This is a genomic window from Winslowiella arboricola (genome assembly GCF_025527015.1).
Classification (GTDB): domain Bacteria; phylum Pseudomonadota; class Gammaproteobacteria; order Enterobacterales; family Enterobacteriaceae; genus Erwinia; species Erwinia arboricola.
In genome coordinates, this window is the sequence record NZ_JAODIM010000038.1 from 57,672 (window position 1) to 115,342 (window position 57,671).

The 57,671-nt window shown below is 55.0% G+C and carries 55 protein-coding genes (2 of these 55 cut by a window edge); 18 read left to right on the forward strand and 37 right to left on the reverse strand.

Annotated elements, in window-relative coordinates:
• Together N5923_RS06175 and lrhA are read right to left on the reverse strand one after the other, a co-directional pair.
• A protein-coding gene (locus N5923_RS06175) for an NADH-quinone oxidoreductase subunit A (RefSeq protein ID WP_267142151.1) crosses the window boundary here: on the reverse strand, positions 1–52 show its beginning. It extends 392 nt beyond the left edge of the window; the window shows 52 of its 444 coding nt (coding positions 1–52); its start codon is at positions 50–52; its stop codon lies beyond the left edge, outside the window.
• Positions 53–720: 668 nt separating this feature from the next.
• Positions 721–1,647 (reverse strand): transcriptional regulator LrhA, encoded by a 927-nt coding sequence (lrhA, locus tag N5923_RS06180; protein WP_026112029.1) that lies wholly within the window; start codon positions 1,645–1,647, stop codon positions 721–723.
• 1,028 nt (positions 1,648–2,675) lie between these two features.
• Between lrhA and N5923_RS06185 the strand changes: the two genes are divergently transcribed.
• Complete coding sequence (locus N5923_RS06185) at positions 2,676–3,893, forward strand: pyridoxal phosphate-dependent aminotransferase (RefSeq protein ID WP_017803421.1); 1,218 nt, start codon at positions 2,676–2,678, stop codon at positions 3,891–3,893.
• Between the two features lie 98 nt (positions 3,894–3,991).
• Positions 3,992–4,636 carry a 5'-deoxynucleotidase gene (yfbR, locus tag N5923_RS06190; protein WP_267145225.1) on the forward strand — a complete coding sequence of 215 codons (645 nt, stop codon included), beginning with the start codon at positions 3,992–3,994 and terminating at the stop codon, positions 4,634–4,636.
• Here the strand turns inward: yfbR and N5923_RS06195 are convergent.
• From N5923_RS06195 to yfbV, 4 genes are all read right to left on the reverse strand, one after another.
• The gene (locus N5923_RS06195) at positions 4,599–6,434 is read right to left on the reverse strand and encodes an SLC13 family permease (RefSeq protein ID WP_407704398.1); all 1,836 of its coding nucleotides are present in this window, start codon (positions 6,432–6,434) and stop codon (positions 4,599–4,601) included. The two genes, yfbR and N5923_RS06195, sit on opposite strands and share 38 nt — an antisense overlap.
• A gap of 76 nt (positions 6,435–6,510) precedes the next feature.
• Positions 6,511–7,170, reverse strand: a complete 660-nt coding sequence (locus N5923_RS06200) for a sugar phosphatase (protein ID WP_267142154.1) — start codon at positions 7,168–7,170, stop codon at positions 6,511–6,513.
• Positions 7,171–7,183: 13 nt separating this feature from the next.
• A complete protein-coding gene (locus tag N5923_RS06205) occupies positions 7,184–7,678 on the reverse strand; it encodes a YfbU family protein (RefSeq protein ID WP_267142155.1) in 495 nt (164 codons plus the stop codon).
• 153 nt (positions 7,679–7,831) lie between these two features.
• Positions 7,832–8,284: a terminus macrodomain insulation protein YfbV gene (yfbV, locus tag N5923_RS06210; protein ID WP_267142156.1), complete on the reverse strand. Its 453-nt coding sequence runs from the start codon at positions 8,282–8,284 to the stop codon at positions 7,832–7,834.
• A gap of 340 nt (positions 8,285–8,624) precedes the next feature.
• Here yfbV and ackA point away from each other — a divergent pair, with 340 nt between their 5' ends.
• Positions 8,625–9,827 (forward strand): acetate kinase, encoded by a 1,203-nt coding sequence (ackA, locus tag N5923_RS06215; protein ID WP_267142157.1) that lies wholly within the window; start codon positions 8,625–8,627, stop codon positions 9,825–9,827.
• Positions 9,828–9,911: 84 nt separating this feature from the next.
• Positions 9,912–12,041, forward strand: coding sequence for a phosphate acetyltransferase (pta, locus tag N5923_RS06220; protein WP_456119817.1), 2,130 nt, complete (start codon positions 9,912–9,914; stop codon positions 12,039–12,041).
• A 63-nt stretch (positions 12,042–12,104) separates the two neighbouring features.
• Here the strand turns inward: pta and N5923_RS06225 are convergent, their stop codons facing one another.
• The 3 genes from N5923_RS06225 to yfcF all read right to left on the reverse strand — a co-directional run bounded on the left by N5923_RS06225 (position 12,105) and on the right by yfcF (position 14,075).
• Positions 12,105–12,290, reverse strand: a complete 186-nt coding sequence (locus N5923_RS06225) for a hypothetical protein (protein ID WP_267142159.1) — start codon at positions 12,288–12,290, stop codon at positions 12,105–12,107.
• A gap of 521 nt (positions 12,291–12,811) precedes the next feature.
• Complete coding sequence (gene yfcD / locus N5923_RS06230) at positions 12,812–13,333, reverse strand: NUDIX hydrolase YfcD (RefSeq protein ID WP_267142160.1); 522 nt, start codon at positions 13,331–13,333, stop codon at positions 12,812–12,814.
• Positions 13,334–13,433: 100 nt separating this feature from the next.
• Complete coding sequence (gene yfcF, locus N5923_RS06235; RefSeq protein WP_267142161.1) at positions 13,434–14,075, reverse strand: glutathione transferase; 642 nt, start codon at positions 14,073–14,075, stop codon at positions 13,434–13,436.
• A 195-nt stretch (positions 14,076–14,270) separates the two neighbouring features.
• Here yfcF and yfcG point away from each other — a divergent pair, with 195 nt between their 5' ends.
• Complete coding sequence (gene yfcG, locus N5923_RS06240) at positions 14,271–14,897, forward strand: GSH-dependent disulfide bond oxidoreductase (protein WP_267142162.1); 627 nt, start codon at positions 14,271–14,273, stop codon at positions 14,895–14,897.
• An 88-nt stretch (positions 14,898–14,985) separates the two neighbouring features.
• On the forward strand, positions 14,986–15,879 hold the full coding sequence (locus N5923_RS06245; protein WP_267142163.1) for a TIGR01777 family oxidoreductase: 894 nt from the start codon (positions 14,986–14,988) through the stop codon (positions 15,877–15,879).
• Positions 15,880–15,953: 74 nt separating this feature from the next.
• On the opposite strand, the gene hisP is transcribed toward N5923_RS06245, so the two are convergent.
• The 15 genes from hisP to N5923_RS06320 all read right to left on the reverse strand — a co-directional run bounded on the left by hisP (position 15,954) and on the right by N5923_RS06320 (position 30,177).
• The gene (hisP, locus tag N5923_RS06250; RefSeq protein WP_267142164.1) at positions 15,954–16,727 is read right to left on the reverse strand and encodes a histidine ABC transporter ATP-binding protein HisP; all 774 of its coding nucleotides are present in this window, start codon (positions 16,725–16,727) and stop codon (positions 15,954–15,956) included.
• Between the two features lie 12 nt (positions 16,728–16,739).
• Positions 16,740–17,456, reverse strand: coding sequence for an ABC transporter permease (locus tag N5923_RS06255; RefSeq protein ID WP_267142165.1), 717 nt, complete (start codon positions 17,454–17,456; stop codon positions 16,740–16,742).
• A complete protein-coding gene (locus N5923_RS06260) occupies positions 17,453–18,139 on the reverse strand; it encodes a histidine ABC transporter permease HisQ (protein ID WP_267142166.1) in 687 nt (228 codons plus the stop codon). The genes N5923_RS06255 and N5923_RS06260 overlap by 4 nt, the downstream gene beginning before the upstream one ends.
• Positions 18,140–18,316: 177 nt before the next feature.
• Complete coding sequence (gene hisJ / locus N5923_RS06265) at positions 18,317–19,099, reverse strand: histidine ABC transporter substrate-binding protein HisJ (protein ID WP_267142167.1); 783 nt, start codon at positions 19,097–19,099, stop codon at positions 18,317–18,319.
• Positions 19,100–19,375: 276 nt separating this feature from the next.
• Positions 19,376–19,945 carry a UbiX family flavin prenyltransferase gene (locus N5923_RS06270; protein ID WP_267142168.1) on the reverse strand — a complete coding sequence of 190 codons (570 nt, stop codon included), beginning with the start codon at positions 19,943–19,945 and terminating at the stop codon, positions 19,376–19,378.
• 110 nt (positions 19,946–20,055) lie between these two features.
• Positions 20,056–21,573 carry an amidophosphoribosyltransferase gene (purF, locus tag N5923_RS06275; protein ID WP_267142169.1) on the reverse strand — a complete coding sequence of 506 codons (1,518 nt, stop codon included), beginning with the start codon at positions 21,571–21,573 and terminating at the stop codon, positions 20,056–20,058.
• Positions 21,574–21,609: 36 nt separating this feature from the next.
• The gene (gene cvpA / locus N5923_RS06280) at positions 21,610–22,095 is read right to left on the reverse strand and encodes a colicin V production protein (protein ID WP_017803401.1); all 486 of its coding nucleotides are present in this window, start codon (positions 22,093–22,095) and stop codon (positions 21,610–21,612) included.
• 296 nt (positions 22,096–22,391) lie between these two features.
• Entirely contained in the window at positions 22,392–23,126 is a 735-nt protein-coding gene (gene dedD, locus N5923_RS06285; protein ID WP_267142170.1) for a cell division protein DedD, read from the reverse strand.
• Entirely contained in the window at positions 23,116–24,384 is a 1,269-nt protein-coding gene (gene folC / locus N5923_RS06290; protein WP_267142171.1) for a bifunctional tetrahydrofolate synthase/dihydrofolate synthase, read from the reverse strand. Before folC ends, dedD begins: the two co-directional genes overlap by 11 nt.
• A gap of 83 nt (positions 24,385–24,467) precedes the next feature.
• Complete coding sequence (accD, locus tag N5923_RS06295) at positions 24,468–25,379, reverse strand: acetyl-CoA carboxylase, carboxyltransferase subunit beta (protein WP_267142172.1); 912 nt, start codon at positions 25,377–25,379, stop codon at positions 24,468–24,470.
• Between the two features lie 154 nt (positions 25,380–25,533).
• Positions 25,534–26,193 carry a DedA family protein gene (locus N5923_RS06300; RefSeq protein WP_267142173.1) on the reverse strand — a complete coding sequence of 220 codons (660 nt, stop codon included), beginning with the start codon at positions 26,191–26,193 and terminating at the stop codon, positions 25,534–25,536.
• Between the two features lie 27 nt (positions 26,194–26,220).
• Positions 26,221–27,033: a tRNA pseudouridine(38-40) synthase TruA gene (gene truA, locus N5923_RS06305; RefSeq protein WP_267142174.1), complete on the reverse strand. Its 813-nt coding sequence runs from the start codon at positions 27,031–27,033 to the stop codon at positions 26,221–26,223.
• A complete protein-coding gene (locus N5923_RS06310; protein ID WP_267142175.1) occupies positions 27,033–28,043 on the reverse strand; it encodes an aspartate-semialdehyde dehydrogenase in 1,011 nt (336 codons plus the stop codon). Before N5923_RS06310 ends, truA begins: the two co-directional genes overlap by 1 nt.
• 144 nt (positions 28,044–28,187) lie before the next feature.
• A complete protein-coding gene (gene pdxB / locus N5923_RS06315) occupies positions 28,188–29,324 on the reverse strand; it encodes a 4-phosphoerythronate dehydrogenase PdxB (protein ID WP_407704399.1) in 1,137 nt (378 codons plus the stop codon).
• Between the two features lie 67 nt (positions 29,325–29,391).
• A complete protein-coding gene (locus tag N5923_RS06320) occupies positions 29,392–30,177 on the reverse strand; it encodes an AraC family transcriptional regulator (RefSeq protein WP_267142176.1) in 786 nt (261 codons plus the stop codon).
• A 112-nt stretch (positions 30,178–30,289) separates the two neighbouring features.
• Between N5923_RS06320 and N5923_RS06325 the strand changes: the two genes are divergently transcribed.
• Both N5923_RS06325 and flk read left to right on the forward strand, forming a co-directional pair.
• A complete protein-coding gene (locus tag N5923_RS06325; RefSeq protein ID WP_267142177.1) occupies positions 30,290–31,201 on the forward strand; it encodes a DMT family transporter in 912 nt (303 codons plus the stop codon).
• Between the two features lie 102 nt (positions 31,202–31,303).
• A complete protein-coding gene (flk, locus tag N5923_RS06330; RefSeq protein WP_267142178.1) occupies positions 31,304–32,344 on the forward strand; it encodes a flagella biosynthesis regulator Flk in 1,041 nt (346 codons plus the stop codon).
• Position 32,345: 1 nt separating this feature from the next.
• On the opposite strand, the gene N5923_RS06335 is transcribed toward flk, so the two are convergent.
• Entirely contained in the window at positions 32,346–32,798 is a 453-nt protein-coding gene (locus N5923_RS06335) for a rhodanese-like domain-containing protein (protein WP_267142179.1), read from the reverse strand.
• Between the two features lie 96 nt (positions 32,799–32,894).
• On the opposite strand from N5923_RS06335, the gene pdxR reads away from it, so the two are divergent.
• Positions 32,895–34,316 carry a MocR-like pyridoxine biosynthesis transcription factor PdxR gene (gene pdxR / locus N5923_RS06340; RefSeq protein WP_267142245.1) on the forward strand — a complete coding sequence of 474 codons (1,422 nt, stop codon included), beginning with the start codon at positions 32,895–32,897 and terminating at the stop codon, positions 34,314–34,316.
• Here pdxR and N5923_RS06345 read toward each other — a convergent pair.
• Positions 34,310–35,488, reverse strand: a complete 1,179-nt coding sequence (locus tag N5923_RS06345) for an MFS transporter (RefSeq protein ID WP_267142180.1) — start codon at positions 35,486–35,488, stop codon at positions 34,310–34,312. The genes pdxR and N5923_RS06345 overlap by 7 nt on opposite strands.
• A 553-nt stretch (positions 35,489–36,041) precedes the next feature.
• On the opposite strand from N5923_RS06345, the gene N5923_RS06350 reads away from it, so the two are divergent.
• The 6 genes from N5923_RS06350 to N5923_RS06375 are packed head-to-tail and all read left to right on the forward strand — an operon-like array spanning position 36,042 to position 42,773.
• Positions 36,042–37,028 (forward strand): autoinducer 2 ABC transporter substrate-binding protein, encoded by a 987-nt coding sequence (locus N5923_RS06350; RefSeq protein ID WP_267142181.1) that lies wholly within the window; start codon positions 36,042–36,044, stop codon positions 37,026–37,028.
• A gap of 44 nt (positions 37,029–37,072) precedes the next feature.
• A complete protein-coding gene (locus N5923_RS06355) occupies positions 37,073–38,572 on the forward strand; it encodes a sugar ABC transporter ATP-binding protein (RefSeq protein ID WP_267142182.1) in 1,500 nt (499 codons plus the stop codon).
• The gene (locus N5923_RS06360) at positions 38,565–39,551 is read left to right on the forward strand and encodes an ABC transporter permease (RefSeq protein ID WP_267142183.1); all 987 of its coding nucleotides are present in this window, start codon (positions 38,565–38,567) and stop codon (positions 39,549–39,551) included. The genes N5923_RS06355 and N5923_RS06360 overlap by 8 nt, the downstream gene beginning before the upstream one ends.
• 1 nt (position 39,552) lies before the next feature.
• On the forward strand, positions 39,553–40,506 hold the full coding sequence (locus N5923_RS06365; RefSeq protein WP_267142184.1) for an ABC transporter permease: 954 nt from the start codon (positions 39,553–39,555) through the stop codon (positions 40,504–40,506).
• Between the two features lie 18 nt (positions 40,507–40,524).
• A complete protein-coding gene (locus N5923_RS06370; RefSeq protein ID WP_267142185.1) occupies positions 40,525–42,162 on the forward strand; it encodes an FGGY-family carbohydrate kinase in 1,638 nt (545 codons plus the stop codon).
• Positions 42,159–42,773 (forward strand): KpsF/GutQ family sugar-phosphate isomerase, encoded by a 615-nt coding sequence (locus N5923_RS06375; protein WP_267142186.1) that lies wholly within the window; start codon positions 42,159–42,161, stop codon positions 42,771–42,773. Before N5923_RS06370 ends, N5923_RS06375 begins: the two co-directional genes overlap by 4 nt.
• A 44-nt stretch (positions 42,774–42,817) precedes the next feature.
• On the opposite strand, the gene fabB is transcribed toward N5923_RS06375, so the two are convergent.
• A complete protein-coding gene (gene fabB / locus N5923_RS06380; RefSeq protein ID WP_267142187.1) occupies positions 42,818–44,038 on the reverse strand; it encodes a beta-ketoacyl-ACP synthase I in 1,221 nt (406 codons plus the stop codon).
• 156 nt (positions 44,039–44,194) lie between these two features.
• On the opposite strand from fabB, the gene mnmC reads away from it, so the two are divergent.
• Positions 44,195–46,204, forward strand: coding sequence for a bifunctional tRNA (5-methylaminomethyl-2-thiouridine)(34)-methyltransferase MnmD/FAD-dependent 5-carboxymethylaminomethyl-2-thiouridine(34) oxidoreductase MnmC (mnmC, locus tag N5923_RS06385; RefSeq protein ID WP_267142188.1), 2,010 nt, complete (start codon positions 44,195–44,197; stop codon positions 46,202–46,204).
• Positions 46,205–46,302: 98 nt separating this feature from the next.
• On the opposite strand, the gene N5923_RS06390 is transcribed toward mnmC, so the two are convergent.
• The 6 genes from N5923_RS06390 to prmB are packed head-to-tail and all read right to left on the reverse strand — an operon-like array spanning position 46,303 to position 50,841.
• Positions 46,303–46,584: a YfcL family protein gene (locus N5923_RS06390; protein ID WP_267142189.1), complete on the reverse strand. Its 282-nt coding sequence runs from the start codon at positions 46,582–46,584 to the stop codon at positions 46,303–46,305.
• A gap of 34 nt (positions 46,585–46,618) precedes the next feature.
• On the reverse strand, positions 46,619–47,167 hold the full coding sequence (locus N5923_RS06395) for an elongation factor P hydroxylase (protein ID WP_267142190.1): 549 nt from the start codon (positions 47,165–47,167) through the stop codon (positions 46,619–46,621).
• 11 nt (positions 47,168–47,178) lie between these two features.
• On the reverse strand, positions 47,179–47,982 hold the full coding sequence (locus tag N5923_RS06400; RefSeq protein WP_267142191.1) for a sulfite exporter TauE/SafE family protein: 804 nt from the start codon (positions 47,980–47,982) through the stop codon (positions 47,179–47,181).
• 8 nt (positions 47,983–47,990) lie between these two features.
• Positions 47,991–48,815 carry a penicillin-insensitive murein endopeptidase gene (gene mepA, locus N5923_RS06405; protein ID WP_267142192.1) on the reverse strand — a complete coding sequence of 275 codons (825 nt, stop codon included), beginning with the start codon at positions 48,813–48,815 and terminating at the stop codon, positions 47,991–47,993.
• 4 nt (positions 48,816–48,819) lie between these two features.
• Positions 48,820–49,905: a chorismate synthase gene (gene aroC / locus N5923_RS06410; protein WP_267142193.1), complete on the reverse strand. Its 1,086-nt coding sequence runs from the start codon at positions 49,903–49,905 to the stop codon at positions 48,820–48,822.
• Between the two features lie 3 nt (positions 49,906–49,908).
• Entirely contained in the window at positions 49,909–50,841 is a 933-nt protein-coding gene (prmB, locus tag N5923_RS06415) for a 50S ribosomal protein L3 N(5)-glutamine methyltransferase (protein ID WP_267142194.1), read from the reverse strand.
• Between the two features lie 178 nt (positions 50,842–51,019).
• On the opposite strand from prmB, the gene smrB reads away from it, so the two are divergent.
• Entirely contained in the window at positions 51,020–51,571 is a 552-nt protein-coding gene (gene smrB, locus N5923_RS06420) for an endonuclease SmrB (RefSeq protein WP_267142195.1), read from the forward strand.
• A gap of 55 nt (positions 51,572–51,626) precedes the next feature.
• Here smrB and sixA read toward each other — a convergent pair whose 3' ends face one another.
• The 4 genes from sixA to N5923_RS06440 all read right to left on the reverse strand — a co-directional run bounded on the left by sixA (position 51,627) and on the right by N5923_RS06440 (position 56,245).
• Positions 51,627–52,109, reverse strand: a complete 483-nt coding sequence (gene sixA, locus N5923_RS06425) for a phosphohistidine phosphatase SixA (protein ID WP_267142196.1) — start codon at positions 52,107–52,109, stop codon at positions 51,627–51,629.
• 169 nt (positions 52,110–52,278) lie between these two features.
• Positions 52,279–54,438: a fatty acid oxidation complex subunit alpha FadJ gene (fadJ, locus tag N5923_RS06430; RefSeq protein ID WP_267142197.1), complete on the reverse strand. Its 2,160-nt coding sequence runs from the start codon at positions 54,436–54,438 to the stop codon at positions 52,279–52,281.
• Complete coding sequence (fadI, locus tag N5923_RS06435) at positions 54,438–55,748, reverse strand: acetyl-CoA C-acyltransferase FadI (protein ID WP_267142198.1); 1,311 nt, start codon at positions 55,746–55,748, stop codon at positions 54,438–54,440. The genes fadJ and fadI overlap by 1 nt, the downstream gene beginning before the upstream one ends.
• 200 nt (positions 55,749–55,948) lie before the next feature.
• Positions 55,949–56,245, reverse strand: a complete 297-nt coding sequence (locus N5923_RS06440; RefSeq protein WP_267142199.1) for a YfcZ/YiiS family protein — start codon at positions 56,243–56,245, stop codon at positions 55,949–55,951.
• Positions 56,246–56,630: 385 nt separating this feature from the next.
• Here N5923_RS06440 and fadL point away from each other — a divergent pair, with 385 nt between their 5' ends.
• On the forward strand, positions 56,631–57,671 hold the 5' portion of the coding sequence (fadL, locus tag N5923_RS06445) for a long-chain fatty acid transporter FadL (protein WP_267142200.1). 243 nt of this gene lie beyond the right edge of the window; 1,041 of the gene's 1,284 nt are visible here — the first part of the coding sequence; the start codon lies at positions 56,631–56,633; its stop codon lies beyond the right edge, outside the window.

Genomic DNA, 57,671 nt, shown 5'->3' on the forward strand with positions numbered 1-57,671 from the left:
GGAAAACAGCAAATGCCCAGTTATGAGCGATAACTTCAGTGGTTGTTGACATACACTCTGCTTACTTATCAAAAGTGGTGCTCAGCGTCCTGCTCTGATAACGGCAGTTAACACACCACATCGATTCAAGGGAAGGATGAAAAACCTTATAAATTTTGCCGTCTTTAATGAATAAGCAGCAATTTTATGGGGTTTTTTACCCCTTTCTATAACCTTTTGTCAACTTTGACAAAAGTATCTACACCTTATTTTACAGTTGCAGCATTTTTTTAACATATGATGCGCAGATATTGAGCTAAATCGAGTCAGTATACCCATACAAATTATAGTGTAGCTGCAAATTGATAACAGGGATCGACGATTTAACAATCGTATTTTGACAGGAATCCGCGCTTTTTCCTGCCCCTTAATGGGGTTATTTTTATGATCCAGAACACACTTTTAGCCTTTATGATAAAAAAACAGCCAGCTTCCATAACAATTACTCACCCTGTGCAACCAATATAAAAGTCATCACCTCAGGTGATATTTTCATTATCAATTATAAAGTGAGCAATAAAACAGAACAAAACGGAAAGGGAGTAAAACGCTGAAATCAGAGAGGGAAACAGCCACAAAAAAGCCTCTCATCAATATACTTTAATGAGAGGCTTATTTTATGCAGTTAATCGGGCAAAAGCTGCATTTTGATGATAACGGGTATCGTTTCGGTTAACGATATTACTCTTCGTCATCCAGCAGGACAGCGCCGTCCTGACCCGCCACAATCAGATTGTACGGATCGTTGCTGGACTCCATCGCATTGAAGATGGCCAGAGCCAGTTCGTTATCACTTTCCGGGTTGCGACACAGCAGATACTGCGTATCCGGCAATACCGGTAAGCCTTCCGCCGCACCCATCACGCGCAGTTCAGGGCTCATCATCTCTACCGGACGCGCAGTGACGCCCAGACCCGCTTTCACCGCAGCGCGTACTGCCGCCAGAGTAGAAGCGACATAGGAGATACGCCATGGGATACCGGCTTCATTGAGATGGTCGATAGCCATATCGCGATAAGGGCTTGGTTCGTCGAGCAGAACCAGTGGAATCGCTTCACCACGCTGAAAAATATAGTCAGCGGCGCAATACCACAGTGTCGGTGATGTGCGCAGAACCTGATGCGTAAAGTTACCTGGACTGGAAGTGGTAACCACCAGATCCACTTCACCCTGGTTAAGCATTTCCATCATAAATGGATTACGCTTCACACGTACATCGATCGCCAGCTTCGGATAGACCGAAGTGACGCGGTTCAGTAAAAACGGAAGAATGGTGTCGGAAGTATCATCAGATGCACCGATGGTCAGCACGCCCTGAATGTTACTGTACATCAGCGAGGTACAGGCTTCATCGTTAAAGCGCAGTATCTTTCTGGCGTATCCCAGCAACTGGATGCCGTGTTCCGTCAACAATTTATTGCGTCCATGCCGGGCAAATAACTCTTTGCCCACCAGTTGCTCCAGACGCTGCATCTGTTGGCTTACTGCTGATTGCGTTCTGCATACCGCTGCGGCCGCGGCCGCAAAAGTATTGAGATCCGCAACCGCAACAAACGTCCTCAGCAGATCGAGGTCAAGATTAAGTATCGGACGATTTGCATTAGTCATGTTTTTTTCTTCACTTATTAGATTTTTTTACAAACAGCTACCCTGGTGTTACTACTTACTTTATCCAACGGATAAAGCGGTGACAAAACGAGAATGGCGAGAAAATGAATAAGAATCTTCCTCAACACATTACGTTGTCGGCTAACGTAAGAAGCTCCTTTTCGTGATACCGGTCCCATCGTTCTTTCACAATCAGGCCCGCAAATAAATAGTATCTTTCGTCTGATAGGTTGTTAATGCTCGCAGCACTAACCCATAAGTTGCAGGAAGCTGCGACGTAGTCGTTAATTAACATGGCAGCAACTTCAATAAAGACTGGCTGCACAATTGCAGGTTTGAAACGACTCACCTGAGTTGACTTTCCAGAACGTTGCGTTCACAACGCTAAATAGTAAATAGTGCTTAATATTTTTTACCGTAAAACGGCATTTTTTATCATCAGAAACATCCCCTTTTTTGCAGAGAAGTCCCTTGACGGTTATCCTGGCATACTGTCGATTATTTTTTAAGCCCCAATCCTGCTATTCTTATCACTAAAGCAGGATTTTATCGATGAGAGCGCATTTTATCGTACTGCGAAAGGTAAAAACCGGTATTCAGAAACCATTCATAACCAGGGTATTGACGTTGATGCGAATCAGCCTCATCGCCAATCTCACTCAGGTGCTGGTCGCACCAGCTGACTATTATGCCACTTCTATAAGAATCATTTGACTATTTCCTTACTCATCTATCCACCTTTTTCTATCAAAAATAGTAAAAAAACATTGCTGAGCTCGACAAATTTATGGATAGCCTGCTTTACAGCACAAAATGACTGACAGCAGCTAATATCGACCATAGGGCAACAAGCAGAGTATTACGCCAGTCAATGCACCGCGGCTAATGAAGCATACCGCTGCGCTGATAAATAAATCACTATCGCGCCAAAACCGAATACAGCCCTTCAAAAGCGCTGAACAGAAGAGTAAATTGTGCGAGTTATTTTCCACGGCAGGAACGCGGCTCTGCCAGTTAAGGCGATGTAGATGAACTTTCAAATTGATAAATCAGGTAAACTGGATAACGTCTGTTACGACATTCGCGGCCCGGTGTTAAAAGAAGCAAAACGTCTGGAAGAAGAAGGCAACAAAGTTTTAAAACTCAACATCGGCAACCCGGCCCCTTTCGGCTTTGAAGCGCCCGATGAAATTCTGGTCGATGTGATCCGTAACCTGCCCAGCGCACAGGGTTATTGCGATTCGAAAGGTCTCTACTCCGCCCGTAAAGCCATTATGCAACACTATCAGGCGCGCGGCATGCGTGAGATTACCGTGGAAGATATCTATATCGGTAACGGCGTGTCGGAACTGATTGTGCAATCCATGCAGGCGTTGCTGAACAGCGGCGATGAAATGCTGGTGCCGGCGCCTGACTATCCGCTGTGGACTGCGGCGGTCTCCCTTTCCAGCGGCAAAGCGGTGCATTACCTGTGCGATGAGTCAGCTGGCTGGTTCCCGGATCTTGACGATATCCGCAGCAAAATCACGCCACGCACCCGCGGCATCGTGATTATTAACCCGAATAACCCGACCGGCGCGGTCTACAGCAAAGAGCTGCTGATGGAAGTGGTCGAGCTGGCACGCCAGCATAATCTGATCATCTTCGCCGACGAGATCTATGACAAAATTCTTTACGATGCGGCCCAGCATCATTCGATTGCTGCGCTGGCGCCGGATCTGCTCACCATCACTTTTAATGGATTGTCGAAAACCTACCGCGTAGCGGGTTTCCGTCAGGGCTGGATGGTGCTAAACGGACCGAAAAAACATGCTAAGGGCTATATTGAAGGGCTGGAGATGCTGGCGTCGATGCGCCTGTGCGCCAACGTGCCGGCGCAGCACGCTATCCAGACCGCACTTGGCGGCTATCAGAGCATCAGTGAGTTTATCGTGCCGGGTGGCCGTCTGTATGAGCAGCGTCAGCGCGCCTGGGAACTGATTAATGAGATCCCGGGCGTCAGCTGCGTGAAACCGCAGGGCGCGCTGTATATGTTCCCGCGCATCGATGCGAAGCGTTTTAACATTCATGACGACCAGAAAATGGTGCTGGATTTCCTGTTACAGGAAAAAGTCCTGCTGGTGCAGGGCAGCGCATTTAACTGGCCGTGGCCGGATCATGTGCGTATTGTCACCCTGCCGCGCGTGGATGAGCTGGAAATGGCTGTCGGGAAGTTTGGCCGTTTCCTTGAAGGCTATCGTCAGTAACCGGTCTGCAACGGGACGGGAGCCGATAACGGCCCCCGTGGAAAATTCCTGTAGGGGCGGCGTTATCGCCGCCCTTCTGCTTAACAGGACAGATATTTATGAATCAAAGCCACTTTTTCGCCCACCTTTCCCGCCTGAAATTAATCAACCGCTGGCCGCTGATGCGTAATGTGCGCACCGAAAATGTCTCTGAGCACAGTCTGCAGGTGGCAATGGTCGCCCATGTACTGGCCGTGATTAAAAATCAGAAATTTGATGGTCAGCTGAATGCTGAACGTATCGCCATGATGGCGCTGTATCACGATGCCAGTGAAGTATTAACCGGTGATCTGCCTACCCCGGTGAAGTATTACAATGCACAGATTGCGCATGAATATAAAAAGATTGAGAAAATTGCGCAGCAAAAACTGATTGAGATGCTGCCGGATGATCTGCAGGATGCGTTTCGTCCATTACTGGATGAGCATCTGCATGCGCCGGAAGAGACCGCCGTGGTTAAACAGGCCGATGCCCTTTGCGCTTATCTGAAGTGCCTGGAAGAGCTGTCGGCGGGCAATAATGAGTTCCGTCAGGCTAAAGCTCGTCTGGAAAAGACCCTCGATCAGCGCCGCAGCCCGGAGATGGACTATTTTATTTCGGTGTTTGTGCCGAGCTTTAACTTATCGCTGGATGAGATTAGCCAGGATACGCCGCCCGTGTTCTTAATTAAAACGGAAACAGCAGCGGTACCAACAACACGCTAACCACCAGCACCAGCAGCGTAAAAGGCACGCCGATTTTAACGAAATCGCTAAAACGGTAGCCACCAGGTGCCATCACCAGCGTATTGACCGGCGAGGATACCGGCGTCATAAAGGCGGCTGATGCGGCGATGGCAATAATCATGGTAAACGGATAAGGCGACAGCCCCATCTGATGCGCGGCGGCAATGCCAATGGGCGCCATCAGTACCGCCGTGGCGGTGTTGGAGATAAACAGCCCGATGGTGGCGCAGAGTACAAACAGACAGATCAGCATAATATGCGGCCCGCTGCCGCCAGCAAACTCCATCAACCCCTGCACGATTAGCGCCACGCCGCCGGTTTTCTGCAACGCAATGGCAAACGGCATCATGCCGACAATCAACAGAATCCCCGGCCAGTGGATAGCTCGCAGCGCGCTCTCCATATCGATACAGCGAAAGCGGCCCATCAGCAGACAGGCAATCAGCGCGGCAATCGGATTGGGAATCGACTCTGTCAGCATCATCGCCACCATCAGCGCCAGGCAGAACAGCGCATGGGGCGCCTGACTGCTGGCTGGCGCCATATCGTCAACTTCCGCAGGCAGATTCAGCACAATAAAATCACGTTTCTGCTGCTGCAACTGCATAATCAGTTTCCAGTCGCCAATCACCAGCAAAATATCACCCAGTTCCAGCGTTTCATCGACCAGCGCACCGTCCAGCACCTCACCACGACGACGAATCCCCACCACGCTGACGCCATAACGGCTGCGAAATGCCAGTTCGCGCAAGGTTTTGCCTGGCAACTCCGAATCCGGTATCAGCGAGACTTCGGCCATGCCGACATCGCGCGCGCGATCGGAAAAATAGTCACCGCGCAGCACCAGCGGCTCCAGCAGCTGTTCGCCGCAGAACTCGCGCAGATCGATATCGGCCGCTGACATATCAATCAGCAGCACATCGCGCGCACGGAACTCAGTGCTGCCGGTGACCGCCACCATCACCCGCCGGAATTTATGCCAGCGCTCCAGCCCCACCACGTTGGCGCCGTAGCGCTCACGCAGCTGCAGATCGTCGAGGCGATGCCCGACCAGCGGTGAGCCAACACGAATCGACAAACGGCGGGCGCGCCCGGTAAGCTTGTAATCACGGATCAGGTCACGGAAAGTGCGACGATGGCGGGCGGCACTTTGCTGATGCTGCTCCGAAGGCAGCACCAGCCACCAGCGCGCCACCAGCATATACGCCACTCCCAGCAGTAAAATCACCAGGCCAATCGGTGTAACGGCAAAAAAGCCAAAGCCTGGCAAACCTTCGCGCTGCAGTTCGCTGTTCACCACCAGATTAGGCGGCGTCGCCACCAGCGTCATCATGCCGCTAATTAAACCAGCAAAGCTTAGCGGCATCATCAGGCGGCCTGGCGCGGTGCCCATTTTCACCGCCACGCTCAGCACCACCGGGATAAAAATCGCCACCACGCCGGTGGAACTCATAAACGCACCCAGACCGGAGACGGTAAGCATCAGCAGGATCAGCATTTTACTTTCGCTGCTGCCCGCCATTTTTACCAGCCACTCCCCCATCTGCAATGCCACGCCGGTGCGCACCAGCCCCTCGCCAATCACAAACAGCGCAGCAATCAGAATCACATTGGGATCGCTAAAACCGGCGGTGGCTTCCTGCAGCGTCAGGGTGCCGCTCAGCACAAACACAATGATCACCAGCAGCGCCACCACATCCATCCGCAACTTGCCGGTGACAAACAGGATGATGGTGACGATTAACAGCGCCAGTACCCAGATAAGTTGGTTATTCACTTCCGATCTCTGCATGGGGGAGGTTATGCAGAGGATGCCATAAAATTAACCCCGCTGGTGCGGGGTTAAATCATGGTTAGTGCTTGCGGTAGACATCTACCGTGCCGTCAGCATTTTTATTGATAATCAGCTCTTCCAGCGACGCGAGCACCATATCAACATCTTCCAGACGCGGCGCGTTCGCCGGAGGGTTCACCGCAATCACATGACTGCCGGCGGCCAGACCGGAGAGAATACCGGCGCCGGCATCTTCCACCACCACACACTCTTCCGGCTCCAGTTCCAGCAGTTGCGCACCCAGCAGATAGGCATCCGGCTCCGGTTTACCACGCAGCACACGCTCAGCGGTAACAAACACTTCCGGCTCCGGCAATCCGGTAGCCGCGCGGCGCGCCGAGGCTACCGGCACTGAACCCGAGGTGACAATCGCCCACGGGATCGCCAGCTCATTCAGCGTCGCCAGCAGCTGCTGTGCACCCGGCAGCGCGACGATACCGTCGGTATCTTCCGCTTCAATTTTTTCCAGTGCCAGAAACTCTTTCTGGATTTCGTCTTCAGACGCACCAGCCATAAAGTGACGCAGTGAGGTAATCGCCTGTTTACCATGGATAAAATTCAGAATCTCTGTGGCATCAATTCCGTGTCTTTTGCCCCAGTTGCTCCATGCGCGTTCGACAGCAGGTAATGAGTCAACCAGGGTGCCGTCTAAATCAAACAGAAAACCTTTACACTTCACTTGCGTTTCCTTCTCAGGCGTTAATGATTTGCGCGATCTCGTTCGCACTCAGATGGTACTGACGAGGACAAGTTTGCCATACCGTCAGCATACGGTGGTATTTTTCCCACATCGGGGTTTGCGCGTTAAAGCCATGGGTGCCGGAATCAAATTGGGTATAACGCCCTTCGATACTGACCATAAAGCGCACATAGCCGAGATAGCGGGCTTCGGTCGCCGCATCAAAGCCGAGGAAAGCGAGACGCCGCTCTTCCAGCCCGCTGTTGTCTTTCAGATTGGTCCAGGAAACATGCATCGCGTGATGCATCTCCATAATACTGATAATGGTGCGACACACCTCTTCGCTCAGTTCACCGAACTCGCGATCCAGCTCACGCATCTGCAAGCCGTAACCGCGCTCGACTATTGTCTGCTGGCGGCGATAGCGCTCACCATTGTCAGGATCGAGCATGGTCATCATTTTGTACTGATTGGAGAGGATCAAACGCTGAGCATTGGTCATTTCCATTTTTAACTCCTGTGTCACCGCGGACAGTAGTAAATATAAAAGAGATGACCAAGGATCGCACAACGGAGAAAAACGCGGTATCGCAAGCCGATGCTTCTTTGATTTGGCACGGGGTTTCCACCTTTAATTAACGGTGGAAACCGCCGGTGCAACTCAAAGATCGTCAAGAAAGGTTTTGTCGAGCTGCTTAAAAGCACGTTTCAGCACTTCAGCCAGCGACTGATAGGTGGGTTTGCCTTCGACCGGCGCAATCGCCTGCCCGGCTTCCTGCAGTTTGCTGCGCACTTCATGGAACCAGTTCAGCAGAGCTGGCGGCAATGGCGTGACGGAACGTTTACCTAACCACCATAAGCCCTGCATCGGCAGGGTGCAGGCGAACAGCGCAGTCGCCACTGCCGGACCGAGCTGGCCGCCCAGCGCGATTTGCCAGGTCAGGGTAAACACCGCCAGCGCGGGCATAAAGCGAATCGCAAAGCGCGTCGCCCGGCTGACTCGGTTTTCCGGAAACATTGGCGCCAGGCGCTTATCGGCAGGCCATGTTTTCATATAGTGCTGCCCAAGCTGGAACACCTTGAACCAACTGACGGACTCGGATTGATTAGCCATGGCAAACCTCAACTTCATCGATAAAGTTTAAAAAAATCACGTAACCAAACAACTTTACATTACACACTTCAAAATATTTTGTCTTTAAGAGTGACTGTCAGGTATTCTGAGCGCGAATTTTCGCACCCTGGATAGTGAGCAATCCATGTCTGCAGATGGCAGAGCCATCATTAGTTAAGCCCGATTTCAAAAAAAATTGTAAAATCACCAAGTTTTTTTAACGGGACAGCCCCTCTTTTCCCGTCAATATGATTTTAATCATTAATCTACCAGCTTTCATGCGCTACGCTGATAGTCTGATCGAGTTTATTTTAGCCACTTTTAATCAATAGGTACTTCCATGTCGAGTAAGTTAGTACTGGTTCTGAACTGCGGTAGTTCATCCCTGAAATTTGCTATTCTCAACCCGGCAGACGGCGAAGAATATCTGTCTGGCCTTGCCGAATGTTTCCACCTGCCTGAAGCACGTATCAAGTGGAAAATGGACGGCGCTAAACAAGAAGCGGCTCTGGGAGCGGGTGCAGCACATAGTGAAGCACTCAACTTCATGGTTAAAACTATTCTGGCACAAAAACCTGAGCTTTCTGCACAAATCGCTGCAATCGGTCATCGCATCGTTCACGGTGGCGAAAAACTGACACAATCGGTAGTGATTACTGACGCCGTGGTTCAGGGCATCAAAGACGCTTCTTCTTTTGCACCGCTGCACAACCCGGCGCATCTGATCGGTATCGACGAAGCGATGAAAAACTTCCCGCACCTCTCCGATAAGAATGTCGCAGTTTTTGATACGGCTTTCCATCAGACTATGCCGGAAGAGTCGTACCTTTACGCCCTGCCATACAAACTATACAAAGAACATGGCGTACGTCGCTACGGCGCACACGGCACCAGCCACTTCTATGTGTCACACGAAGCAGCCAAAATGCTCAACAAACCGATTGAAGAGCTGAACGTGATCACCTGCCACCTTGGCAACGGCGGTTCCGTTTCTGCCATTCGCAACGGCGTCTGTGTTGATACCTCAATGGGTCTGACGCCGCTGGAAGGTCTGGTAATGGGTACCCGCAGTGGCGATATCGATCCGGCGATTATCTTCTTCCTGCACGATACGCTGGGTATGAGCGTTGATGCGATCAACAAGCTGCTGACCAAAGAGTCTGGCTTGCTGGGTCTGACCGAAGTTACCAGCGACTGCCGCTATGTCGAAGATAACTACACCACAAAAGAAGACGCCAGACGTGCGATGGACGTATTCTGCCACCGTCTGGCAAAATATATCGGCTCTTATAGCGCACTGATGGAAGGCCGTCTTGATGCGGTAGTGTTTACCGGTGGTATTGGTGAGAACGCCGCGATGGTGCGTGAGCTGTCACTGGCGAAACTGGCGCTGCTGGGCTTCGACGTCGATCATGAACGTAACCTGGCCGCACGCTTTGGCAAATCCGGCTTTATCAATAAAGAGGGCACCCGCCCGGCGGTGGTGATCCCAACCAACGAAGAGTTGGTCATCGCCCAGGACGCCGCGCGTCTGACTGCTTAATGCTTCTCCTCCGTCAGCCCAGGCTGACGGAGTTGTTTTGAACACCACGCAACACCTGAGAGGTTAACCGTGTCACGTACTATTATGTTGATTCCAACCGGCACCAGCGTCGGCCTGACCAGCGTCAGCCTTGGCGTTATCCGAGCTATGGAACGTAAAGGCGTTCGTCTCAGCGTCTTTAAACCTATCGCGCAGCCGCGCACCGGTGGCAATGCCCCAGACCAGACCACCACCATTATCCGCCGCAACTCCTCTATCCCGGCAGCCGAACCGCTGCAGATGTCACGCGTGGAATCCCTGCTGGGTTCTAACCAGCAAGACGTGCTGATGGAAGAGATCATTGCCCGCTATCATGAAAATACTAAAGATGCGGAAGTGGTGCTGGTTGAAGGTTTAGTGCCAACGCGCAAACATCAGTTCGCCAGCGCGCTGAACTATGAAATCGCCAAAACCCTGAATGCGGAAATTGTGTTTGTCACCGCACTGGGCAACGATTCGCCTGCGCAGCTGAAAGAGCGTATCGAACTGACGCAAAGCAGCTTCGGCGGCAGCAAAAACAAAAGTATCACCGGCGTAATCATCAACAAACTGAATGCTCCGGTCGACGAGCAGGGTCGTACCCGTCCTGACCTGTCAGAAATTTTTGATGACTCCAATAAAGCCAGCGTCGCCAATATCGATCCTAAGCAGCTGTTCGCCAACAGCCCGCTGCCGATCCTCGGCTGCGTGCCATGGAGCTTTGAGCTGATTGCCACCCGCGCCATCGATATGTGCCGCCATCTGAATGCGCGCATTATCAATGAAGGGGATATCAATACCCGCCGCGTGAAATCCGTCACCTTCTGCGCACGTAGTATTCCGCATATGCTGGAACATTTCCGCCCGGGTTCACTGCTGGTGACATCTGCGGATCGTCCTGACGTGCTGGTTGCCGCCTGTCTGGCGGCGATGAACGGTGTGGAGATTGGCGCGATTCTGCTGACCGGCGGTTATGAAATTGACGACCGTATTAATAAACTCTGTGAGCGCGCGTTCCAGACCGGTTTACCGGTATTTATGGTCAATACCAATACCTGGCAGACCTCACTGAGCCTGCAAAGCTTTAATCTGGAAGTGCCAAGCGACGACACCCAGCGTATTGAGCGCGTGCAGGAGTATGTTGCCAGCCATATCGATGCCGACTGGATCGAATCACTGACCGCCGCTTCCGAGCGCAGCCGCCGCCTGTCGCCGCCAGCCTTCCGCTACCAGCTGACCGAGCTGGCGCGTAAAGCCGGTAAACGTATCGTGCTGCCGGAAGGTGAAGAGCCGCGTACGGTGAAAGCCGCCGCGATCTGTGCGGAGCGAGGTATCGCCCACTGCGTGCTGCTGGGTAACCCGGAAGAAATTCAGCGTGTCGCCACCCTGCAGGGTGTTGAGCTGGGTGTCGGCATTGATATCGTCGATCCGGAAGTGGTGCGTGAAAATTACGTTGCCCGCCTGGTCGAGCTGCGTAAGAGCAAAGGGATGACCGAAGTGGTTGCCCGTGAGCAGCTGGAAGATAACGTGGTGCTCGGCACCCTGATGCTGGAGCAGAGCGAAGTTGATGGCCTGGTGTCTGGCGCCATCCACACCACTGCCAACACCATCCGTCCACCACTGCAGCTGATCAAAACCGCACCAAACAGTTCACTGGTCTCTTCTGTGTTCTTTATGCTGCTGCCGGAACAGGTTCTGGTATATGGCGACTGCGCCATCAACCCGGATCCGACGTCTGAACAGCTGGCCGAGATCGCGATCCAGTCGGCTGATTCCGCCGCGGCATTTGGTATCGATCCACGCGTGGCGATGATCTCTTACTCCACCGGTACCTCAGGCGCCGGTAGCGATGTGGAAAAAGTGCGTGAAGCCACGCGTATCGCGCAGGAAAAACGTCCTGACCTGGTCATTGACGGTCCGTTGCAGTATGACGCGGCGATTATGGCGGATGTCGCCAAATCAAAAGCGCCAGACTCACCGGTTGCCGGTCGTGCGACAGTGTTTATCTTCCCGGATCTCAACACCGGTAACACCACCTATAAAGCGGTGCAGCGCTCAGCGGATCTGATCTCAATTGGTCCGATGTTGCAAGGTATGCGCAAACCGGTCAACGATCTGTCACGCGGTGCGCTGGTTGACGATATCGTCTATACCATCGCCCTGACGGCGATTCAGTCTGCCCAGGCTGAAGGCTAAGGTGTAAAAAAACCGCCTGCGGCGCCGCAGGCGGTTTTATCAGTCATTCCTGCCCTGGCTTACTTACGCTTTATGATCGCTCTGCCCTAACTTACACATAGCTTTCGCCACCGGGTCAGGCATATTGTCACAAAGTTTAATACAGATTTCAGCAGCAATTGGCGGTAAAATCATACAGGCAAACGCATTGCCGGTACTTGCCCATCCACTGATGCCAAACAGAGCTAGTGCAATTATTTTTCTGTTCATACTGTTTCTCCTTGGCTGATGTGAAAATTAAATAACAAAACACTCATCATTATTATTAACGACATATAAAGCGCTCACAGAAAAAACCGATGCAAGGCAAGCCTTACATCGGATTTAAATCAGTGCGTAACGGGTTTATTACCCAGTTCACAAATAAAGCGGGACATATCTGACTTATTATACTTACAGTGTTCGTGGCAGTAATCTGCAGAGTAAGGCCAGGTAAGATTACATGCGTAAGCACTGCTGAGGCTGGTTACGCCTGCCATTAACATCAAAGACAGGCCGATAATTTTCTGTGTCATATTTATCATCCCTATAATATTAAATATCGCTAATTCCACACCCCCTACCAAACAACCTTAATCCTGCCTGTTAGCGCTGGCAATATCTGATTATTTTAAAAAGCGTATTGTTGATAAACGATTGAGCGAAAGGAAAGGCGTAATTTGATTAACACTATTCAGGATAATGATATTGCCCAACTTTATCCCTCCGCCGGAGGGATAAAGTATGCATTATTAGTTTTGCTCTTTATTACGGCTGAGCCATAATGCGAGCGCTTTCAGTGAATCCGGGGTAAATTCATCACAGCGGCTGGTAATCTCTTCCGGCGTCATCCAGAAAATCTCTTCCACTTCCTCTTCCTGCATTGCAAACGGGCCATGGGAAACACAACTAAATAACCCGCCCCAGACGCGACAATGGCTGTCTTCGAAATAGAACAGACCATGCTCGGCAAAAGGCACATCGGCAATGCCAAGCTCCTCTTCCGCTTCACGGCGTGCAGACTCCAGCAGCACTTCGCCACTCTGTACCACACCGCCAGCGGTGGCATCCAGCATTCCCGGCATAAAATCTTTGCTTTCGGTACGGCGCTGCACCAGTATTTTACCCATACCATCGTGAACCACGATGTAGGTCGCACGATGACGCAAACATTGTGCACGCATCTGAGCCCGACTTGACTGGGCAATAACCTCGTTATCTTCGTTAACGATATCGACCCACTCTGTTCCGGCAGCCTGACTTTGCTCCACCATCAGTAACCCTTTTCTGTTCTGCGCATTGTTGCGCGTATCGTTGTCGCAACCGCCTAAAATAATGGCTAATCTTTCCTGACGCAATATGCGATGTACTGAGTTAACGTGTTTTGCCCGATTCCGCTAACCACAACTGCACCGAAGCACGTTGCCACTGAAAAAAGGCGTAGTCGGTCAGCTTTTCAGGTAAAGCGTCGCCATGCAGCGCCAGGCGGTTGATCATAATCGCTAAATCGGTGTCGGCGATAGACCATTCGCCAAACAGATTCTGTTGTCCGTCCACCAGCAGACGCCCGGCGACAGCAATCAATTTTTGTGCCGCCTGGCTGCCCGCAGCGGAAAGCGGTGCAAACTTTTCGCCGGCAAACAGCACTTCGGTCGGGCGTTCAGCACGCAGCGCCAGCAAATCGCTGCGTAACCACGCCTGAATCTCACGCGCCCGCGCCCGCTTCTCAGCATCACGCGGATAGAGACGATCATACTCCGGCGCCGGAAAACGCTCCTCCAGAAACTCTTCAATCGCCGAGGACTCACTGAGCAGGAAGTTGTCCAGCTGCAGGGTCGGCACACGAGCGGTCAGCGAGATCTCACGGTAACCACTGCCCAGATGTTCGCCAGCCGCCAGATCGACAGCTTGCAGGGAAAAGGGGATCCCCTTCTCAGTTAAGGCCACATACACCGACATAACATAGGGACTAAAGAAACTGGCATCTGACCACAGGGTAATATTCGGATGATCCATTTCGCTTCCTTTACACTGACTGATGACTGCCGCATTGGTAACACCTGTTTACCGAGTTTTAGCCCGGAAGGCAATCAGCATCTGGGTGAGTTTTCATCGGTTGCAACCAGCACAAACGCGCCTTTTAACCTGGGGTTAATTCCTCTATATTGCTGAAGAAAGAACCGTTAACGCCTGATTTTATTCGGAGTGAATATGATTGACCTCTATTATGCCGGCACACCTAATGGCCACAAAATCACGCTTTTTCTTGAAGAGGCAGGCCTGCCTTACCAGCTTCATCGGGTGAACATCGGCAAAGGCGAGCAGTTTACGCCCGAGTTTCTGGCTATCGCCCCGAACAATAAGATACCGGCGATTGTCGATCATCAGCCAGTGGATGGCGGCGCACCGGTTAACCTGTTTGAATCCGGCGCGATTTTGCTCTATCTCGCCGAAAAGAGCGGCAAGTTCCTCAGCGCAGAACTGCGCGAGCGCACCGCCACCCTGCAGTGGTTATTCTGGCAGATGGGCGGCTTTGGCCCGATGCTCGGTCAGAATCACCATTTCAACCATTTCGCGCCACAACCGGTACCTTACGCGATTGAACGCTTCCAGGTTGAGACACAGCGCCTGTATGGCGTACTGAACAGCCAGCTGGAGAAAAAGCCGTGGATCGCCGGTGAACATTACAGCATCGCGGATATGGCCATCTGGCCATGGGTCAACTCCCATGAGCGTCAGCGCATCAATCTGGCGGATTATACGGCGGTTCGCAACTGGTTCGAGCGTATTCGCATCCGTCCGGCTACGCAGCGCGCACTGGCACTCGCCCATGTTTGAGAATCATCTCTGACGAATATCACACTCTTCTGGCGGTTCTCTTCTATGCTGAAAACATGCTGTCAAACAACGCATAAGGATATTCAGCATGCATATTTTACTTACTGGCGGTACCGGATTAATCGGCAGTCATCTGATACCGCGTCTGTTGCAGTCTGGCCATCAGGTCAGCGTGGTAACCCGCGATGTGGCCGCTGCGCGGGCGAAGCTCGATCCGGCGGTGACGCTGTGGTCGGGTCTGGCGCAGCAGCAGGATCTTAATGGCATCGATGCGGTTATTAATCTGGCAGGCGAGCCGATCGCCGATAAGCGCTGGAGTGAACCACAGAAGCGGTTGATGTGTGAGAGCCGCTGGCAGATCACCGAGCGGCTGGCGGCGCTGATTAAGGCCAGCAGTCAGCCGCCGTCAGTGCTGATCTCCGGTTCCGCCACCGGGTTTTATGGCGATACCGGCGAACTGGTGCTGACGGAGGACGATCCGGGGCATGATGAGTTTACCCATCAGCTCTGCGCGCGCTGGGAAGAGCTGGCATTAAGCGCAGAGAGTGAACGCACCCGCGTCTGCCTGCTGCGCACCGGCGTGGTGCTGGCAAAGCATGGCGGCGCGCTGGCGAAAATGAAGCTGCCGTTTAAGCTCGGCATTGGCGGCCCGCTCGGCAGCGGCAAGCAGTATATGCCGTGGATCCATCTCGACGATATGCTCAACGCCATTCTCTGGTTACTGGATAATCCGCAACTGCGCGGCCCGTTCAATATGGTTTCGCCGTATGCGGTGCGCAACGAACAATTTGCCGCCACCCTCGGCCATGTGATGCACCGCCCGGCCTTTATGCGCACGCCGGCCAGCGCAATTAAACTGATGATGGGTGAATCTGCGGTGCTGGTATTGGGTGGTCAGCATGTGCTGCCGAAGCGGCTGGAGGAGTCGGGATTTGGTTTTCGCTGGTTTGAGCTGGATCGGGCATTAGCCGATGTGATTTAGGGCAGGCATATACTGCTCCCTCCCCCTCACCCCCTCCCATTTGATGAGAGGGGGATCAGAATAGTGTCACAGGATTATTTTAGTGCGCCAGATAAGAACTGCTGCAGACGGGGACTCTGCGGATTATTAAACACCTCATCCGGCGGGCCTTCCTCTTCGATTTTGCCCTGATGCAGGAAAATCACATGGCTGGAAACATGGCGTGCAAACTCCATTTCGTGGGTCACCACCACCATGGTTTTGCCCTCTTCCGCCAGTTTCTGCATGATGCGCAGCACTTCACCCACCAGCTCCGGATCCAGTGCTGAGGTCGGCTCATCAAACAGCAGCACTTCAGGCTCCATCGCCAGCGCACGCGCAATCGAGACACGCTGCTGCTGTCCACCTGAAAGGTGCGCCGGATATTTGCCACGCGCGCGCTCGTCAATGCCGACCTTATCGAGATAGCGAATAGCACGATCCAGCGCTTCCTGCTTGCTCAGTCCCAGCACCTGGATCGGCGCTTCCATCACATTCTCCAGCACCGTCATATGGCTCCAGAGATTGAAGTGCTGAAACACCATCGTCAGACGGGTACGCAGCATCCGCAGCTGCTCTTTATTGGAGACTTTCAGCTGACCATCGGTGTCGCGCACCAACGTGATCATCTGATTGTTCACCGCAATGGTGCCTTCACTCGGCTTTTCGAGGAAGTTAATGCAGCGTAAAAAGGTACTTTTCCCGGATCCTGATGAACCAATAATACTGATGACGTCACCGGCCTGCGCCTGCAACGAAACGCCCTTCAGCACCTCATGTTCCCCATAACGTTTATGGAGTTCAGTTACCTGTAATTTATTTTCGGCCATAGTGATACTTACTCAATGGGTCGATGAGGGTTTAACATGCGCCAGCCAGCGCTTTTCCGCCAGGCGGAACAGGCTGATTAACACATAAGAGATAATCAGATACAGCACGGCGGCAATACCAAAGGCGGTAAACGGCTGATAGGTCGCCGAGTTGATATCGCGCGCGACTTTCAGCAAGTCCGGCACGGTGGCGGTAAACGCCAGTGCGGTGGAGTGCAGCATCAGAATCACTTCGTTACTGTAAGCCGGCAGCGCGGTACGCAGCGCGGAAGGCAAAATAATGCAACGATAGAGCTTAAAGGTTGAGAAACCGTAAGCGCGCGCCGCTTCGATTTCACCGTGCGGCACCGAGCGGATCGCCCCGGCAAAAATCTCCGTGGTATAGGCGCAGGTGTTTAACGTCAGCGCCAGCAGCGTACAGTTCAGGCCGCTACGGAAAAAAGCGTTGAGCAGCTCGGTGCCCTTCACCACTTCCAGCGTATACATACCGGAATAGAACACCAGCAACTGCACATACAGCGGGGTGCCGCGGAACACATAGGTAAACAGCCATACCGGAAATTGCACCGCGCGCCTGGACGACACACGGGCAATCGCCAGCAATACCGCCAGACAGCCGCCCAGCACCACCGAGATAATCAGCAACCACAGGGTAATGGCGACGCCGGTAAAACGGTAACCGTCGGTCCATAGCAGAGCTTTCCAGTACTCATTGATAATCTCGATCATAACTCAGCCCTTCTTACACCCACCGTGTAGCGACGTTCAAGCCACCACAGCACGCCGTTAGACAGCGTGGTAAACACCAGATAAATCACCCCGGCGACAATCGCAAAATAAAACGGCTGCCAGGTGCTTTTCCCCGCCAGCTGCGTGGCTTTAACCACATCTTCAAGGCCGAGTAACGACACCAGCGCCGTTGCTTTCAGGATCACCTGCCAGTTATTACCAATGCCCGGCAGCGCAAAACGCATCATGCCCGGAAACAGAATGCGCCGGAACACTTGTGAGCCGGTGAAGCCAAACGCGGTCGCCGCTTCGATCTGCCCTCTCGGCACCGCCAGGTAAGCGCCACGGAAGGTCTCGGTAAAATAAGCACCATAGATAAAGCCAAGGGTAATAATACCGGCCACCATCGGGTCGATATCAAACTGCGACAGACCTAACGCATCGGTGAGTTGGTTGAGGGCGATCTGCAAACCGTAAAAGATCAGCAGCATCAGTACCAGATCGGGGACACCGCGGATCAGCGTGGTGTAGCCTTCAAAAATCAGTGCAACCAGGCGGTTTTTCGACAGTTTGGCGCCTGCGCCAATCAGTCCCAGCACCACGGCAATCAGCAACGAACTGAGTGCCAGCTCCAGCGTTACCGCTGCGCCTTTTAATATTACTTCGGAATAGCCATACAGCATGGAGTTGATCCTGTCGTATTAAGTCGAAGATACAGGGGGCATACCGATTCAGGCGACGGTGAGACAAGGCGGAAACTCACGAAAAAGCGCAGTTTGCTACAGCAAATGAGCATTTTGAGTGAGTTTTCAACGCAGTATCACCGAGTCTGGACGGCATGCCCTGACGACAGGTGTTACTTAGCCACCATATACATCAAAATCAAAATACTTCTTCGCCAGTTTGTCGTAAGTACCATCGGCGCGCATCTCAGCAAAGGCTTTGTCGATTGCTGCTTTCAGTTCGGTGTCATCTTTACGCATGCCCATACCGGTGCCGACGCCAAAGATCGCGTTATCTTTCACCGCCGGGCCGGCAAACGCATAGTCTTTACCCACCGGTTGTTTCAGGAAGCCTTCGCTGGCAGCGACTTCATCCTGGAATGCAGCGTCAATACGACCGGCGGTCAGATCCTGATACACCAGATCCTGGTTAGCGTAAGGGGTGACAGTAATCCCTTTTGGACGCCAGTTCTGATTGGCGTAGGTTTCCTGGGTGGTGCCCTGCAACAGGCCGACATTTTTGCCCTTCAGCGACTCGATGGTCGGCTGAATTGGCGAACCTTTCGGCGCAATCAGGCGTGAATTAGCGGCATACAACTTCTCAGAGAAGGCGATCTCCTGCAGACGCTTTTCGGTAATCGACAGTGAAGAGATAATCGCATCAATCTTTTTCGCTTTCAGCGACGGGATCAGCGCGTCAAAGTCACTTTCGACATAAGTACATTTGGTTGCAATGCGTTTGCAAATCTCGTTGGCCAGATCGATGTCAAAACCAACCAGCTGACCCTGCGCGTTTTTGGATTCAAACGGCGCGTAGGTCGGATCGGTTCCGATACGCAGATTTTTTGGCACGGCAGCGAAAACACTGCTTGCGCTGGAGAAGGCCAGCAACAGAGAAAGAGCCAGGACCTGCTTTTTCATAGATTACCCTCAAGTAAAGTGCTTTTTGTTATGGTTTACGTGATGTGTTTGCGCTCTTTGTTTTGCAGATTTCATGCCAGTTCTGTGGCTTGCCGCGGGACAAAGAGGTTCGACTCAGCGTAACGCCAGAAAATGGCTCAAACGCTTAGTATGTGGAGGAAAATATAACAGGGTTGTAATCATGAAAAGGGTATTATGTTGCATTTTGGTGCATGCGATGCACGAAAAGTGATCCAGTCCAAAATAGTGCACTGAAATGATGCAGGTGTTGCACCACTATGCACCCTGCCATCGCGTAAACAGATCCTGCGGCAGGGAAATATCGAACTGATCGAGCACCCGGTTCAGCGTCTGGTCAATAATCTGCTGCACGTTGTCCGGCCGGTGATAAAACGCCGGCACCGGCGGCATAATAATCGCACCCAGCTCTGCCGCGCTGGTCATCAGGCGTAAATGGCCAAGATGCAGTGGCGTTTCACGTACGCACAACACCAGGCGACGGCGCTCTTTTAGCACCACATCCGCCGCACGCGTCAGTAAGCCGTCGGTATAGCTGTGGACGATGCCAGAGAGGGTTTTTATCGAACAGGGCAGGATCATCATGCCATCGGTTTTAAACGAGCCTGAGGAAATCGTAGCGGCAATATCACGCACATCGTGCACCACATCAGCCAGCGCCTGCACATCACGCACCGAATAGTCGCTTTCCAGCGCCAGCGTCTGCCGCGCCGCCTGACTCATCACCAGATGGGTTTCCACCTCCGTAACCTGCTGCAGGATCTGCAACATGCGCACGCCATAAATCACTCCGCTGGCGCCGGAAATGCCAATAATGAGTCGTTTCATAGTATTGCCTTGTATTCCAGGAAAGCCATTTTCGGTTCAGTTTAGCTGGCGAGCAAGGTGCAGGCCAAAAAAAAGGGCGGCGCGAGCGCCGCCCCTGTAACTGTACAAAATTAACCTTCGTTATGCATCTCAAGGTTTTCCACTTCATTCTGACGCGCCATCGCTTTGGCATCGTCATTACGCAGCGACTGGAGATATTCAAGGTACTGCTGATCAACGTCTTTGGTGACGTAGATACCGTTAAACACTGAACACTCAAACTGCACGATATCCGGGTTCTCTTCGCTCACCGCGTCAATCAGGTCGCTAAGATCCTGGAAAATCAGCGCATCAGCGCCAATGATCTGGCGAATCTCTTCCACTTCGCGACCATGAGCAATCAGCTCGGTGGCGCTTGGCATATCGATACCATACACATTCGGGAAGCGAATTTCCGGCGCCGCAGAGGCCAGATAGACTTTCTTCGCGCCAGCTTCACGCGCCATCTCAATAATCTGCTCAGAAGTGGTGCCACGGACGATGGAGTCATCCACCAGCAGCACGTTCTTATCGCGGAACTCCGCACGGTTAGCGTTCAGCTTACGGCGAACCGCGCTGCGACGCTGGAGCTGGCCCGGCATGATAAAGGTACGGCCGACGTAGCGATTCTTCACAAAGCCCTGACGATAAGGCTTATTCAGAATACCGGCGATCTCCAGCGCGATATCCGTAGAGGTTTCCGGGATCGGAATCACCACATCGATATCCAGATCTTCCCATTCGCGCGCAATCTTGGCGCCCAGCTTGGTGCCCATACGAACACGGGCGCTGTAGACGGAGATTTTGTCGATAAAGGAGTCCGGACGCGCAAAATAGACATACTCGAACAGGCACGGATTGCTTTTCGGGTTTTCCGCGCACTGACGGGTTGAGAGCTGGCCTTTTTCGGTGATATACACCGCTTCGCCTGGCGCAACATCGCGCAGGAACTCAAAGCCCAGCGTATCCAGCGCCACGCTTTCTGACGCCACCATATACTCAACGCGTCCATCGTTCATCGCACGCTTACCGATTACCAGCGGGCGGATGCCGTTTGGATCGCGGAAAGCCACCATGCCGTGACCGATAATCATTAATACCACAGCGTAAGCACCGCGCACCTTCTGATGCACTGCCGCCACCGCTGCAAAAATGTTTTCAGCTTCCAGCGGGTAGTGCTGGAAGCGATCCAGTTCCTGCGCAAAGATATTCAGCAGAATTTCTGAATCAGATGTGGTGTTGACGTGACGACGACCGCTTTCAAACAGCTGCTTACGCAGTTCATGTGCGTTAGTCAGGTTGCCGTTATGTGCAAGGGTAATGCCGTAAGGGGAGTTAACGTAGAAGGGTTGCGCTTCAGAAGCACTGGAGCTTCCGGCGGTCGGGTAACGGACGTGGCCGATACCCATATTTCCCTGCAGACGCTGCATATGACGCGCTTCAAATACATCGCTGACCAGACCGTTGGCTTTACGCAGACGGAAGCAGTTCAGTGCATCGATGGTAACGATGCCTGCCGCATCCTGGCCACGGTGCTGAAGCACCGTTAACGCGTCATAAATCGACTGGTTTACCGGCGCGAAACCGGTGATACCGACAATACCGCACATGTTGTCATATCCTCATAAGCCGCACTCCCGGTGCGATTACCGGGGTAAAAAACTCGACGTGCTTTGCAGGTAGTCAAAGAACCACCTGATGATGTAACTGAACTGGGGAACCAGCTGGGACTGTTGCCAGTCCGGGCTTTTTGAGAACCCGGTGAACGTATCGAGGAAGAACAGCATAGCAGATACAATCAGTACGCCACGCAGTGCCCCGAAACAGACGCCCAACACCCTGTCGGTACCTGACAGGCCGGTCTTTTCGACCAGGGAGCCAATCACATAGTTCACTATCGCACCCACAACCAGCGTAGCGATAAAGAGTATGCCAATGGCAATTCCATTGCGAACCAGTTCGTCTTCAAAACCTGTGAACCAGACGGCAAGAAAGGAGTAGTAATGACTGGCGACAAAGAATGCGCATCCCCAGGTGACGAGAGATAATGCTTCCCGAACAAACCCGCGGATCAGGCTAACCAGAGCCGAAAAACCGACAACCGCAATAATGACGTAATCTATCCAGACCATGAACTCTTCCAGTGACAATGCCCCTGCATCCAGTTCGGGGCGAATTCTAACAGAAAAAGAAAACGTTTGCGTAGCGTTTTCCTTTGCCAGGCCAAATAAAAAGGGGCGATGAAAAAAACCTCAATCGCCTCCTCTGGTTAGCTATTTCGCAGTGCAAATTATCTGCACGGGCGGCGAGTACGCCGCCCCTACAACCGGGATATCCGGAACACCGTAGGGGAGCCGTTATCGGCTCCCGCCCAAATGACGGGCACGATGCAAATCATCTGCGCGGGCGGCGAGAACGCCCCCACTAGTTAGCGCGCGCTATAGGGTTTTACTACCCCGCCAAGTCCGGAAATACTCTGCAATTCACCGACGGCCGCCTGCATCTTCGTTTTCGAGGCATCCGGGCCGACGTAAATGCGGGTAATCTGGCCCTGCACCGGCGTTGATGGCACGGTATAAGCACGATACCCCGACAAACGCAGCTGCGCGACAATCTCATTCACTTTGCTGGCGTTTTTCAGCGCGCCCAGCTGCACCACATACGCCTGACCGCCCGGCGCCTGCTCCTGCGGCTTCGTTTCCGGTTTTGCTTCCGGTTTCGGTTGCTCAACCGGTTTCGGCTGCGGCTGTGGTTTAGGCTGCTCGACCGGCTTCGGCTTCGGCGGCGTTACCGGTTTTGGCTGTGGCTGCGGTTTCGGCTGGGCCTGCGGTTGCGAAGGCTGCATCGGCGGCGGCGAAACCACCGTCGGCTGGCTGTGACTTTGCGGCATGGTCGCACCGTTGTCCGCCGGTTGCGAAACCTCGTCACTGTCGCCACCTACTGCATCGCCCGCGCCTTCTGGCGGCTGGGCCGGTAATGACTGACTGACCGGCGGCACCATATCGGTATCCTGCTGATCATCCGGTTTTGGCACCAGCGGGATCGCCGCGAACTCCTCTTTGTAGTGCTTTTTCTTGCCGTCCAGCAGACCGGGTAACACAATTACGCCCACGGCGACCAGAATTACGGTTCCGACTAAACGGTTCTGAAACTTACTTGCCACTTCCGTTCTCCGTTTCCATCGCTTCCATTACCTGTGCCACGGTGTGGAACGACCCGCACACCAGCACAATATCGTGTTTCTGCGCCTGCTGAAGCGCCGCCTGCCAGGCCTCGGTTACGCTGGCAAAGCCCTGCGCCTCTGGCAGATGCACCATCAGCTGCGCGGCAGTTGCACCGCGTGGCCCTTCGAGTGGCGCGCAGTACCAGTTATCCACCTGCGGCAGTAAACACGCAAGGGTTCCGGCAATATCTTTATCATGCAGCATGCCGACCACCGCATGGACTTTGCCCTGCTGCGGCAATTCCGCCAGACGACCGGCAAGATAGCTGGCAGCATGGGGGTTATGGGCCACATCAAGGATAACGCGCGGCTCAGTGGCGACGGTCTGAAAACGCCCCGGCAAAATCGCTTTATCCAGCCAGGTGCGGATCAGGGTTTCATCCACCGTGAGCGTCGACGCGCGCAGCGCGGCTAAAGCAGTGGCGGCATTCGGCAACGGCACCTGCGGCAACGGCAGATTGGCCAGGCTGCCATGACTATCACTAAAGGTCCAGCTGTCGCTTTCCCGCGTATAGTGCCAGTCACGATCGCGCTGCAACAAGTGAGCGCCGAGATCGGCGGCAACTTGCGCAATCGACTGCGGCATTTCCGGCTCACCGACCACTGCCGGTTTACCACCACGAAACACACCCGCTTTTTCACGGCCAATGCTTTCACGATCCGGCCCCAGCCAGTCGGTATGGTCGAGGGCAATGCTGGTGATCACCGCCACATCGGCATCGACAATATTGGTAGCGTCCAGACGCCCGCCCAGCCCGACTTCGAGAATCACCACATCCAGCGCCGCCTGCTTAAACAGCATCAATGCCGACAGGGTGCCATACTCAAAATAGGTTAAGGAGGTCGCGCCACGCCCGGCTTCGATAGCGGCAAAACTGGCGGTATGCGCCGACTCAGCCAGCTCAGCACCCTGAATACGCACGCGCTCGGTATAACGCACCAGGTGCGGCGAGCTGTAAACGCCAACGCGATAGCCCGCAGCCATCAGCAGAGTTTCGAGGGTACGGCAGGTGGTGCCTTTGCCGTTAGTACCGGCCACGGTAAACACCACTGGCGCGGGTTTTAACAGGTCGAGTTGTTGCGCGACGCGCTGAACACGATCCAGCCCGAGTTCGATAGCCTGAGCATGTAAATGCTCAAGATAATAAAGCCACGTGGCCAAAGGCGACGTGGCTTGAGGAAGGTGAAGATTATCCATGTGTCCCGTTCACAACGTTACGGTTCATTGGTGAAAGGTACAGCATCGCCGTATCGACAAACACTGCACCTCTCCATCATCTGTCAGGCCTCGTGGTTCTCGGAGGAGGCCTCAGCGGCAACCTCTTCCACATCTGGCTGCGGCTGTGGCAGATTCATCAATTTCGCGAGGATGCTGGCCAGCTTCAGACGCAGTTCCGGACGACGCACGATCATATCAATCGCGCCTTTCTCGATCAGGAACTCACTGCGCTGGAAGCCCGGCGGCAGTTTTTCACGCACGGTCTGCTCAATAACACGCGGGCCGGCAAAGCCGATCAGCGCTTTTGGCTCCGCGATATTCAGATCGCCCAGCATCGCAAAGCTGGCGGAAACGCCACCCATGGTCGGGTCAGTCAGTACCGAAATATACGGCAGACCGCGTTCCTGCAGTTTTGCCAGCGCTGCGCTGGTTTTCGCCATCTGCATCAGCGACTGCAACGCTTCCTGCATACGCGCGCCGCCACTGGCCGAAAAACAGATCATCGGGCAGTTATCTTCCAGCGCCTGTTCCACTGCACGCACAAAGCGCGCACCGACCACGGAACCCATAGAGCCGCCCATAAAGGAGAACTCAAAGGCCGCTGCGACAACCGGGTTACCATGCAGCGTCCCCTTCATCACGATCAGTGCATCTTTCTCGCCGGTATCTTTCTGTGCAGCAGTCAGACGATCTTTATATTTTTTTGAATCCCGGAACTTGAGCAGATCTTTTGGCTCCAGCTCGCTACCCAGCTCTACCAGCGAACCTTCGTCCAGTAAACTGTGCAGACGATCGCGTCCATGCATACGCATATGGTGATCGCATTTCGGGCAGACTTCCAGATTGCGTTCCAGCTCGGCGCGGTAGAGAACCTGACCACAGCTGTCACACTTTGTCCAAACCCCTTCAGGAATACTTGCCTTGCGTGAAGGGGTGATGGTGCTCTTGTTGAGAATTCGTTCAATCCAGCTCATTGATGACCTTTCTGTTTGAACCTGGTGAAACCAGTTTTCTTGTTGCTGCTGAAAGCGACTTCAGCAGGCCGTAAATGTGGCTCATTAAACCATAACCTGCCGGCGCTGTGGATAGAAATCTGGTCCGTCCGGCTCAGTGAGGGTTTTTTAAGCGTTATTGTTTCTGCTGACGTGCGGCGCGACGATGGCGGATCACTTCAATCACACCCGGCAGAATCGACACCACGATAATCGCCACAATCAGTAATTTCAGGTTCTCCTGCACGATCGGTAAGTCACCGAACAGATAGCCTGCATAGGAGAACAGCAATACCCACAACAGTGCGCCGCTAACGTTAAACAGCGCAAAGTGACGATAGGACATATGGCCCATACCGGCAACAAATGGCGCAAAAGTCCGCACAATCGGCACGAAACGCGCGAGGATAATGGTTTTTCCGCCATGACGCGCATAGAACGCATGGGTTTTATCCAGATAACTGCGACGGAAGATTTTTGAGTTCGGATTACTGAACAGCCGTTCACCAAACAGCCTGCCGATGGTGTAATTCACCGCATCGCCGAGGATCGCCGCAATCACCAGCAGCGCGACCATCAGATGGACATTCAGATCGTTGCCTGGCAACGCAGCCAGTGCGCCCGCGACAAACAGCAGCGAGTCGCCAGGCAGGAACGGCGTCACCACTAATCCGGTTTCACAGAACAGAATCAAAAACAGAATGGCGTATATCCAGATACCGTATTGCGCCACCAGCTCCGCCAGATGAACATCAATGTGCAGGATAAAATCGACAACAAAACGAATTAAATCCATAACTCTCCCTAAACCCTTCAGCTCAGTTTAATCGACGAGGAACAGCGGTCCCATCGGCGGTCGTGGTAAGGCAAAATAATCAGGATAATCGACGGCAACCAGATACAACCCTTCCGCTTTCGCGGTTGCCGCGGCCAGAGTGCGATCCTTCGCCGCCAGCAGTTCAGCCATCCAGCCTTCATGCTGATTGCCGCAACCAATTTCCATCAGACTGCCTGTAATATTGCGCACCATATGGTGAACAAAGGCGTTGGCCTTAATATCCACCACGATATAACTGCCATAACGTGTCACATTCAGATGCATCACGTTGCGCCATGGCGTGCGCGACTGGCACTGCACGGCGCGAAATGAGGTAAAGTCATTTTCGCCAATCAGACACTGCCCGGCGCGCTGCATTTTCTCTGCATCCAGCGGATGATAAAAATGCGTCACCCCCGCGCCTAAAATCGCCGGACGCAGCCGCTGGTTGTAGATGATATAACGATAGCGGCGCGCAGTGGCGCTGAAACGCGCGTGAAACTCATCGGGCACCTGTTTCACCCAGCGCACGGCGATATCATCCGGCAGATTGGCATTTACGCCCAGCGTCCAGGCGGCATCTTTACGTGCGGCGGTGGTTTCAAAATGCACCACCTGGCCGGTGCCATGTACTCCGGCATCAGTACGTCCGGCGCAGAACACACTGACCGGATGATCCGCCACCTTCGACAGCGCCTGCTCAAGGCGCGCCTGCACGCTGCGCACCTCCTGCTGCCGCTGCCAGCCGTAATAGCGGCTGCCATCATATTCCACGCCGAGCGCCAGTTTAGTGGTGTGCGGCAAAGCCCCTTCAGACATCAGTACAGATACTCCTGCACCAGCTTCTCGGCAGTTTTAACCGCCATCAGCGCGCCGCCGAAGCGAATATTGTCGGCCACCGACCAGAACTGCAACATTTCCGGCACACCATAGTCATTGCGCAGGCAACCGAGATTCAGCTGATCGTTACCAGAGGCGTCGCCAACCTGAGTCGGATAATTATCGTCTTCAGACAGCACGATATCGTCAGCACGCGCCAGTTCATCACGTGCCTCTTCCGCTGACAGCGGACGCAGGCCTTCCATATGCACGATCTGCGCATTACCGTAAAACACCGGGGACTGCACACAGCTGACGGCAACCGGCAAACCTTCGTCCTGCATCACTTTGCGCACCTGATCGACCAGGCGTCGCTCCTGCATCACGCTGCCTTCACTGTCTGCCAGCAATGGCAGCATATTGAACGCCAGCTGGCGACCAAAATAGTGATCTTCCGCCGGCAGACCGTTAAGCAGACGTGCGCTTTCACCGGCCAGCGAATCCACTCCTGCTTTGCCATGCGACGAGGCTGACAACAGATTGGTCACCTGCAGACGACTGAGACCGGCCTGCCCGACCAGTGGTTTAATCGCGCACAGCAGCTGGCTGGTCAGGCTGTCGGCCACGCTGATAATATTGCGGTTACGATAATCGGCTAACACCTGCGGATTAACATCCGCCACCACTAACGGTACATCCGGATCGAGCGCAAACAGATCGCTGCTGTCGATCACCAGGCATCCGGCACTGGCGGCCTCTTCGGCGTAACGTGCGGAAGCTTCGCGGCCGGCAACGAAAAACGCCAGCTGCGCCTGCGACCAGTCAAAATCCGCGGCGTCATTGACCAGCAGCGTTCGGCCTTCAAAACGCTTGTTTTCACCTGCGCTGCGCTCGCTGGCCAGCAAATATAATTCACCAACCGGGAACTGGCGTTCAGCCAGTAATTCCAGTAAAGCGTTCCCTACTGCGCCTGTTGCGCCCAAAAGCGCAATATTCCAGCCGTCAGACATGTTGGTTTACTCCAGACAATGACACAAAAACAGAAGGCGGTGATGACACCGCCCGTTGATTCAGATTTTTCCGCAGCACGGGCGGCGAGAACGCCGCCCCTACGTGAAAAGGGTCCAGGGGCGGCGTTCTCGCCGCTCGCTTGATCAACGCAATGGCTGATGCACCGCATTAAAACCGAGCTTCGTCAGCATTTCAGCGGCTTCAGCGTTATCGCACTGCACATACAGCGACGACCATTCGCGACGCTCCTGATAATTCTTGCGTAACCGGTCAAATTCCCCGGCAATCGCGGCGACATGACGCAGTGGCGCGTCATCGCGGCGCACATCATACACCAGATGCACCAAACGTTTCAGCGTTGCCTGATTTAACGCGCCATGCAGCGTAATGCGACCAAACTCCGGCGCCGGTAACAGCGTTTCCAGCGCGACCTGCTGCGCCTGGCCAATAAACTGTGTCCAGGCCTCAAACACCTGGGTGGTGCCACGCGCTTTCCCTTCCAGGGTGTAGCCGGCGATATGGGCGGTGCCGATATCGACTTTCGCCAGCAGCGGCAGCGACAATTCCGGTTCCGGCTCCCAGACATCCAGCACCACACTCAGATCGTCGCGCTGATCCAGTACCGCCAGCAGCGCACTGTTATCCACCACTTCACCGCGGCAGGCGTTAATCAGAATGGTATTGGGTTTTAACGCCTGCAACAGCGCGGCATCAGCCAGATGCAGGGTCTTATACACGCCATCTTTAAACAGCGGGGTATGGAAAGTGAGGATATCGGCTTCAGCCACCAGTTGATCCAGCGTGTGGAATTCTCCGGCGTCGCCGCGATCGGCGCGAGGTGGATCGCATAACAGGGTGCGTACGCCCCAGGCCTCCAGCCGCGCCTGCAAGCGACTGCCGACATTACCGACGCCGACAATCCCCACGGTACGATCGGTCAGCTGAAAACCGTCGCGTTCGGCCAGCAGTAACAGTGCAGAGAAGACATACTCCACTACTGCAATGGCGTTGCAGCCTGGTGCCGCCGAAAAGGCAATGCCCTGTGCAGCGAGAAAATCTTCATCGATATGGTCGGTTCCGGCCGTAGCGGTGCCAACAAATTTTACCGCTTTGCCATTGAGCAGCGCGGCGTTCACTTTAGTGACCGAACGCACCATCAGACCATCGGCATCGTTCAGCTCGGCTTCAGGGATCGGACGTCCGGGTACCGCCACCACATCGCCGGTGCGGCTGAACAGCTCGCGGGCGTAGGGCATATTTTCATCTACGAGGATTTTCACGCATCATTTCCTGCATTCACAGAGTGAGGGGCAATATTCTGCCATATTGTCGCCGTCCGATACAGAGTTACGCCTGGCCCAGCCGCTGGCGATAACGCTCCGGCGTCATCCCGCTCTGCTGCTGAAACATCACGATCAGCGCTGAAGAGGAGCTGTAGCCGAGATCCAGCGCCACATTCTGCACCGACATCCCCTGCTGCAATTTAGCGATGGCATGCAGAAAGCGCAGGCGCTGACGCCATTCGCTAAACGACATACCGAGCAGCGCCTGACAACGGCGTGACAGCGTGCGTTCGGTGGTATAAACCCGCTGCGCCCACTGCGCCAGCGTGGTGTTATCGGCCGGATTCCGCTCCAGCGCCTGCAACACCGGCGCCAGATACTTATCCTGCGAACGGGGTAAATAGCTCTCCTGCACTTCTGCGTTGCGCAGCTGATCGAGCAGCACCTCGCATAAGCGGATATCGGCGCTGGCCTGTGGCACCAGCAGCTGACGCTGCGCGCAGTCATCGATAATCGCCTTAATAATCGGCCCCGATTTCAGCAGGCAGGCTTTGTCCGGCATTCCCTGGCAGAATTCAGCGGCGATATTAAAGGTGCGGAAGTTCGCCTGCTTATTGTTATAGCTGGCATGCTGCTTACCTGGCGGGATCCAGATAGGGAATTCCGCTGGTGTCAGCAGTCGTTGCTCTTCCACTATCATCTCCAGCACATTGCTTTTGACAAAAATCACCTGTCCCCAGCAATGGGCATGCGGCAGATACTCGGTTCTGGCATTGGCGAGTTCATAGCGAAAGAAAAAAGGCGCATCCCTGGCATGCAGCGGCTCCTGATAGGTCACCTGTTGAGTCATTCTGTCCGCTCCGCGATTAATATTGTCTGATTTTAACTATATTAAGAAAAGCCGACAAGCGTACACTGCACGGACAGCGTGACTGCATATCAAAAGTGAGAAGAACCCCACCATGAATTTCCTGTTTCCCCTGTTTGCCGTGCTGATCTGGTCGATTAACGCGGTAGTAAGCAAATTATCAGCCACGGCGATCGATCCGGCCGCGATCTCCTTCTATCGCTGGGTGCTGGCGCTGCTGACTCTGACGCCGTTTGTATTGCCGGGGGTCTGGCGGAACCGTCACCAGATTAAACAGCACGGCTGGAAACTGTCAGTGCTCGGTCTGCTGGGCATGGTGCTGTATCAGAGCCTCGCCTACTATGCCGCGCACAGCGTCAGCGCCACTTTTATGGGGATTATTGGCGCGCTGATCCCGTTGCTTACCGTATTAATCAGTCTGCTGTTGCTGCGACTGGCGCCGACGGTGGGGATTTTGCTCGGCAGTATGCTGTCGTTTGGCGGGCTGGTCTGGCTGGTCAGCGAGGGAGATCCCCGGTCACTGCTCAGTCACGGTCTCGGCAGTGGTGAACTGATGATGTTTGCCGCCTCAACCTCTTATGCGCTGTACGGTGTGCTCACCAAACGCTGGGCGATCCCGCTGCCGCGCTGGCAGAGTCTGTATATGCAGATCGTGTTTGGCGTGCTGCTGCTGGCACCAGAGTTTCTCGCCGCCCGGGATATCTCCCTGACATTGCATAATATTCCGCTGGTGGTCTTTGCCGGTATTCCGGCCTCGATTATTGCGCCATTCCTGTGGATCGAAGGCGTGCATCGTATCGGCGCGAATACCACCTCGATGTTTATGAACCTGACGCCGATCTTTACCGCACTGATTGCCGTCCTGTTTCTGCATGAATCGCTGTCCAGCTATCACTATATCGGCGGCGGCATCACGCTGGCTGGCGTGTTACTGGCGCAGCGTCTGCGCACGCCACTGCGCCGTACCAAACCGGCCACGTCTCCGTCAGCAGAAGGCGGCAGTTAATTTTGCTGGCCTCTACCGATTCAGCCACGGGATTGTTATCATAGCGGATTACTATCCTGTTCCGGCGCGCCCCGGATGTTGACCTGTTTGAAGGATTACGCCATGCAACCTATCAGTGGCCCAGGTGCGCCGCTTCCCGGCGATCGTGCCGCATTAGCGACACAACCAGGTCAGCAACGTCCAGGCGGCGCAAGCGATCAACCGTTGTCGCCCGCTCAGCGCACCACGCTGGAGCGCCTGATCGTGCGTATCATGTCGATCAGCCCGCTGAAATCCGCAGAGATCTGGGCGGGATTGCGTCATGAGGTGGGGGTAAAAAGTGATGGTGAACTGCTGTCGCGCCACTTCCCGGCTGCTGAGCAGTTTCTGAATACCCGCCTTGCACAGGTGCAGAATACCCATTCAACCCGTCAGCTGTTTCAGCAGCTGACCGATTTGCTGCCACAGGGTAATAACCGTCAGGCCGTCAGTGACTTTATTCGTCAGCAGTTTGGTCATACGGTACTAAGCTCGCTGACGCAGGATCAGATGCGTCAGGTACTGACGATGTTGCAGAACGGTCAGCTGGCGATCCCGCAGTTGCAACGCAGCAGCACCACCGACCGCACGCTGCTACCCGCCGAGCACCACAGCCTTAATCAGCAGGTCGCCCGACTGGCGGCGGCCACCGGCGAACAGCCGGTTAAAATCTGGGCATCGATGCTGCAGTTAATCAGCCTGAAGAGCGGCGATCCGATTCCGTCACGCCACTTCCCGCTGCTGACACAATATTTGCAGGCCAGCCAGACCTTAAGCCTGCACAGCGCACCGACGCTGACCATGCTGGAGACCGCGCTGAAGCAGCCGCCAAGCCATACGGAGCATCAGATGCTGGAACAGTACAGCCAGCAGCGCTTCCAGGCAACGCCGCAAATGATCCTCACCGCCGCGCAGGTACAGGATGTACTGAATTATCTGTTTGCGCGTCGTGCCGATAAAGTGCTGGAACAGCCGCTGGCGGATAGCGAAATCAACCCGCGGCCAATTTATAATCCGCTGGCTGGCTCGATACCTTCGGTGCTGCTACCGCTGGCCAACCGCCCTGCGTTTACCGCTTTTGCGGTGGTGGTGCTGGTGATTGTGCTGCTGTGGATAGTTCTCTGATTTAACAGCCGCAGTCGTTCAGCGTGGTCGCTTGCGGCCAGCTGCCCGGTTCGTCACCCGTGGCCAGCGGATGATTATCACGCTGCCAGAAATCCAGCCCGCCGATCAGCTCCTTTACCTGCAATCCGGCCGTCGCCAGCTTCCACGCCCCTTTTGTTGAGCCATTACAGCCAATACCGTCGCAATAGGTGATATAGACTTTACTGCGATCCAGGCTGGCAAGGCTCTCTGCGCTCATCAGCCGATGGGGAAAACTGATCGCCCCGCAGATATGCGCGCGGCGATATGCCTCTGGCGAGCGGGCATCGATCACCACAATATCCTCAATACCACGCGCCAGATCCTCTGCCAGATCCCAGGCATCAGCATAATACGCCAGCTTTTGCCGTAACCATTCGGCGCTGTCAGCGGCTGGGGGTGGCGGAAAAGCCAGAGCGGATGATAATGACGACATAGTGATCTCCTCAGATGATTTTAGTCGATAATACGACAAATCGGTCTTACACTTGATACCCATTCCGCACTTCAGATAAGACCGATTATGCCAGTAATCACCACCCCGCTCATTACGCTATTTGCCTCACAACAGGCACAAACACGCCGCGAACGGTTAAGCGCAACGCTGCGGCAGGCGATTGCCGACGGCACCCTGCAAAGCGGGCAACGGCTGCCGTCCTCACGTCTGATGGCCGCCGACCTCGGTTTATCGCGCGTGACGGTGGAGGCAGCCTACAGCCAGCTGGAGAGCGAAGGCTATCTGCAACGCAAAATCGGCCAGGGCACCTTTGTCGCCATTACCATGACTCCGGCGGAAAAACGCCCACCCGCTGCCACGCTCAATGCTCCACTTTCCCTGCGTGGCCAGCAGATTGTCGCCACCGGCGGCTGTCAGGATCCCCTGTTCCCGCATGCTTTTGCCGCCGGTTCGCCGGAGTTACGCGCTTTTCCGCATGGCCTCTGGCGCCGAATCAGCGCCAGTCAGCAGCGCCAGCATGGTGAAGCGCTGATGCGTTATGGCGATGCGCAGGGTTACGCTCCGCTGCGCGCGGTAGTAGCGCGCTATCTGGCGCAGTCGCGCGGTGTGCATTGTGATGCGGAACAGGTGATGATTCTGACCAGTTCCCAGCAGGCATTACAGATGCTCTCTTTGCTGCTGCTGGATGCGGGCGATCAGGTCTGGCTGGAAGATCCCTGCTATGCCGGGGCGCGCAATGCTTTTATCGCCGCAGGCGCCCGGCTTACGCCACTGAGTGTTGACCGGGAAGGCGCTCAGCTGGCGACAGGCGCGCCAAAGCTGGTGTATCTCACGCCATCCCATCAGTATCCGACTGGCGTGACCATGAGCCTGCCGCGGCGTTTGCAGTGGCTGAACGTTGCCGCCACGCAACAGAGCTGGCTGATTGAGGATGATTATGACAGTGAGTTTTACTATGGCGATCAGCCGATGCCCGCCATGCAGGGACTGGATCGCACCGGGCGGGTAATCTATCTCGGCACCTTTTCCAAAGTGCTGTTTCCGTCATTGCGGCTAGCTTATCTGGTGGCGCCGCCGGGGTTAATTGAGCCGCTGCGCCGTCTGCGCAGTGTGACTGACGGCCACAGCGCCCAGCTGCCGCAGGCGATTACCGCTGACTTTATCGACCAGGGCCATTTTGCCGCGCATCTGCGCCTGATGCGCCAGCTGTATCACAGTCGTCGCGATCTGCTGCTGGCAGAACTGGAACAGAAACTGGGCGATCGTCTGCTACCGATGGCGAGCCATGGCGGTCTGCAACTGACGGTAACACTGGCGCAGGGAAATGAGGCGCAGCTTAGCGCGGAGGGGGCGTCACGGGGACTGTTACTGCCACGTTTATCACCGCTGTACAGCTCAGCGCTGACCGCGCAGCCTGGCTGGATTTTAGGTTTCTCCGCGCTGACGCGCACGGAGATTATTCAGGCTGTCGATAAGCTGGCGCGGCTCCCTTACTGACCACGAAAAAACAGCAACGTCAGTACCATACCGCTGGCCGCCGCTGCCGCGCCGGCGATAAACACCGCGCCATAACCCGCTGAGGTCGCCAGCACACCGGTTAACGGGCCACTGATACCGTAAGCGATATCCTGGAAAGCCGAGTAGCCGCCCAGCGCCGTGCCGCGCACCTGCGGCGCCACCCGTTTGATCACTTCAACGCCCAGCGCCGGGAACACCAGTGAACAGCCGCAGCCAGTCAGCGCCGCGCCGAGCAGCGCCAGCATCGCACCAGGCGCACTGCCAAGCAGCAGCAGACCACAGGCTTCAACCGCCAGCGAAATCATCGCCACGCGCACGCCGCCAAAGCGATCCGGCATCCAGCCAAACAGCACGCGGATCAGCACAAATGACAGGCCAAATGCCGTCAGCGCAAAACCGGCGTTACCCCAGTTTTGCGCAGCAAAATAGAGCGAGACAAAGGTGCCGATCACTGCAAAACCAACGCCCTGGAGCGCCAGGCCAAGCCCGGGCTGCCAGATCTGTCCCACCACCCGCCATAGCGACGGACGCTCCCCCTGATGGGTCGGCACCGCGCGCACGCAAAAGCTAAACAGCAATGCACAGAGCGGCAGCAGCATGGTGCTGACGCCCAGCGCGACAAAACCCCAGCGGCTGTTAAGCATCAATCCCAGCGGTGCGCCAATCGCCAGCGCGCCATAAATCGCCATACCGTTCCATGACATCACCTGGCCGGATCGTTTTGGTCCGACTAATCCCATCCCCCAGGTCAGATTACCGGTCAGCAGCTGACTTTCGCCAAAACCGAGGATCAGACGACCAGCCACCAGCAGACCAAATTTTGCCATCACATCCACCGGCAACAGCGCCGCCAGCAGATAAGCAAAACCGGCCAGCGCGCAGGAACCCATCCCCTGCAACGTGGTGCGTCTGGCGCCGCGCTGATCGGCCTGCCGCCCGGCATAGCCACGGGTCAGCAGCGTCGCCAGAAACTGAATCCCGACCGCCACACCGACCATCACATTGTTCAGACCGAGTTCATGATGGACATACAGCGGGATTACCGGCAGCGGCAAACCGACGGTCAGATAAGTTAAAAATGCCGAAAAAACGATACGGGCCAGCGACGGGGTATTGTTTACCGCAGTGGCAATGCTTTCTGAACTGGACATCGGTCACGACTCTCCCTGACTTGCGTAATATCAGGACTATATTATGGAATGGATGTTTTAAATATAAAAATAATGACTATTTTGTGCCAATATCTGAGGCTGCGGCGGTTAAAAGGTGGAATGTAATTAAATTACGTAGGCAGATAACGCTTTTATGCCCCCTCAGGCACTGCATAATGCGGAAAAAATGCGCGATATCTCGCAAAACTGGACAGCCGAATCACCCGGCGGTCAGCGTAAGCGGTAAAAAGAAGCTAATCGTCGCATGGACTTTACATGATTGTTAATCAAACACATCACAATAAACTTGAATTAACATTTTAATAACATAAATATGGCGGATTATTCCTTCATAAATATTGATATGCACAAATAATTAACACTATTATTTATTAAAATTAACATAAAAAGTCAGCGATCACATTTCACGTCAAATCCCACCATTTTCCGTTTAGCCGGTTGCTATCTTGACAGGCGGGATATCTGCCCTGCCCCGACAATAAGTTGGTCGTCACCAACACCTATAACAAGGCCCTACGACAAAGGTACTGCTATGAAATTTAACCTCGCATTACTCAATGCATGTGTGGTTTCGGCATGCATGCTGTTATCAACCCCTTCTTACTCAGCGGAAAAGCATGATATCGCCGTGGTAGCCAAAGTGACCGGCATTCCATGGTTCTCACGCATGGAAGTGGGCGTTAACGAGGCCGCGAAAAAGTTCGACGTTAACGCTTATCAGGTCGGCGGCTCGACCCCCGATCCAGCCCAGCAGGTCAAAGTGATCGAAGATTTGATTGCCAAAAAAGTCAACGCCATCATCGTGGTGCCCAATGACGCCAAAGTGCTGGAGCCAGTGCTGAAAAAAGCCCGCGCGCAGGGCATCGTGGTGCTGACCCACGAGTCACCGGATCAGCCGATTGCACAGTGGGATGTGGAAACCATTGATAGCGAAAAATACGCGCAAAAAAATATGGATGAGTTAGCGGCGGCGATGGGTAATAAAGGCGGCTATGCCATCTATGTCGGCTCGCTGACTGTGCCGCTGCACAATGCATGGGCCGATGCGGCGATCAAATATCAGAAAGAAAAATACCCGGAAATGCATGAAGTCACCTCACGTCTGCCAGTGGCGGAAAGTATCGATAAATCCTACGCCACCACGCTCGACCTGATGCGCACTTACCCGGACCTGAAAGGCATTATTGGCTTCGGCTCGCTGGGTCCGATTGGCGCCGGTCAGGCAGTGAAAAGTAAACGGGCGAAAAACAAAATCGCCGTCGTCGGTATCGCGATGCCAGCACAGGCCGCGCCTTATCTCACCAGTGGTGATATTAAGAAAGTACTGCTGTGGGATCTGAAGGACGCCGGTTTTGCGCTGGTGGCCCTCGCCGATCAGCTGCTCGACGGCAAGCAGGTTGATAAAGATTTCACCATCGAGGGCTTTGGCAAAGCGGATGTGGATACAGAGCATCACGTGATTCGCTTTAACCGCATTCTCGAAGTGACCAAAGACAATGCCAAGTCTTTAGGTTTTTAAAAAATCCGGGCCGATGCATTCGGCCCCCTGAGAGGAATGCGGCGATGGCAACGCAAGATGTCTTTATCACGCTGGAAAAAATCAGCAAAACCTTCCCCGGCGTAAAGGCGCTGGACAATATCTCGCTGACGCTAAGAAAAGGCGAGGTGCATTGCCTGGCGGGACAAAACGGCTGTGGCAAAAGCACGCTGATCAAGATTATCTCCGGCGTGTATCAGGCCGATAAAGGCGCGCAGATCACGGTGGACGGGAAGCTGTTTCACCACCTTTCGCCACAACTCTCGGCAGGGTACGGCGTGCAGGTGATTTATCAGGATCTGTCGCTGTTTCCCAATCTGAGTGTCGCTGAGAATATTGCCGCCTATCGTCTGCTGCCTGGCAACAGCTTCTGGGTCAAGCGTTCGGCGATGCGCAAACTGGCGCTGGAAACCATGGCGCGTATCGGTATCCGCCTCAACCCGCAGCGCAAAGTGGAGAAGCTGTCGATTGCTGACCGCCAACTGGTGGCTATCTGTCGGGCGCTGGCCGCCGATGCCAGCCTGGTGATTATGGATGAGCCAACCGCTTCGCTGACCCGTGTTGAGGTCAATGGTTTGCTGCGGGTGGTTAATGAACTGAAAGCCGCCGGGATCTGCGTGGTGTTTGTCAGTCATAAGCTGGATGAAGTGATGGAAGTGGCCGACCATATCAGTGTGATGCGCGACGGCAAGCTGGCAGGCACCTGGCCTGCCAGCGAACTGAATAGCGACGAGCTGGCGTTCCTGATGACCGGCCAGCGCTTTACCTTTAGCCATCTGCCGCAGCTGGCCGACAACAGTGAAACCCCGCGGCTGGAGCTGCGCCATCTGTCGCGCGCCGGGCAGTATCAGGATATCAATCTGCAACTGCGCAATGGCGAAATCACCTCGATCGTCGGTCTGCTGGGCGCCGGACGCACCGAACTCTGCCTGTCGCTGTTCGGCATGACCCAGCCCGACAGCGGCGAAATTCTGCTGGACGGTAAAACCGTCAAACTGCGCAGCAACCGCGACGCCATCGCCCATGGTATTGCTTACGTCTCAGAAGACCGGCAAAGCCAGGGGCTGATTATGCAGCAGTCGATTTTTGATAATACGCTGGTGGCGATTTTTAACCGCCTGCGCACGCCTCTTGGCCTGCTTAATCAGCAGAAAGCACGCGATACCGTCGCCACGCTGATCCGCGAGCTGAATATTAAAGTCTCCGACAGCCAGCTGCCGGTGCAAACCCTCTCTGGCGGCAACGCCCAGCGAATTGCGATTGCCAAGTGGGTGGCGACCGCGCCACGTCTGCTGATCCTCGACTCGCCCACCGTTGGCGTTGATATCGCCAATAAAGAAGGCATCTACCGCATCGCGCGCAGCCTGGCGGAGAGCGGTATGGCGGTGCTGATGATCTGTGACGAGATCCCGGAGGCGTATTTCAACAGCCATCGTGTGCTGGTGATGCGCAAAGGGCAGCTGGTCGCCAGCTTTGCGCCGCATAACAGTGAGCAACAACAGATTGCCGGGGTGGTAAATGAATAAGCGACTGCGCCATTTAATGACTTATCACGAATTCTGGCTCGGGCTGCTGATCCTGCTGCTGGCGGTGTTTCTCAGCCTGCGCACCGCAGAGTTTATGACGCTGGGTAATCTTACCGATGTCGCCACCAGCTACGCCATTCTCGGCATTCTCGCCTGCGGACTGTTTGTGGTGCTGATTGCCGGCGGTATTGATATCTCGTTTCCGGCGATGACCGCCATCGCCCAGTACGTGATGGCCAGTTATATGATCGCTCACGGCGGCAATTTCCTGCTGGCGTTTGCCCTGTCGATGGTCTGCGGTTTGCTGCTCGGGCTGTTTAACGGTTTTCTGGTCTATATGCTGCGGGTTCCGGCGATCATTATTACCATCGCCACCCTGAATCTGTTTTACGGTCTGCTGGTGTGGTTTACCCAGGGCACCTGGCTGTACGGCTTTCCCGAGTGGTTTATGAATGGCATCAACTGGCTGTCATTTACCGCTCCCGATGGCTACGAGTATGGCATCACCCTGCCGCTGCTCTGCCTGCTGGCAGTATTTATTCTTACCGGCGTACTGATGAACTACACCCGACCTGGACGCCAGATTTATGCCATGGGCGGCAACCGCGAATCGGCGTCACGCCTCGGCATTAACCTGATGGCGCTGCATTTTTATGTCTACGGCTATATGGGGTTGCTGGCCGGGATTGCGGCGGTGGTACAGGCGCAAATCACCCAGTCGGTAGCGCCTAACTCACTGGTCGGCTATGAACTGACGGTGCTGGCGGCAGTGGTACTGGGCGGTACCAGTATGACTGGCGGACGCGGCTCGCTGACCGGCACCCTGCTCGGCGTTCTGCTGCTGGCCTTTTTACAGAACGGCCTGACCCTGCTGGCGGTGTCATCCTACTGGCATATGGTCTTTAGCGGCCTGATCATTCTGGTTAGCGTCAGCGCCACGGCGTGGAACGAAAAACGCAAACTGGCGAGAGGATTGTAATATGACCACCTTAACGCGCATTTTACCCGCCGATCGTATTATCCGTTTGCAGCTGGTGATGATTGCAGTGGTGCTGGCGCTGTTCTCGTTAACCCTTGGCGCGCGCTTCTTCAGCCTCGGCAATTTCCAGTCGATCGCCACACAGTTACCGGTGCTCGGCATGCTGGCGCTGGGAATGGGGCTGACCATGCTGACCGGCGGTATTAATCTGTCGATTATTGCCAGCGCCAATGCCTGCTCGCTGCTAATGGCGGCGATTATCGTCGCCCATCCTGACCAGCCGCTGTTTCTGCTGCTGGCGCTGCTGGCCGGCTTACTGCTGGCGATGGCTATCGGCGCGCTTAACGGCTTGCTGATCGCGGTCATTGGCGTGTCGCCGATTCTGGCGACGCTCGGCACTATGACACTGATTGGCGGGCTGAATATTTTACTCTCCAATGGCACGGTAATTTCCGGCTTTCCACCGCTGATCCAGTTTCTCGGCAATGGCGATCTGTTCGGTATTCCGGTCGCCATGCTGCTGTTTCTGCTGGTCGCTTTACTGTTGTGGGTGCTGTTGGAAAAAACCACCCTCGGCCGCAGCATCTATCTGATGGGTTCCAATGAACAGGCCACCCGCTTCAGCGGCGTCAACACGCATCGGGTGCAGATTACCGTCTATATTCTCTCCGCGGTGCTGAGCTGGGTGGCGGCACTGTTAATGATGGCGATGTTTAACTCGGCAAAAGCGGGTTATGGCGAGTCCTGGCTGCTGATCACCATTCTGGCGTCGGTACTCGGCGGGATTAATCCCGACGGCGGTTTTGGCCGCATTATTAGCCTGGTGCTGGCGCTAATCGTGTTACAGATGCTGGAGAGCGGGCTCAATTTACTCGGCGTAAGCAGTTATCTGACCATGGCATTATGGGGTGCGGTGCTGATTCTGTTTATCGCACTTCAGAATCGCAGAAGCTAAATTTTCGAGGGATAACAGATGGCGAGTTATTACATTGGCATTGACGTTGGCACCGGAAGCGCACGCGCAGGCATCTTTGATATCACCGGCCGTATGATGGGCCAGGCCAGCCGTACAATTGAAATTTATCGTCCGCAGGCCGATTTTGTCGAACAGTCCTCCGACAATATCTGGCTGGCGGTATGCCAGGCGGTACGCGATGCCATCAACCAGAGCAATATCAATCCGGTGCAAATTAAGGGGCTGGGTTTTGATGCCACCTGCTCACTGGTGGTGCTGGATAAGCAGGGTAAGCCGCTGACCATCAGTCCCTCCGGACGCGATGAGCAGAATATTATTGTGTGGATGGATCACCGGGCGATTGTGCAGGCCGAACGCATCAACGCCAGCCAGCATCCGGTGCTGGATTATGTCGGCGGTATTATCTCGCCGGAGATGCAGACGCCCAAACTGCTGTGGCTGAAACAACATATGCCGAATACCTGGAAGAATATCGGCCATCTGTTTGACCTGCCGGACTTTCTTACCTGGCGCGCCACCCAGGATGAGACCCGCTCGCTCTGCTCGACGGTGTGTAAATGGACCTATATGGGCCATGAGAACCGCTGGGACGACAGCTATTTCCGCCAAATCGGACTGGAAGATCTGCTGGAACATGATGCGGAGAAAATTGGCCGCGAGGTGAAAACCATGGGCGAACCACTGGGGCGCGGCCTGACGCAACGCGCCGCCAGCGAACTCGGCCTGCTGCCAGGCACCGCGGTCAGCGTATCGATTATTGATGCCCATGCCGGCAGCCTTGGCACGCTCGGCGCCTCCGGGCCTTCCGGTGAACATGCGGACTTTGACCGCCGTATCGCGCTGATCGGCGGCACCTCTACCGGCCATATGGCGATCTCGCAAGGCCCGCGCTTTATTAAAGGCGTCTGGGGACCTTACTATTCGGCGGTGCTGCCGGATTTATGGCTCAATGAAGGCGGCCAGTCGGCGACCGGCGCGCTTATCGACCATATGATCCAGTCGCATCCCTGCTATGACACGCTGCTACAGCAGGCCAGTGCGCGCGGCAAAACTATCTATGAAGTGCTGAATGAGCGGCTGCGGAAGCTGGCTGGCGAACCGGAGAAAATCGCCTTTCTGTCGCGGGATATTCATATGCTGCCCTACTTTCACGGCAACCGCTCGCCGCGCGCCAACCCGACTTTAACCGGCACTCTGACCGGATTAAAACTGTCGCGCACGCCGGATGATATGGCGCTGCACTACCTCGCCACCATTCAGGCCATCGCCCTTGGCACCCGTCATATTATCGAAACCATGAATCAGAGCGGTTACAGCATTGATACCATTATGGCCAGCGGCGGCGGCACCAAAAATCCGATTTTTGTCCAGGAGCATGCCAACGCCACCGGCTGTGCGATGCTGCTGCCGGAAGAGAGTGAAGCGATGCTGCTCGGCGGCGCGATGATGGGCACCGTGGCGGCCGGTGTGTATGAGTCGCTGCCTGAAGCGATGAACGCCATGAGCCGGATTGGCAAAACCGTGACGCCGCAGACGAATGAAATTAAACGTTATTACGACCGGAAATACCGCATATTCCGTGAGATGTATCACGACCATATGAAATACCGGCAAATGATGCAGGAGGATCAATGAGTGCGGAACAGGCCTGGCAGCAGGCGCAGGCGGGCTGGCAAACCTATGCGCGCACGCTGGCGCAGCTGGATCAGCATATCGACCGCCAGCAATGGCTGGCGGTGCTGGCGCTGATTGCGCATTGTAGCGGCAAAGTGGCGGTGACTGGCGTTGGCACCTCGGGCATCGCCGCGCGTAAAATTGCGCATATGTTTTCCTGTATTGAGTGCCCTGCCGTTTACCTGAATGCTACCGATGCCGCCCATGGCGATATCGGTTTTCTCACCGCCGATGACTTGCTGATTATGCTGTCGCGCGGTGGCAATTCCGATGAGCTGACGCGTCTGCTGCCAGTGGTAAAAAGTAAGGGCACGCGGCTGGTGGTAGTGACTGAAAATCCCGCTTCTGCTCTGGCGCTTAACGCCGATCAGTTATTGCTGATGCCTGAAAGTCAGGAGATCGACCCGCTCAGTATGCTGGCGACCACTTCGATTATTACCGTGCTGGCGCTGTTTGACACCATGATGACGGCGTTAATGACACAAAATGGCTTTGATCAGGCGACGTTACTGGCGGTACATCCGGGGGGTAATGTGGGTAAACAGTTGCGAGAGGGGAAGGGAGATTTGTAGGGGAGCCATGGCGGCTCCCCCGTCTGCGCGGCGAGAATACCGCCCTACAGTTTACGCATAACCAGCGTGGCGTTGGTGCCGCCAAAACCGAAGCTGTTCGACATAACGGTCTTCAGCTGCTGCTCGGTCGGTTTGGTCACAATATTCAGACCTTCAGCCGCCGGATCCAGCTCATCAATGTTAATGCTTGGCGCAATAAAGCTGTTTTCCAGCATCAACAGTGAGTAGATCGCTTCCTGCACGCCTGCCGCACCCAGCGAGTGACCGGTCATAGCTTTGGTGGCGGACATCGCTGGCGTGGTATCACCAAACACCGCGCGAATCGCACCCAGTTCTTTCACATCACCCACCGGGGTGGAAGTGCCGTGGGTGTTCAGGTAATCGATTGGGGTATCAACACCTTCCATCGCCATACGCATGCAACGTGCTGCACCTTCACCGGATGGTGCAACCATATCCGCGCCATCAGAGGTCGCGCCGTAGCCAACCACTTCAGCATAGATATGCGCGCCACGCGCCAGTGCATGTTCCAGCTCTTCAACCACCACCATACCGCCGCCGCCAGCGATAACAAAGCCATCACGGCCTGCATCGTAGGTACGGGAGGCTTTTTCTGGTGATTCGTTGTTTTTCGTCGACAGTGCGCCCATCGCGTCGAACTCACAGGACATTTCCCAGCACAGCTCTTCGCCGCCGCCAGCAAACACGATATCCTGTTTGCCCAGCTGGATCTGCTCTACCGCGTTACCGATACAGTGGGCAGAAGTGGCGCAAGCGGAGCTGATCGAGTAGTTCACACCGTGGATTTTAAACGGCGTAGCCAGGCAGGCAGAGACGCCGGATGCCATCGCTTTCGTCACCATATACGGGCCAACGCCGCGCAGGCCTTTGGCACGCATACCATCAACGCTGGCTGCCTGATAGAACGGGGAGCCGCCGCCAGAACCGGCAACCAGACCCACACGCGGGTTGCTCTGGTACTGTTCTGCCGTCAGGCCGGAATCTTTAATCGCTTCCAGCATGGAGATATAAGCGTAGATTGATGCATCACTCATAAAGCGCAACACTTTACGGTCAATGAGGCTGGAGATTTCGTCTTTAGACAGCTTAACGTTACCCCAGACGTGACTACGCATGCCGGAATCTTTCAGCTCCTGTGAGAAAGTAATGCCCGAACGCCCCTCACGCAGAGAAGCCAGAACTTCCTCCTGGTTATTACCAATGCTGGAAACGATCCCTAAGCCAGTAATCACTGCACGTTTCATTCAAATACCTCTTCCACTTCAAATTAGGTTACGACGAGCACTCTAGCTTACACTTGTACGCCGAACAAGTCCGATCAGCTTTTAACTTTTGTAAATTTGCGTCATCCCGGCGACATCGCTAAAATCGCGCCACTGCCTGATTAATGAGCCCTTGCCGTGAAATTATCCCCGGTCGAACATGCCGAGTTGTCCTGGAATGATCAGGGTACACCTGTATCCCGAGCATTTGACGACATCTATTTTTCCAATCAGAACGGCCTTGAAGAGACGCGATATGTGTTTCTGGCGGGCAATAATTTACCGGCTCGCTTCTCCGATCATCCTCGTGAACTTTTTATTACCGCCGAGACCGGATTCGGCACCGGACTCAATTTTCTGGTGCTGTGGCAGGCCTTTGACCAGTTTCGCCGCGAGGATCCACAAGCCACGTTGCAACGCCTGCATTTTATCAGCGTCGAAAAATATCCGCTGACCCGCGCCGATCTGGCTGCCGCGCAGGCGCACTGGCCGGAACTGGCGCCCTGGGCGCAACAGCTGCAGGCACAATGGCCGATGGCGCTGCCGGGTTGTCATCGCCTGTTGCTTGATGGTGGGCGCGTCACGCTCGATCTGTGGTTTGGCGATATTAACCAGTTAATTGACCATTTTGATGACAGTCTGAATCGTCAGGTGGATGCCTGGTTCCTCGATGGTTTTGCCCCGTCGAAAAATCCGGAGATGTGGACGCCACAGCTGTTTGCCACCATGGCGCGGCTGGCGCGTCCGGGAGGCACGATGGCGACCTTTACCGTCGCCGGGTTTGTACGCCGTGGCCTGATTGACGCCGGTTTTGCCGCGGTGCGCCACAAAGGCTTTGGTGAGAAACGCCATATGCTGATCGGCACGCTGAACCAAGCGCCGGAGATTGCCGCTACTGCGCCCTGGTATGCACGCCCGGCGGCGGTCGGCGAGGATATTGCGATTATTGGCGGCGGCGTTGCCAGTGCGGTGCTGGCGCTGGCGCTGCTGCGCCGCAACAAGCGCGTCACGCTCTATTGTGCTGATGAAGCGCCGGCGCTCGGCGCGTCTGGCAACCGTCAGGGGGCGCTCTACCCACTGTTAAATCATCATGACGAGGCGCTGAAACAGTTTTTCCCGGCGGCATTTACCTTTGCCCGCCGTCTGTATGATGCTTTACCGCAGACCTTTGAACATCAGTGGTGCGGCGTCACCCAGCTTGGCTGGGACGAAAAAAGCCGCGAGAAAATTACCCAGATGGCGGCGATGGAATTACCCGCTGAGCTGGCGCAGATTGTTGATCAGCAACAGGCAGAAACGCTGGCCGGGATTACAACCGGCTGCGGCGGCATCACGTATCCTGACGGCGGCTGGCTCTCACCGGCGGAGCTCACCGCCACAGTATTGGATCTCGCCAATCAGCAGGGTTTACGTATTCACTGGTTGCACCGGCTGGAGCAGCTCGACCCGCTACAGCCGGGCTGGCAGCTGACCTTTGCCGATGGCAAAACGGCCACTCATCAGAATGTGGTGCTGGCCACCGGCCATGCGCTGGCCTCGTTGCCGCAAAGCGCCCAGCTGCCGGTGTATGCCGTGGCGGGCCAGGTCAGCCATATCCCCTCACAAGGCGAACTCAGCGCACTGCAACAGGTGCTGTGTTATGACGGCTATCTTACGCCGCGCAGTCCGCAGTTTGGCACCCACTGTATTGGCGCCAGTTACCGCCGTGGCGAAGTGACCACTGACTACCGTGACGCCGATCAGCAGGAAAACCGCGCGCGTCTAATCCGCTGTCTGCCGGATTGCCGCTGGCCGCAACAGGTGGATGTCAGCGCCGCCGAAGCCCGCTGCGGCGTACGCTGCGCCACCCGCGACCATCTGCCAATGGCCGGTGCGCTGGCGGATTATCAGCAGACATTAAGCGCCTATGCCGGGTTGCGCGATAGCCTGGCGGCTGGCGCGGAGATCGTCCCTGCGCCATTGTGGCCACAGCTGTTTGTACTGGGCGCACTCGGTTCGCGCGGATTGTGCAGCGCGCCGCTGGCGGCGGAAATTCTGGCGGCGCAGCTGTGCGCCGAGCCGATACCGCTGGATGCCGCCACGCTGGCCGCACTGAATCCGAATCGCTACTGGGTAAGAAAGTTACTGAAAGGAAAAGCGGTGGTATAACAGGGGCGGGGAAGCGACGTTGCAGGAAATGAAGTCGTGGGAGCGAAGTCACTTTCCCCCCACCCCGTCCCTCCCCCATTTTATGGGGGAGGGGGGCATTATGCTGACTGGCGGGCTTGCAGGTACAAATTATCCCACATGCCAATCACCAGCGCCTGATCGCGCGGTGACAGTTCACCGGCGTCGATGGCTTTATGCAGGCTTTTCTGCACCTGAATCTGTAAGGCTTCCGCCGTATGCTCCCCGGTCAGCTCCATTTCGGCAACCGCCAGCGTGAGGTGACCTTGCAGATAACCGCTGGCAAACAGCTCGTCGTCACTGGCATGTTCAACCATATCGTCAATCAGGGCCAGAATACGCGATTCAAATTCTGCGATCATGTCTCTTCCTCTTCTTCAAAATTCACTCCCCCGCTCAGCTCAGATCTTCCGGCCAGGGAAACTGGGCTGCCGTCAACGGGGGCATGGAGTAAAACGTACGAAGTGCTGCAATAAAGCGTGCCGGACGGGCTGGAATGCCCTGTTCCAGGTAAGTCATCACCTGAGCGTGTACCTGACGCTGAAATGCAATGCGATCAGGTTCACAATCTCCGCTGAGATTGTCACAACTTACATTGAAGGGAAACCCTGCCGCAACACAAAACAACCATTCCAGCGCCTGCGGTTTAATTTCCACCGCTTCAAACTGATGTTGTGTACTGGCGTCACGGCCATCCGGGCAATACCAGTAGCCAAAATCCACCAGTTTGCGGCGTTCCGCACCGGCAATGCACCAGTGTGAAATTTCATGCAGCGCACTGGCGTAGTAACCATGGGCAAACACCACCCGGTTCCACGGCGACTCTTCATCTGCAGGAAGATAGATCGGTTCGTCGTCGCCTTTAATCAGGCGGGTCTGAAAGTCCTGCATAAAGCAGTCGTCAAACAGGCTAACCAGTTGCTGATAATCGTGTGTTGTGGTCATTGAAGTTATCATCAGGAAATAATCGAGTGGAACCATGCGCCGATTTGCGCGCCATGACTGTCATACAATAGTTTGCTGCTCATTACCGCCGAGACAATCACTACCATCGGACGGATTAGCGTCTGGCCGCGACTTAATACCAGGCTGGCGCCAAGTCGCGCACCGCAGAAAGCGCCCAGCAGCATCACCAGGCCGGTTCCCCACACCACTTTGCCGCCAAAAATAAAGAACAGCAGGCCGCCTAAGTTTGAAGCGAAGTTCAGCACTTTGGCATGGGCGGTGGATTTGGCGAGGTTATAGCCACACAGAGTGACAAATGCCAGCGCATAGAACGAACCGGCGCCAGGACCGAAAAAGCCATCATAGAAACCGACGCAACCACCGGCTACCAGTGCAAACGGCAGGCCATACAGGCGACGCACGCGATCCTCTTCACCCAGGCGCGGCATCAGCAGGAAATAGAGGCCAATAGCAATAATCAGCAGCGGCAACACCTGACGCAGCAGGCCAGGCTCAATATGCTGAATCAGCGTGGCACCCAGCACTGAACCGCCAAAGGCCATGGCGATATTCAGTTTTTGCTCGCGCAGATCGACCGCTTTACGCCGCACAAAATAGAGGCTGGCGGAGAACGATCCCCCCACTCCCTGCAACTTATTGGTCGCCAGCGCCTGCGCCGGTGACATGCCGGCGGCCAGCAATGCCGGAACGGTAAGCAGTCCACCGCCACCGGCGATGGAATCGATAAATGCCGCCAGTACCGCCACAAAAAACAGCAGCCCGACTACAAGCGGGCTGACAACAAACCAATCCATCTCTGTTCCTAAAGTAGATGCTTATCCAGCAAAGACTGACATGAAGGGGGTAACGGCGGCGGCTCACGTTTCACTGGCGCACCACTGCCTGGTTTTTTCGGCTCGAACCAGCTTTGCAGCTCAGCGCCACAGCCATCGCCTGGCGGTGGCGCCGCCTGCTCTTCACACTCCAGGCTTTCCGGCGGACAGCGCAGACGCACATGCATATGGGCGCGATGGGCGAACCACGGACGCACTTTGCGTAACCAGTCACGATCGACGCCAGCATCGGCGCAAAGCTGCTTTTTAATCGCCGGATTGACGAAGATACGTGTAACCTCATTATCTTTCGCCGCCAGTTTGATCAGGCTGTCGATCTCCGGTTTCCAGTGACGCGCCACCACATTGCGGTCATCGGTGCTCACCAGATCGAGCGGCTGCGGCTTCAGCAGCATCTGTGACGTCCAGCGGGTTTTCGGCAATTGCAGCCAGATATCAACATCAAGACCGGACTGATGACTGGCATGACCGCTACTAAAGCGCCCACCCGCCGCCATGCCCATATCGCCAATCAGCACTTCACCCAGCCCCAGATGACTCACCTGGCTACTCAGGCGCTGAATAAACAGAATCAGATCGGGATGGCCGAAATAGCGACGCTGATCCTGACGCATCACCTGATAGTTAGCCGCATCCAGCGGCAGCGGCTGCGCGCCGACGATACAGCCATTGGAAAAACCGCCAATCGACTGCGGGCTGCCGCTGATCGGCTGGACAATATTTTGCCACGCCGTCGCGGCCAGCGCGGGCAGAGAAATCAGCAGCGCGCAGAGAGTGAAGAGCAGTTTTTTCATCGGCTTACCAACGCGGAACGTCGCTATTAACATCAGCACACTGGGCGCGCTGACGCATCAGATGGTCCATCAGCACAATCGCCATCATCGCTTCGGCAATCGGCACCGCACGAATCCCGACGCACGGGTCGTGGCGTCCTTTGGTGATCATCTCCACCTCTTCACCGAAGCGGTTAATGGTCTTGCCCGGCACGGTAATGCTCGAGGTCGGTTTCATCGCCAGATTAGCAATCACCGTCTGGCCACTGCTGATACCACCAAGAATGCCACCAGCGTGGTTGCTCTGGAAGCCACCAGCGCGGATCTCGTCACGATGCTGACTGCCGCGCTGATTCACTACCGCAAAGCCATCGCCGATCTCCACCCCTTTCACTGCGTTGATACTCATCAGCGCATGCGCCAGGTCTGCGTCCAGACGGTCAAACACCGGTTCGCCCCAGCCAGCCGGGACATTTTCCGCCATCACCGTCACTTTGGCACCGATGGAGTCACCCTCTTTCTTCAGCGCACGCATCAGTTCATCCAGCGCTTCCAGCTTATCTGCATCCGGGCAGAAGAACGGGTTTTGCTCAACCAGATCCCAGTCCTTCAGTTCACAGGCGACATCGCCAATCTGCGCCAGATAGCCGCGTACTTTAATACCGTGCTTCAGCTCAAGATACTTCTTGGCAATCGCCCCGGCCGCCACGCGCATCGAGGTTTCACGCGCCGACGAACGGCCACCGCCACGATAGTCGCGCAGGCCATATTTCTGCTCGTAGGTGTAGTCGGCATGACCCGGACGGAACACATCTTTGATCGCGCTATAATCCTGGGAGCGCTGGTCGGTATTTTCAATCAGCAGGCCAATCGGCGTACCGGTGGTGACACCTTCAAATACACCAGACAGGATCTTCACCTGATCCGGCTCGCGGCGCTGGGTGGTGTAGCGCGAGGTGCCGGGCCGGCGACGATCAAGATCATGTTGCAGATCGGCTTCCGTCAGTGGAATACCGGGCGGCACGCCATCGACGATACAGCCCAGTGCAATACCATGGGATTCACCAAAAGTCGTGACCCGAAACAGTTGTCCAACAGTATTACCCGCCATGCTCTAGTCCTTGTAAATTTTGAAGTGGTCAGCGGCATCGATAATCTGCTGTTTCGTCAGCATAAACACGCCGTCGCCGCCGTTATCAAATTCCAGCCAGTTAAAAGGCACATCCGGATACTGCTCGATCATATGCACCATGCTGTTGCCCACTTCGCAGATCAGAATACCATTGTCGCTAAGATAATCTGGCGCGCAGGCCAGAATGCGGCGCGCCAGTTTCAGGCCATCGCTGCCGGCGGCCAGACCCAGTTCCGGTTCATGGCGATACTCATTCGGCAGATCGCCCATATCATCCGCATCGACATACGGCGGATTGGTGACGATCACGTCATACTGAATCTTCGGCAGATCGCGGAACAGATCCGAACGCATCGGCGTGACATGGTCAATCATGCCGTGTGCTTCGATATTCTGCTCGGTTACCGCCAGCGCATCGAGCGAGATATCGACCGCATCGACTTCCGCATCCGGGAATGCGTAAGCACAGGCGATGGCAATACAGCCGCTGCCGGTACACATATCAAGAATATGTTCAGGCTGATGGTCGAGAAGCTGGGCAAAGTGATTCTCAATCAGCTCGCCAATCGGTGAACGCGGCACCAGCACGCGCTCATCCACATAGAATTCGTGACCGCAGAACCAGGCTTTATTGGTCAGGTAGGCGACAGGAATACGTTCGTTAACGCGGCGAATCACGCGCTCAACGATACGATGGCGCTCACTGGTGGTCAGGCGCGCATTGCGCATATCTTCCGGGATATCCAGTGGCAGCCAGAGCGTTGGCAACACCAGCTGAACGGCTTCGTCCCACGGGTTGTCGGTGCCGTGACCATACCAGATATCCGCAGCGCTAAAACGGCTTACCGCCCAACGCAGCATGTCCTGAATGGTATGCAGTTCGTTCACTGCCTCATCGACGAAAATTTTATCCAAGTTGCCCTCCGCAGGCGGTTGTAAAAACCCGGGCGCTAGTTTGCCACGAAGCCGCCAATAATTCAGCGCAGAGAGGCGAAAAAGCTGACTTTTGTTGCGGCTGCGCGTTAAGGTAGGGATCTGACGAGTCGCGGCCCGTAATCAGGCTCGCCGTAAATTAACATCACTGTGAAGACTAATGACCAGCAAAGACAAACTTAGCGCGGACGATAAGGCACTGTTTCGTCAGCTAATGAGTGGCACGCGTAAACTGACGCAGGACACCATTGTGCATGCGCCGCAACGCAAAAAAATCAGTGAAGTGCCGCAGAAACGGCTGCTTTCGGAGCAGGCGGACAACAGCCACTACTTTTCCGATGAATTTCAGCCGTTGCTGGCGACGGAAGGCCCGGTGCGCTATGTGCGCAGCGATGTCAGCCATTATGAAATGAAGAAGTTACGTCGTGGAGACTATACGCCGGAGATTTTTCTCGATCTGCATGGTTTAACGCAGAATCAGGCAAAACAGGAACTGGGCGCGCTGCTGGCCGCCTGCCGCCGCGAGCATATCTTTTGCGCCAGCGTGATGCATGGCCATGGCAAACATATTCTCAAGCAGCAAACACCGCTGTGGCTGGCGCAGCATCCGTATGTGATGGCCTTTCATCAGGCGCCAAAAGCGTTTGGCGGAGATGCCGCCGTGCTGGTATTGATTGAAGTGGAAGAGTGGCAGCCGCCGGAATTGCCTTAAATGCAGGGTTGTCACGGGCGGCGAGAACGCCGCCCCTGGAGCACGATAGATTAAATCACATCGCTTTAGCGAGTTTCTTCGGGCTGACCTGCCACTCCAGTTTACCTTCGCTGCTGGCCGCATCAAAATTGATACAGGCTATCGCCGAGGTGGCAAACATCGGCGGCGCTTCCTGCGGGCAGAGTTCGGAAACCAGGTATCCCACCAGCGGCAAGTGTGAAATCACCAGCACCGATTTAACCCCCTCGTTTGCCAGCGTCTGCAAATAGCAGGCAACTAAGCCCGGATCGCCGCCAGGAGTGAGCTCCGGCAACACATCCTGCTCTTCAGGCAGCGGGAGTGCTTCGCGCACCGTGGCAAGCGTCTGCCCGGCGCGGAGGTATGGACTGACAAGAACGCGCTCGATATCCAGTGCCTGGCTGTTAAGCCAGCTAGCCATCTGGCGAGACTCATCGCAGCCGCAATGAGTAAGAGGTCTGACTGAATCACTGGCTGCATCTAATGCCGCATCGCCGTGACGCATAATAAAAACTTGCATAATGCACCGCTGTTGTTAAAAAAATCGCCGCGAACAGAGGTTCGCTGACTCTTCATTCTGCGAATGAACGCTGTGTTGTACCGCAATGCCCTGAGCATAGTCAACCGATTGTGCATTTAATAAGCGCTTATCAGAACAGCGCCATGAATGACGCTGTAAGCGTGTCCTGCTAAGCCACTGAATCAATATGGGTATCGCTGACCCGCTCTGTTTTGTAAAACTTTTCGTCCTGTTCCGCCATCCGCCGCAGCGCATCACAGGGGGCAAAACGCTCGCCGTACTGATGCATTAAACTCACTAATGTATTTACTACCATGGTGGCGCCCAGGGCATCGATGTAATGGAATGGCCCGCCCAAAAACGGCGGAAAGCCGATCCCCATAACCGCACCAATATCGCCATCGCGTGGGCTGCGGATCACCTGTTCATCATGGCAGCGCACCGCCTCATTCAGCATCATCATCACGCAGCGCTGGGCAATCAGCGCCCCTTCCAGCCGCGCTTTGGGTTTCACCTTGATCAGCGGATAGATGCTGCTATCCACCCTTTTTTTGCCCGGCAGCGAGGCGCCCGTATAGCGATAGAAACCGCGTCCGTTTTTACGCCCTTTGCGGTTGTCCGCTGACACCGCACTGAACGCTGCCGGGGCGTTAAAACGCTCTCCGTAAGCCTGCTCAAGAATCGGTATGATTTTCAGACAGACATCAATGCCGATCTCATCCACCAGCTGAACCGGCCCAACCGGAAACCCAAACTCCACCAGCGCGTTATCAATCACCTCAATCGGTTCGCCTTCCAGCAGGCAGCGCACCGCTTCATTCAGATAAGGCGCCAGAATGCGATTAACATAAAAACCGGCGCGATCCGCCACCACAATCGCGGTTTTGCCCTGTTTTTTCGCCAGCGCCACGGTCGTGGCGATAGTCTGCGCGCTGGTGGCAGCGTGCGGGATCACTTCCGCCAACGGCATCTTGTCGACCGGACTGAAGTAGTGCAAACCGATCACATTTTCCGGTCGCTGCGCCTGTGCGGCGATATCCGCAATCGGCAATGATGAGGTATTGGAAGCGAAAATAGTGGCCGCTGAACAGTGCTGCTCCACCTCGGCCACCATTTTCTGTTTCAGCGCCAAATCTTCAAATACCGCCTCGATTATCACATCGCGCTGCTGAAAGCCGCGAAATTCGGTATCACCGCTGATCAAAGCCATCTGCCGCAGACGTTCGGCTGGTTTGATATGGCGTCTTTTCACTTTTTTGCCCAGCGTGTCCCAGCTGTACTTCAGCGCGTGGTTAATCCCTTCAGTATTAATATCTTTAATCCGCACCGGCAGACCCGCACGCGTGGCGGTAACACAGGCGATACCGCCGCCCATCAGACCACCGCCAAGCACGCCAACCGCACGCAATTTATGCGGTTCAGCCTCTGCGCCATGCTCTTTTTTGATCGCGGTAGTGGCAAAGAACAGACTGCGCAGCGCTCTTGATTCTGGCGTCATCACCAGTTCGCCAAAGGCTTTCGCTTCCGCCGCATAACCGCTGCTGCTGCCCTGCTCCAGCCCGTTGCGAACCACCGCTAAAATACGCTCGGTGGCCGGATAGTTACCTTTGGTCTTCGCCCGGGTCTGGCGCGTGGCGAGGGTAAACAGCAGCGCGCGCCCCAGCGGACCGTTAATCAGGCGTTCGCGCACCGGCAGACGCGCGCGTGGTTTCTGTCCCTTCAGTACCCGCGCCACCGCGGTTTCCAGCAGAATACTGTGCGGCACCGCATCATCCACCAGGCCAATTTTCAGTGCCTGGCGCGGGCGCAGCGTTTTGCCGGTCAGCATCAGATCCAGCGCGTTCGACACGCCGACCAGCCGCGGTAAACGCTGCGTTCCGCCCGATCCGGGCAGCAGCCCCAGTTGCACTTCCGGCAATCCCAGCCGCGTTTTATCATCCAGCGTACAGATACGCTGCCCGCAGGCCAGCGCCAGCTCCAGACCACCGCCAAGACAGGCGCCGTGAATCGCCGCCACCACCGGAAAAGGCAGCGCCGCGATATCGCTCATCACTTTCTGCCCCTGTTTCGCCAGCGTTTCCGCCTGTTGCGCACTGTTACAGGCGGCAATCATGCTGATATCGGCTCCGGCGATAAACGAGTCCGGTTTGCCGGAGATCATCACTATGCCGGCCAGATGCGGATTTTCCCGGGCGCGCTGAATAACCTGGCGAATTTGTCCGGCAAAGGCGGCTTTCAGCGTATTCATTTTCTCGTCCGGCACGTCGATGGTGATCACCGCGACATTATCCAGACGCATCTGTAAGTGAAATGCAGATGGCTGTTCCATTATTCGGCCTCCAGAACCATTGCCGCACCTAAGCCTCCGGCGGCACAGGCAGTCACCAGCCCGAGTCCACCGCCACGTCGTTTTAATTCATTCAGGGTTTGCGTAATCATGCGCGCGCCGGTGGCGGCAAACGGATGACCGTAGGCAATTGAGCCGCCCAGCACGTTAAATTTCTCTTCATTGACTTCCCCCAGCGCATGGGGGCGTTTCAGCACCTCGCGGGCAAAACGTTCGTCACTGAACATTTTCAGATTGGCCAGTGTCTGGGCGGCAAAAGCTTCGTGCATATCGATTAGCGTCAGGTCGTCGAGCGTAATACCCGCCCGATCCAGCGCCAGCGGTGAAGCATAAGAGGGACCGAGCAACATATCCTGCCAGACATCAATGGCGGTAAAGGCATAGCTGCGCAGATAGCCGAGCGGCACAATACCCAGTTCACGCGCGCGCGATTCGGTCATCAGGATCACCGCCGCCGCGCCATCGGTTAATGGCGTGCTGTTAGCGGCGGTGACGGTACCGTGTTTACGGTCAAAGGCGGGACGTAATTTCGCGTAATCTTCCAGCTTCGAATCGCGACGTACGTTGTTATCCTGCTGAAACGCGCCGCGCCACGGCGGGACAAACGCGGTCATCACTTCATCCGCCAGCTTGCCCTCATCCCAGGCTTTGGCAGCGCGCTGATGCGAGCGGTGCGCTAAGGCATCCTGCTGCTCGCGGCTGATACCATGAGATTTTGCCATCTGCTCGGCGGTATCGCCCATCCGCAGGCCGGTGGAGTACTCCGCGACTGCCGGTGGCACCGGCAGCAGATCGCCTGGCCGCAGCTGGCTGAACAGCTTTAGTTTTTGTGACAGGCTGCGCGCTTTACTGAGATCGACCAGCACGCGTCCCAGCTTTTTACTGACGCCAATCGGCAGCACGGAGGACGAGTCGGCGCCGCCCGCGATCCCCGCCTGAATCGTGCCCACCAGTAAGCTCTCGGCGACACTGGCTACCGCCTGGAAACTGGTGGCGCAGGCGCGGCTGACGCTCCAGGCATCGGTATGCACACTCAGGCTGCTTCCCAGCACAATCTCGCGTGCAATATTTGGCGCTTCCGGCATCTGCACGACCTGGCCAAATACCAGCTGTTCAATAATTTCCGGCGGAATATCGCTGCGCGCCAGCAGTTCGCCAATCACCATCTTTCCCAGTTCCACTGCCGGGATGCCATGCAGTGCGCTGGCCTGGCGGGCAAAAGGAGTGCGTAATCCGTGTGTTATCGCGATGCGTTCGCCCTGACGCGTCAGCAAAGGAAGCGCTTTGCTCATTATTGTCACCTGTTAGCCGAGATCGGAGGCATCATTGCCAAAAGAGGTCAGACCTGATCACCAGTGTTAACCACAATGTTACATTGCGCCAAGCATGGGGAGAGAAAAATGAGAGTGAAGACACGAATTAAGGCGATGCGGCAGCCGAAAACGGCTCCATTAAAATTGCAGGGGCGGCGTTTTCGCCGCCCGCGGGGAGATTAACGCAGGCCGAGCTGGAAAATCATCGTCTCCGCCTGACAGGCAAAGATAAAATCGATATCAAGCTGCACGCCATCCTGCCGTTCAGTAATGCGGGCATTGATTTCGCAAGGTTCAGATTCTACAGCGCGCGCTTTACTGCTTAATGCTGCCAGCGTGGCTTCAGCTGTCGGGCGATCGGCAAACACCCGGCTGTAAGAGGCCGTGCAGTCGGTGTTGTCCATAATGGTGCCCACATCAACACAACAGCAGGCTGCCGTTTCGTTCGCGCTACATTTATTAATGGCATCGGTCATGGTGCTCTCCTGATTCATGCCGCCGCAGCGGCAGGCATACTAATTCAACTTGTAATAGTTTACGCCTGCGTTATTTACCGCACTACCTTTACCCTGCCCGGAAGCCGTTAAGTGACGAATATCACAGTTAAAATTGATCCAGAACAAATTAGAATTTTTGCTACAATTTTATTCGTCATTAAAAAGTGCACTTTTTGTTAAGCGGATCTTATTTTTAGTATCAATTTGGCAATATTTTAAAAACAATATTGCAACATGTGTACAGGTCAGACCTATACTTGGCGCACTGGTCTGATTTGTTAGCCGTCTGTCAGTCCCTACAATCCGCGATCCTTGTTACGCTATGTAACAGAGTTTAATAAAATCAGATAATGAGGTTGTGGTCATGAACCATAAAAACCTGTTTGCAAAGTCAGCTGTGGCAGCTGCAATGGCTCTCGTTTCTTCACAAGTTTATGCCGCGGGCTTTCAGCTTAATGAATTCTCATCGATTGGCTTAGGTCGTTCTTATTCTGGCGAAGGCGCAATCGGCGATACTGCAGCCTCAGCCAGCCGTAACCCGGCTACCATGGCGTTAATGGATCGACCACAATTTAGTATCGGCGCCGTATTTATTGATCCCGATGTGAATATTTCGGGTGAGGGTAATTCCGGCAACAGCCTCAATGCGGATAATATTGCGCCAACCCAGTGGATCCCGAATATTCACTTTGTGCAGCCGATTAACGATCAGTGGTGGGTCGGCGCCTCAATCACCAGTAATTACGGTCTGGCTACCGAATTTAATGACAGTTATACCGCGGGCGGTTACGCCGGTAAAACTGACCTGATGACCGGTAACTTTAACGTCAGTACGGCGTATCGCCTGAATCAGCACTTCAGTTTTGGCATCGGCTTTGATGCGGTTTACGCCAGAGCAAAAATCGAGCGTTATGCCGGTGAATCCGGTGCGCTGCTGGGTGTGCCTGCCGACACGCAAATTGCCCATCTGAAAGGTGATGAATGGGGCTACGGCTGGAACGCCGGTATCCTGTATGAAGTGGACGATGATAACCGCTTCGGCTTCACCTACCGTTCTGAAGTAAAAATCGATTTTGACGGCGACTATAAGAGCAGCCTGCCGTCAGCACTGAATGGCACGCCAGCGTCCAGCGCCTTCGGTCTGCCTTACGGCACCGATGGCAATACCATTCCGGGCGCGCTGACCCTGAATCTGCCAGAGATGTGGGAAGTGTCCGGTTATCACAAAGTAGCACCACAGTGGGCGGTACACTACAGCATGGCTTACACCAGCTGGAGCCAGTTCCAGGAGCTGAAAGCCACCGGCAGCAACGGCCAGACGCTGTTCTATAAAGAAGAAGGCTTTAAAGATGCTTACCGCATCGCCCTGGGCGCCAGCTACTTCTATGACGATAACTGGACCTTC

Coding starts and splice junctions, on each gene's coding strand:
- lrhA (WP_026112029.1), bottom strand. CDS start 1,647: ATGACTAATGCAAATCGTCCGATACTTAATCTTGACCTCGATCTGCTG.
- N5923_RS06185 (WP_017803421.1), top strand. CDS start 2,676: ATGAACTTTCAAATTGATAAATCAGGTAAACTGGATAACGTCTGTTAC.
- yfbR (WP_267145225.1), top strand. CDS start 3,992: ATGAATCAAAGCCACTTTTTCGCCCACCTTTCCCGCCTGAAATTAATC.
- N5923_RS06205 (WP_267142155.1), bottom strand. CDS start 7,678: ATGGAAATGACCAATGCTCAGCGTTTGATCCTCTCCAATCAGTACAAA.
- yfbV (WP_267142156.1), bottom strand. CDS start 8,284: ATGGCTAATCAATCCGAGTCCGTCAGTTGGTTCAAGGTGTTCCAGCTT.
- ackA (WP_267142157.1), top strand. CDS start 8,625: ATGTCGAGTAAGTTAGTACTGGTTCTGAACTGCGGTAGTTCATCCCTG.
- pta (WP_456119817.1), top strand. CDS start 9,912: ATGTTGATTCCAACCGGCACCAGCGTCGGCCTGACCAGCGTCAGCCTT.
- N5923_RS06225 (WP_267142159.1), bottom strand. CDS start 12,290: ATGAACAGAAAAATAATTGCACTAGCTCTGTTTGGCATCAGTGGATGG.
- yfcD (WP_267142160.1), bottom strand. CDS start 13,333: ATGGTGGAGCAAAGTCAGGCTGCCGGAACAGAGTGGGTCGATATCGTT.
- yfcF (WP_267142161.1), bottom strand. CDS start 14,075: ATGGATCATCCGAATATTACCCTGTGGTCAGATGCCAGTTTCTTTAGT.
- yfcG (WP_267142162.1), top strand. CDS start 14,271: ATGATTGACCTCTATTATGCCGGCACACCTAATGGCCACAAAATCACG.
- N5923_RS06245 (WP_267142163.1), top strand. CDS start 14,986: ATGCATATTTTACTTACTGGCGGTACCGGATTAATCGGCAGTCATCTG.
- hisP (WP_267142164.1), bottom strand. CDS start 16,727: ATGGCCGAAAATAAATTACAGGTAACTGAACTCCATAAACGTTATGGG.
- N5923_RS06255 (WP_267142165.1), bottom strand. CDS start 17,456: ATGATCGAGATTATCAATGAGTACTGGAAAGCTCTGCTATGGACCGAC.
- N5923_RS06260 (WP_267142166.1), bottom strand. CDS start 18,139: ATGCTGTATGGCTATTCCGAAGTAATATTAAAAGGCGCAGCGGTAACG.
- hisJ (WP_267142167.1), bottom strand. CDS start 19,099: ATGAAAAAGCAGGTCCTGGCTCTTTCTCTGTTGCTGGCCTTCTCCAGC.
- N5923_RS06270 (WP_267142168.1), bottom strand. CDS start 19,945: ATGAAACGACTCATTATTGGCATTTCCGGCGCCAGCGGAGTGATTTAT.
- purF (WP_267142169.1), bottom strand. CDS start 21,573: ATGTGCGGTATTGTCGGTATCACCGGTTTCGCGCCGGTAAACCAGTCG.
- cvpA (WP_017803401.1), bottom strand. CDS start 22,095: ATGGTCTGGATAGATTACGTCATTATTGCGGTTGTCGGTTTTTCGGCT.
- folC (WP_267142171.1), bottom strand. CDS start 24,384: ATGGATAATCTTCACCTTCCTCAAGCCACGTCGCCTTTGGCCACGTGG.
- accD (WP_267142172.1), bottom strand. CDS start 25,379: ATGAGCTGGATTGAACGAATTCTCAACAAGAGCACCATCACCCCTTCA.
- N5923_RS06300 (WP_267142173.1), bottom strand. CDS start 26,193: ATGGATTTAATTCGTTTTGTTGTCGATTTTATCCTGCACATTGATGTT.
- truA (WP_267142174.1), bottom strand. CDS start 27,033: ATGTCTGAAGGGGCTTTGCCGCACACCACTAAACTGGCGCTCGGCGTG.
- N5923_RS06310 (WP_267142175.1), bottom strand. CDS start 28,043: ATGTCTGACGGCTGGAATATTGCGCTTTTGGGCGCAACAGGCGCAGTA.
- N5923_RS06320 (WP_267142176.1), bottom strand. CDS start 30,177: ATGACTCAACAGGTGACCTATCAGGAGCCGCTGCATGCCAGGGATGCG.
- N5923_RS06325 (WP_267142177.1), top strand. CDS start 30,290: ATGAATTTCCTGTTTCCCCTGTTTGCCGTGCTGATCTGGTCGATTAAC.
- flk (WP_267142178.1), top strand. CDS start 31,304: ATGCAACCTATCAGTGGCCCAGGTGCGCCGCTTCCCGGCGATCGTGCC.
- N5923_RS06335 (WP_267142179.1), bottom strand. CDS start 32,798: ATGTCGTCATTATCATCCGCTCTGGCTTTTCCGCCACCCCCAGCCGCT.
- N5923_RS06345 (WP_267142180.1), bottom strand. CDS start 35,488: ATGTCCAGTTCAGAAAGCATTGCCACTGCGGTAAACAATACCCCGTCG.
- N5923_RS06350 (WP_267142181.1), top strand. CDS start 36,042: ATGAAATTTAACCTCGCATTACTCAATGCATGTGTGGTTTCGGCATGC.
- N5923_RS06355 (WP_267142182.1), top strand. CDS start 37,073: ATGGCAACGCAAGATGTCTTTATCACGCTGGAAAAAATCAGCAAAACC.
- N5923_RS06360 (WP_267142183.1), top strand. CDS start 38,565: ATGAATAAGCGACTGCGCCATTTAATGACTTATCACGAATTCTGGCTC.
- N5923_RS06365 (WP_267142184.1), top strand. CDS start 39,553: ATGACCACCTTAACGCGCATTTTACCCGCCGATCGTATTATCCGTTTG.
- N5923_RS06370 (WP_267142185.1), top strand. CDS start 40,525: ATGGCGAGTTATTACATTGGCATTGACGTTGGCACCGGAAGCGCACGC.
- N5923_RS06375 (WP_267142186.1), top strand. CDS start 42,159: ATGAGTGCGGAACAGGCCTGGCAGCAGGCGCAGGCGGGCTGGCAAACC.
- fabB (WP_267142187.1), bottom strand. CDS start 44,038: ATGAAACGTGCAGTGATTACTGGCTTAGGGATCGTTTCCAGCATTGGT.
- N5923_RS06390 (WP_267142189.1), bottom strand. CDS start 46,584: ATGATCGCAGAATTTGAATCGCGTATTCTGGCCCTGATTGACGATATG.
- N5923_RS06395 (WP_267142190.1), bottom strand. CDS start 47,167: ATGACCACAACACACGATTATCAGCAACTGGTTAGCCTGTTTGACGAC.
- N5923_RS06400 (WP_267142191.1), bottom strand. CDS start 47,982: ATGGATTGGTTTGTTGTCAGCCCGCTTGTAGTCGGGCTGCTGTTTTTT.
- mepA (WP_267142192.1), bottom strand. CDS start 48,815: ATGAAAAAACTGCTCTTCACTCTCTGCGCGCTGCTGATTTCTCTGCCC.
- aroC (WP_267142193.1), bottom strand. CDS start 49,905: ATGGCGGGTAATACTGTTGGACAACTGTTTCGGGTCACGACTTTTGGT.
- smrB (WP_267142195.1), top strand. CDS start 51,020: ATGACCAGCAAAGACAAACTTAGCGCGGACGATAAGGCACTGTTTCGT.
- sixA (WP_267142196.1), bottom strand. CDS start 52,109: ATGCAAGTTTTTATTATGCGTCACGGCGATGCGGCATTAGATGCAGCC.
- fadJ (WP_267142197.1), bottom strand. CDS start 54,438: ATGGAACAGCCATCTGCATTTCACTTACAGATGCGTCTGGATAATGTC.
- fadI (WP_267142198.1), bottom strand. CDS start 55,748: ATGAGCAAAGCGCTTCCTTTGCTGACGCGTCAGGGCGAACGCATCGCG.
- N5923_RS06440 (WP_267142199.1), bottom strand. CDS start 56,245: ATGACCGATGCCATTAATAAATGTAGCGCGAACGAAACGGCAGCCTGC.